This window comes from Methylorubrum rhodesianum (assembly GCF_014199985.1).
In the GTDB taxonomy this organism is placed as follows: Bacteria; Pseudomonadota; Alphaproteobacteria; order Rhizobiales; family Beijerinckiaceae; genus Methylobacterium; species Methylobacterium rhodesianum.
The window spans coordinates 1-55,746 of record NZ_JACHOS010000002.1 but is presented as its reverse complement, the minus strand read 5'-3'; the positions used below and the strand labels follow the sequence as shown (position 1 = coordinate 55,746).

General features: G+C 69.6%; 54 protein-coding genes and 1 pseudogene (1 of these 55 only partly in view). 31 read left to right on the top strand and 24 right to left on the bottom strand.

The window, feature by feature from the left end; translation table 11 throughout:
* Window positions 1-733 carry the 5' portion of a lysophospholipid acyltransferase family protein gene (locus HNR01_RS02725; protein WP_017486225.1) on the bottom strand. The gene continues 17 nt to the left of window position 1, outside the view, so only the first 733 of its 750 coding nucleotides appear in the window; the start codon lies at window positions 731-733; its stop codon lies off the left edge, out of view.
* Between the two features lie 227 nt (window positions 734-960).
* On the opposite strand from HNR01_RS02725, the gene HNR01_RS02720 reads away from it, so the two are divergent.
* Window positions 961-1,908, top strand: coding sequence for a metallophosphoesterase family protein (locus HNR01_RS02720; RefSeq protein ID WP_153873768.1), 948 nt, complete (start codon window positions 961-963; stop codon window positions 1,906-1,908).
* A 22-nt stretch (window positions 1,909-1,930) separates the two neighbouring features.
* On the opposite strand, the gene HNR01_RS02715 is transcribed toward HNR01_RS02720, so the two are convergent.
* Window positions 1,931-2,407, bottom strand: coding sequence for a response regulator (locus tag HNR01_RS02715; protein WP_017486227.1), 477 nt, complete (start codon window positions 2,405-2,407; stop codon window positions 1,931-1,933).
* Between the two features lie 381 nt (window positions 2,408-2,788).
* Between HNR01_RS02715 and HNR01_RS27860 the strand changes: the two genes are divergently transcribed.
* Window positions 2,789-3,592, top strand: a complete 804-nt coding sequence (locus HNR01_RS27860) for a cold-shock protein (RefSeq protein ID WP_153873769.1) — start codon at window positions 2,789-2,791, stop codon at window positions 3,590-3,592.
* A 109-nt stretch (window positions 3,593-3,701) separates the two neighbouring features.
* Window positions 3,702-3,947, top strand: a complete 246-nt coding sequence (locus HNR01_RS02705) for a hypothetical protein (RefSeq protein WP_183666484.1) — start codon at window positions 3,702-3,704, stop codon at window positions 3,945-3,947.
* Window positions 3,948-3,974: 27 nt separating this feature from the next.
* Here the strand turns inward: HNR01_RS02705 and HNR01_RS02700 are convergent, their stop codons facing one another.
* A complete protein-coding gene (locus HNR01_RS02700) occupies window positions 3,975-5,384 on the bottom strand; it encodes a leucyl aminopeptidase family protein (protein WP_183666482.1) in 1,410 nt (469 codons plus the stop codon).
* Between the two features lie 96 nt (window positions 5,385-5,480).
* On the opposite strand from HNR01_RS02700, the gene HNR01_RS02695 reads away from it, so the two are divergent.
* The 5 genes from HNR01_RS02695 (at window position 5,481) to HNR01_RS02675 (ending at window position 10,358) form a co-directional block, all read left to right on the top strand.
* Window positions 5,481-6,329 (top strand): tetratricopeptide repeat protein, encoded by an 849-nt coding sequence (locus HNR01_RS02695; protein ID WP_183666480.1) that lies wholly within the window; start codon window positions 5,481-5,483, stop codon window positions 6,327-6,329.
* Between the two features lie 200 nt (window positions 6,330-6,529).
* Entirely contained in the window at window positions 6,530-6,835 is a 306-nt protein-coding gene (gene rpmB, locus HNR01_RS02690) for a 50S ribosomal protein L28 (protein WP_017486232.1), read from the top strand.
* Between the two features lie 129 nt (window positions 6,836-6,964).
* On the top strand, window positions 6,965-7,894 hold the full coding sequence (locus HNR01_RS02685; RefSeq protein ID WP_183666478.1) for an AEC family transporter: 930 nt from the start codon (window positions 6,965-6,967) through the stop codon (window positions 7,892-7,894).
* Window positions 7,895-8,004: 110 nt separating this feature from the next.
* Window positions 8,005-9,708, top strand: a complete 1,704-nt coding sequence (locus HNR01_RS02680) for a lysine--tRNA ligase (protein WP_183666477.1) — start codon at window positions 8,005-8,007, stop codon at window positions 9,706-9,708.
* A gap of 35 nt (window positions 9,709-9,743) precedes the next feature.
* A complete protein-coding gene (locus HNR01_RS02675; protein WP_183666475.1) occupies window positions 9,744-10,358 on the top strand; it encodes a tetratricopeptide repeat protein in 615 nt (204 codons plus the stop codon).
* A gap of 54 nt (window positions 10,359-10,412) precedes the next feature.
* Here HNR01_RS02675 and HNR01_RS02670 read toward each other — a convergent pair whose 3' ends face one another.
* Complete coding sequence (locus HNR01_RS02670; RefSeq protein ID WP_183666473.1) at window positions 10,413-10,907, bottom strand: ribosomal maturation YjgA family protein; 495 nt, start codon at window positions 10,905-10,907, stop codon at window positions 10,413-10,415.
* Between the two features lie 76 nt (window positions 10,908-10,983).
* Here HNR01_RS02670 and prfB point away from each other — a divergent pair.
* Window positions 10,984-12,112, top strand: a protein-coding gene (prfB, locus tag HNR01_RS02665; protein ID WP_153873777.1) for a peptide chain release factor 2 whose coding sequence is annotated in 2 segments (ribosomal slippage) — window positions 10,984-11,052 and window positions 11,054-12,112 — 1,128 coding nt in all. Because the reading frame shifts where the segments join, the coding sequence is not laid out codon by codon here.
* 87 nt (window positions 12,113-12,199) lie between these two features.
* Here the strand turns inward: prfB and HNR01_RS02660 are convergent.
* Together HNR01_RS02660 and HNR01_RS02655 are read right to left on the bottom strand one after the other, a co-directional pair.
* The gene (locus HNR01_RS02660) at window positions 12,200-13,375 is read right to left on the bottom strand and encodes a M23 family metallopeptidase (RefSeq protein ID WP_183666471.1); all 1,176 of its coding nucleotides are present in this window, start codon (window positions 13,373-13,375) and stop codon (window positions 12,200-12,202) included.
* 176 nt (window positions 13,376-13,551) lie between these two features.
* Window positions 13,552-14,019, bottom strand: a complete 468-nt coding sequence (locus HNR01_RS02655; RefSeq protein WP_183666469.1) for a peroxiredoxin — start codon at window positions 14,017-14,019, stop codon at window positions 13,552-13,554.
* A gap of 150 nt (window positions 14,020-14,169) precedes the next feature.
* Here HNR01_RS02655 and HNR01_RS02650 point away from each other — a divergent pair, with 150 nt between their 5' ends.
* Window positions 14,170-17,610 carry an AsmA-like C-terminal region-containing protein gene (locus HNR01_RS02650; protein WP_183666467.1) on the top strand — a complete coding sequence of 1,147 codons (3,441 nt, stop codon included), beginning with the start codon at window positions 14,170-14,172 and terminating at the stop codon, window positions 17,608-17,610.
* A gap of 110 nt (window positions 17,611-17,720) precedes the next feature.
* On the opposite strand, the gene HNR01_RS02645 is transcribed toward HNR01_RS02650, so the two are convergent.
* Both HNR01_RS02645 and tyrS read right to left on the bottom strand, forming a co-directional pair.
* A complete protein-coding gene (locus HNR01_RS02645) occupies window positions 17,721-19,652 on the bottom strand; it encodes a methyl-accepting chemotaxis protein (RefSeq protein WP_246417374.1) in 1,932 nt (643 codons plus the stop codon).
* A 724-nt stretch (window positions 19,653-20,376) separates the two neighbouring features.
* Window positions 20,377-21,648 carry a tyrosine--tRNA ligase gene (tyrS, locus tag HNR01_RS02640; RefSeq protein WP_153873782.1) on the bottom strand — a complete coding sequence of 424 codons (1,272 nt, stop codon included), beginning with the start codon at window positions 21,646-21,648 and terminating at the stop codon, window positions 20,377-20,379.
* Window positions 21,649-21,775: 127 nt separating this feature from the next.
* On the opposite strand from tyrS, the gene HNR01_RS02635 reads away from it, so the two are divergent.
* The 5 genes from HNR01_RS02635 (at window position 21,776) to HNR01_RS02615 (ending at window position 26,110) form a co-directional block, all read left to right on the top strand.
* Window positions 21,776-22,909 carry an anhydro-N-acetylmuramic acid kinase gene (locus tag HNR01_RS02635; RefSeq protein WP_183666463.1) on the top strand — a complete coding sequence of 378 codons (1,134 nt, stop codon included), beginning with the start codon at window positions 21,776-21,778 and terminating at the stop codon, window positions 22,907-22,909.
* A complete protein-coding gene (locus HNR01_RS02630; protein WP_183666461.1) occupies window positions 22,906-23,499 on the top strand; it encodes a DUF3578 domain-containing protein in 594 nt (197 codons plus the stop codon). The genes HNR01_RS02635 and HNR01_RS02630 overlap by 4 nt, the downstream gene beginning before the upstream one ends.
* Before the next feature lie 65 nt (window positions 23,500-23,564).
* On the top strand, window positions 23,565-24,665 hold the full coding sequence (gene aroC, locus HNR01_RS02625) for a chorismate synthase (protein ID WP_183666459.1): 1,101 nt from the start codon (window positions 23,565-23,567) through the stop codon (window positions 24,663-24,665).
* A 35-nt stretch (window positions 24,666-24,700) separates the two neighbouring features.
* Window positions 24,701-25,777, top strand: coding sequence for a 3,4-dihydroxy-2-butanone-4-phosphate synthase (gene ribB / locus HNR01_RS02620; RefSeq protein WP_183666457.1), 1,077 nt, complete (start codon window positions 24,701-24,703; stop codon window positions 25,775-25,777).
* A 99-nt stretch (window positions 25,778-25,876) separates the two neighbouring features.
* Entirely contained in the window at window positions 25,877-26,110 is a 234-nt protein-coding gene (locus HNR01_RS02615) for a zinc ribbon domain-containing protein (protein WP_017486248.1), read from the top strand.
* A 125-nt stretch (window positions 26,111-26,235) separates the two neighbouring features.
* On the opposite strand, the gene HNR01_RS02610 is transcribed toward HNR01_RS02615, so the two are convergent.
* Window positions 26,236-27,165, bottom strand: coding sequence for a histone deacetylase family protein (locus tag HNR01_RS02610; RefSeq protein ID WP_026105792.1), 930 nt, complete (start codon window positions 27,163-27,165; stop codon window positions 26,236-26,238).
* Window positions 27,166-27,518: 353 nt separating this feature from the next.
* Here HNR01_RS02610 and HNR01_RS02605 point away from each other — a divergent pair, with 353 nt between their 5' ends.
* From HNR01_RS02605 to HNR01_RS02570, 8 genes and pseudogenes are all read left to right on the top strand, one after another.
* Window positions 27,519-28,169, top strand: coding sequence for a L,D-transpeptidase (locus tag HNR01_RS02605; RefSeq protein WP_153873831.1), 651 nt, complete (start codon window positions 27,519-27,521; stop codon window positions 28,167-28,169).
* 172 nt (window positions 28,170-28,341) lie between these two features.
* The gene (locus tag HNR01_RS02600; RefSeq protein ID WP_183666456.1) at window positions 28,342-28,785 is read left to right on the top strand and encodes a hypothetical protein; all 444 of its coding nucleotides are present in this window, start codon (window positions 28,342-28,344) and stop codon (window positions 28,783-28,785) included.
* Between the two features lie 227 nt (window positions 28,786-29,012).
* Window positions 29,013-31,016 (top strand): acetyl-CoA carboxylase biotin carboxylase subunit, encoded by a 2,004-nt coding sequence (locus tag HNR01_RS02595; protein ID WP_183666454.1) that lies wholly within the window; start codon window positions 29,013-29,015, stop codon window positions 31,014-31,016.
* Window positions 31,017-31,169: 153 nt separating this feature from the next.
* Window positions 31,170-31,601 carry a gamma-glutamylcyclotransferase family protein gene (locus HNR01_RS02590; RefSeq protein WP_153873788.1) on the top strand — a complete coding sequence of 144 codons (432 nt, stop codon included), beginning with the start codon at window positions 31,170-31,172 and terminating at the stop codon, window positions 31,599-31,601.
* A gap of 92 nt (window positions 31,602-31,693) precedes the next feature.
* Window positions 31,694-32,536 (top strand): annotated as a pseudogene (locus tag HNR01_RS02585) (formate/nitrite transporter family protein).
* Window positions 32,537-32,587: 51 nt separating this feature from the next.
* Window positions 32,588-32,872, top strand: coding sequence for an acylphosphatase (locus HNR01_RS02580; RefSeq protein ID WP_017486255.1), 285 nt, complete (start codon window positions 32,588-32,590; stop codon window positions 32,870-32,872).
* Window positions 32,873-32,973: 101 nt separating this feature from the next.
* Window positions 32,974-33,687 (top strand): DUF599 domain-containing protein, encoded by a 714-nt coding sequence (locus HNR01_RS02575; protein ID WP_017486256.1) that lies wholly within the window; start codon window positions 32,974-32,976, stop codon window positions 33,685-33,687.
* A complete protein-coding gene (locus HNR01_RS02570; RefSeq protein WP_017486257.1) occupies window positions 33,677-33,940 on the top strand; it encodes a DUF3253 domain-containing protein in 264 nt (87 codons plus the stop codon). Before HNR01_RS02575 ends, HNR01_RS02570 begins: the two co-directional genes overlap by 11 nt.
* A 7-nt stretch (window positions 33,941-33,947) precedes the next feature.
* On the opposite strand, the gene HNR01_RS02565 is transcribed toward HNR01_RS02570, so the two are convergent.
* The 4 genes from HNR01_RS02565 to epmA form a co-directional block, all read right to left on the bottom strand.
* The gene (locus tag HNR01_RS02565) at window positions 33,948-34,745 is read right to left on the bottom strand and encodes a YdcF family protein (RefSeq protein ID WP_153873832.1); all 798 of its coding nucleotides are present in this window, start codon (window positions 34,743-34,745) and stop codon (window positions 33,948-33,950) included.
* A gap of 62 nt (window positions 34,746-34,807) precedes the next feature.
* Window positions 34,808-35,431 carry a glutathione S-transferase family protein gene (locus tag HNR01_RS02560; RefSeq protein ID WP_183666452.1) on the bottom strand — a complete coding sequence of 208 codons (624 nt, stop codon included), beginning with the start codon at window positions 35,429-35,431 and terminating at the stop codon, window positions 34,808-34,810.
* The gene (locus HNR01_RS02555; protein ID WP_183666450.1) at window positions 35,428-36,489 is read right to left on the bottom strand and encodes a lysine-2,3-aminomutase-like protein; all 1,062 of its coding nucleotides are present in this window, start codon (window positions 36,487-36,489) and stop codon (window positions 35,428-35,430) included. The genes HNR01_RS02560 and HNR01_RS02555 overlap by 4 nt, the downstream gene beginning before the upstream one ends.
* 11 nt (window positions 36,490-36,500) lie before the next feature.
* On the bottom strand, window positions 36,501-37,559 hold the full coding sequence (gene epmA, locus HNR01_RS02550; protein WP_183666448.1) for an EF-P lysine aminoacylase EpmA: 1,059 nt from the start codon (window positions 37,557-37,559) through the stop codon (window positions 36,501-36,503).
* Window positions 37,560-37,682: 123 nt separating this feature from the next.
* Between epmA and efp the strand changes: the two genes are divergently transcribed.
* Window positions 37,683-38,249 (top strand): elongation factor P, encoded by a 567-nt coding sequence (gene efp, locus HNR01_RS02545; RefSeq protein ID WP_017486261.1) that lies wholly within the window; start codon window positions 37,683-37,685, stop codon window positions 38,247-38,249.
* A gap of 1,013 nt (window positions 38,250-39,262) precedes the next feature.
* Here the strand turns inward: efp and HNR01_RS02540 are convergent.
* Window positions 39,263-40,249, bottom strand: coding sequence for a heparan-alpha-glucosaminide N-acetyltransferase (locus HNR01_RS02540; RefSeq protein ID WP_183666446.1), 987 nt, complete (start codon window positions 40,247-40,249; stop codon window positions 39,263-39,265).
* A 411-nt stretch (window positions 40,250-40,660) separates the two neighbouring features.
* Between HNR01_RS02540 and HNR01_RS02535 the strand changes: the two genes are divergently transcribed.
* The 6 genes from HNR01_RS02535 to HNR01_RS02510 are packed head-to-tail and all read left to right on the top strand — an operon-like array spanning window position 40,661 to window position 47,055.
* Window positions 40,661-41,230, top strand: coding sequence for a cold-shock protein (locus HNR01_RS02535; protein ID WP_085987115.1), 570 nt, complete (start codon window positions 40,661-40,663; stop codon window positions 41,228-41,230).
* Window positions 41,227-41,736: a DUF192 domain-containing protein gene (locus HNR01_RS02530; RefSeq protein ID WP_017486264.1), complete on the top strand. Its 510-nt coding sequence runs from the start codon at window positions 41,227-41,229 to the stop codon at window positions 41,734-41,736. Before HNR01_RS02535 ends, HNR01_RS02530 begins: the two co-directional genes overlap by 4 nt.
* An 8-nt stretch (window positions 41,737-41,744) precedes the next feature.
* Window positions 41,745-43,511, top strand: a complete 1,767-nt coding sequence (locus HNR01_RS02525) for a magnesium chelatase subunit D (protein WP_183666445.1) — start codon at window positions 41,745-41,747, stop codon at window positions 43,509-43,511.
* A gap of 7 nt (window positions 43,512-43,518) precedes the next feature.
* Window positions 43,519-44,430 (top strand): alpha/beta fold hydrolase BchO, encoded by a 912-nt coding sequence (gene bchO, locus HNR01_RS02520; protein WP_375373181.1) that lies wholly within the window; start codon window positions 43,519-43,521, stop codon window positions 44,428-44,430.
* A 44-nt stretch (window positions 44,431-44,474) separates the two neighbouring features.
* Window positions 44,475-46,001, top strand: a complete 1,527-nt coding sequence (locus tag HNR01_RS02515; protein ID WP_183666443.1) for a phytoene desaturase — start codon at window positions 44,475-44,477, stop codon at window positions 45,999-46,001.
* Window positions 45,982-47,055: a phytoene/squalene synthase family protein gene (locus HNR01_RS02510; protein WP_183666441.1), complete on the top strand. Its 1,074-nt coding sequence runs from the start codon at window positions 45,982-45,984 to the stop codon at window positions 47,053-47,055. The genes HNR01_RS02515 and HNR01_RS02510 overlap by 20 nt, the downstream gene beginning before the upstream one ends.
* Before the next feature lie 81 nt (window positions 47,056-47,136).
* On the opposite strand, the gene ureG is transcribed toward HNR01_RS02510, so the two are convergent.
* The 9 genes from ureG to HNR01_RS02470 form a co-directional block, all read right to left on the bottom strand.
* The gene (gene ureG / locus HNR01_RS02505; RefSeq protein ID WP_017486268.1) at window positions 47,137-47,751 is read right to left on the bottom strand and encodes an urease accessory protein UreG; all 615 of its coding nucleotides are present in this window, start codon (window positions 47,749-47,751) and stop codon (window positions 47,137-47,139) included.
* A 17-nt stretch (window positions 47,752-47,768) separates the two neighbouring features.
* Window positions 47,769-48,521 (bottom strand): urease accessory protein UreF, encoded by a 753-nt coding sequence (locus tag HNR01_RS02500; protein ID WP_183666439.1) that lies wholly within the window; start codon window positions 48,519-48,521, stop codon window positions 47,769-47,771.
* Entirely contained in the window at window positions 48,436-48,945 is a 510-nt protein-coding gene (locus HNR01_RS02495) for an urease accessory protein UreE (RefSeq protein ID WP_183666437.1), read from the bottom strand. The genes HNR01_RS02500 and HNR01_RS02495 overlap by 86 nt, the downstream gene beginning before the upstream one ends.
* 4 nt (window positions 48,946-48,949) lie before the next feature.
* On the bottom strand, window positions 48,950-49,228 hold the full coding sequence (locus HNR01_RS27855) for a DUF29 domain-containing protein (RefSeq protein WP_255538517.1): 279 nt from the start codon (window positions 49,226-49,228) through the stop codon (window positions 48,950-48,952).
* 46 nt (window positions 49,229-49,274) lie between these two features.
* Window positions 49,275-49,433 carry a DUF29 family protein gene (locus HNR01_RS27850; RefSeq protein ID WP_255538497.1) on the bottom strand — a complete coding sequence of 53 codons (159 nt, stop codon included), beginning with the start codon at window positions 49,431-49,433 and terminating at the stop codon, window positions 49,275-49,277.
* Between the two features lie 32 nt (window positions 49,434-49,465).
* Entirely contained in the window at window positions 49,466-51,178 is a 1,713-nt protein-coding gene (gene ureC / locus HNR01_RS02485; protein WP_183666435.1) for an urease subunit alpha, read from the bottom strand.
* Window positions 51,179-51,251: 73 nt separating this feature from the next.
* On the bottom strand, window positions 51,252-52,145 hold the full coding sequence (locus tag HNR01_RS02480) for a DUF1003 domain-containing protein (RefSeq protein ID WP_183666433.1): 894 nt from the start codon (window positions 52,143-52,145) through the stop codon (window positions 51,252-51,254).
* A gap of 224 nt (window positions 52,146-52,369) precedes the next feature.
* Window positions 52,370-52,990, bottom strand: coding sequence for an urease subunit gamma (locus tag HNR01_RS02475; protein ID WP_183666431.1), 621 nt, complete (start codon window positions 52,988-52,990; stop codon window positions 52,370-52,372).
* A gap of 94 nt (window positions 52,991-53,084) precedes the next feature.
* Window positions 53,085-53,882 carry an urease accessory protein UreD gene (locus HNR01_RS02470; RefSeq protein ID WP_183666429.1) on the bottom strand — a complete coding sequence of 266 codons (798 nt, stop codon included), beginning with the start codon at window positions 53,880-53,882 and terminating at the stop codon, window positions 53,085-53,087.
* 330 nt (window positions 53,883-54,212) lie between these two features.
* On the opposite strand from HNR01_RS02470, the gene HNR01_RS02465 reads away from it, so the two are divergent.
* A complete protein-coding gene (locus tag HNR01_RS02465; protein WP_017486276.1) occupies window positions 54,213-54,731 on the top strand; it encodes a flavin reductase in 519 nt (172 codons plus the stop codon).
* 115 nt (window positions 54,732-54,846) lie between these two features.
* Here the strand turns inward: HNR01_RS02465 and HNR01_RS02460 are convergent, their stop codons facing one another.
* Window positions 54,847-55,095 carry a hypothetical protein gene (locus HNR01_RS02460; protein ID WP_183666427.1) on the bottom strand — a complete coding sequence of 83 codons (249 nt, stop codon included), beginning with the start codon at window positions 55,093-55,095 and terminating at the stop codon, window positions 54,847-54,849.
* Window positions 55,096-55,746 lie beyond the last annotated feature (651 nt).

The window sequence follows — 55,746 nt, the reverse complement described above, 5'->3', positions numbered from 1 at the left end:
GCGGCGCGGCGGCGGGAGCGCCGCCGACCCGATCCGGCCGTCCGACGAGGGTGTAGGCCCGGTCGTGAACACGGTTCAGCTCGGCCTGGACCCGCTGGCGCAGGGCGTCGACGGCCTCGGGCGAGACCTCGCGGGGGACGAAGGTCGGCTCGCCGAACACCATGGCCCCGCGGCCGAAGGGCAGGCCGAGGCAGGCCCGGTCCCAGGAATTGAAGCGGATGTGCCGGCTCGTCACCACCGCGACGGGGACGATCGGACAGCCCGAGAACCGCGCGAGCATGATGATCCCGGCATCGCAGACGCGGGAGACCTTGGGCACGTCGGCGGAGAATGCGACGGTCTCGCCGCCCTTCAGCGCCTTGACCATCGCCCGCAACCCTTCGGCGCCGCCCTTGGCGCGCACGTCCTTGACGGCGCGCCCGCGGGCACCGGAGGCGCGCATCACCCGCACGCCCATCCGCGTCAGGGCCATGGTGTTGATGTTGCCGTCCGGCGAGCGCGAGATGATCGTCGCGACCCGGTCCTGCGGCCGGCGCATGAACGAGATCATGATGTGCTGGCCGTGCCACATCGCCGCGATGAACGGCCCGTGGGCGTCGAGCCGGGCATAGGCGTCGGCCGGTTCCACGGTGAAGCGGTTAGTGCGCCGCACGAGACGGAGATAGCCCGAGGCGACGGTGGCGAGCACCCGCTGCACCCCGGGCTTGCGGCCGATGGTCTTGATCAGGCCCATGAGTTCGGACCGCCCTGTCCCGCTTCGCTCGAACTGAGGCCGGCTGCCCCTCGTGCCGAAGCGACCGGATCGGCGGCTGTCTACCTCCGACGGACCAACGGACGCAACGGATGGGCCAAGAAATTTAACAAAAGACACAGCGCCTATGTGCTGAAACAGACGCCGACCGGTGCGGCAAAGTGCCCGATATTGACGCCGGCGCGCGTTGCCGCGATGCGGGGCGACGCATGTTCCGTCTCGCCCACCTCACCGACCCTCATGTCGGGCCGCTGCCGCGGCCGCGCCTGCGCCAGCTTTTGAGCAAGCGGGCCGCCGGCTACGTGAACTGGCGCCGTGGCCGCTGTCACCACCACGACATGGACCTGCTCGGCGCCCTGATCGCCGACCTGCACGATCAAGGGGTCGATCACGTCGCCTGCACCGGCGACCTGTGCAATCTCGGCCTTCCGGACGAGTGGGAGAGCGCCCGGCTCTTTCTAGAGGCGCTGGGTCCGGCCGAGCGGGTCAGCTTCGTGCCCGGCAACCACGACGCCTATGTCCGCGGCTCCCTGGAGGGGCTGCTCGCCGCCTGCGGCGGCTGGACCGAGGCCGATGACGGGCAGACGCGTCTCTTTCCCTACCTGCGGCGCCGCGGGCCGCTCGCCCTGGTCGGACTGTCCTCGGCGATTCCGACGAAACCCTTCGTGGCCAGCGGCCGCCTCGGCGTGCCGCAGATCGAGGCGGCCGAGCGCCTGCTGCGCGGCCTCGCGACGGCGCCGGACCGGCCCTGCCGGGTGGTGATGATCCACCACCCGCCGCATCCGGGCGGCGCGGCCGCGGGACGGGAATTGAAGGACGCCGCCGCCTTCGCCGCGATGATCGGACGGGCGGGAGCGGATCTGATCCTGCACGGGCACAACCACGTCGGCACGGTGGCGCAGATCGTCGGGCCGGATGGGCGGCCGGTGCCGGTGGTGGGCGCACCTTCGGCCTCGGCGCGCACGCTGCTCACGAACCGCCGCGCCTCGTATTATCTCTACACAGTCACGCCCGATGCGGGCGGCTTCCGGATCGCGGTGACCGAACGCGGCCTCGACGAGGTCGGGGGCATCGGCGAATTGTCGGGCTTCGATATCGCGACACCGCCGGCGGATCGGGTCGGCATCGTCCATCGACGGCGCCTGCGCCGGACCTGATCCGCCTCTCCGGGCGCTCCGGTCAGATCGCTCCCACCTTCGAAAGGCCGTTGGCGCGGGGCAGGGGACGCAGCAGGCTCTTCACCTGCGAGAACGGCCGCGGGCGGTTGATCACTTCGTCGAGGCGCGACCACAGCGTCTTGGGCGAGAACGGCTTGGCGATGATCTCGTTGACGCCGAGCGCGATCGCCCGATCGACGACGTTGCGGCGCGGCTGGGCCAGCATCAGAATGATCGGCACCGTCGGCGAGGGCGAGGTGGCGGGCGTGCGGGCCAGCCGGATGAATTCCTCGCCCGACAGGATCGCCAGATCCCAGTCGATGATGGTGAGATCCGGCTTGCTCTCGGCGAGCACGCCGAGCGCCTCCGCGCCGTCGGGCGCCTCCAGCACGCGCTTGATGCCGACGCGCATCAGCATGTCGCGCACGATGCGGCGGATGTAGAGGCTCTCGTCCACGACGAGGGCGGAGAGATCCGGAAAGGTCGGAGTTGCGATCATCGGTGGCCGGCGCCCGGTTCGGATCCGGAGCGTTTCACGACAAGTCCTAGGCGCGGTCGGGTTTGCGTTTCCCTAAAGCGTCGCCGAACCCTGAGAATCACGCACGAGAATCGTTCTGAACTACGTCCCTTGCGTGCAACCCGGATCGGCGCTCGCGCCTTCCCAAAAGGGGTACGTAAGCAGTTTCACCGCGAAAATGCGGAGCCTGAAGCACGGATCGGTTAGAAGATCCTTGCGGTATGGACGGGATTGCGTCAGACCTGAGGCATCGCTCCCGGTAGCCGCAGCCGGGGGGATGATAGTGCGGCGCGTCGGCTGTCTCGAGATAGCGCGCACGCGGTATTCGAGACTTGGCGGGCGGACGGTTTTTGCGAGCTTTCAATGGGACGTGGTCGTGATTTCAGGGGGCCGCAGAAGCGCGGCTTCGATGAGGGTGGTGCCGAGCCGCGTTGGCCGGACGAACTGCCCCCCAGCGGTGGTGACCGCTTCGGCGGCGGCGGCGGCGGTGGCAACCGCTTCGGTGGCGGCTACGGCGGCGGCGGCGGCGGCGGCTTCGACCGCGGCCCGGCCCGCGCGGCTGCGGCCCCGTCGGGTCCGGAGCGTGACGCCACGGTGAAGTGGTTCAACAAGGAGAAGGGCTTCGGCTTCGTGGAGCTCGGCGACGGCTCCGGCGATGCCTTCCTCCACATCCGCGCGGTCGAGGCCGCCGGCCACGACGACCTCCTGCCCGGCACGCGCCTGACGGTCCAGACCGCTCAGGGCCAGAAGGGTCCGCAGGTCACCGCGGTGACGAGCGTCGACACTTCGACGGCCGAGGCGGCCCCGCCGCGTCGCGAGGGCCCGCGCTTCGGCGGCGGCGACCGCTTCGGTGGTGGTGGCGACCGCTTCGGTGGTGGCGGCGACCGCTTCGGCGGCGGCGGCCGTGATCGCTTCGGCGGCGGCGGCGGCGGCGGGCGTTTCGCCTCCGGCCCGTCGGTCGAGATGACCGGCACCGTGAAGTGGTACGATCCAGCCAAGGGCTTCGGCTTCGTCTCGGTCAACGATGGCGGCAAGGACGTGTTCGTCCACCGTTCGGCCCTGTCGCGCGCGGGCCTCGACTCCCTGGCCGAAGGTCAGCAGGTCACGCTCGGCGTGGTCGAGGGCCAGAAGGGCCGCGAGGCTTCCAGCATCACCGTCGATTACTGATCGACGCCTGACGGATCGATGGAAACGGCGGCCTCACGGCCGCCGTTTTCGTTTGGCGCCATGGCGGCGCGCGCCGGCTCCGGTCGGCAGAGATCATGATGAGAACGCGATGCGTCGGACCGTGAGCGCGCTCGGCCTGCTCCTCCTGTGCGGGGCACCAGCCGCGGCGGAGGACTTCACCGGATTCTATGCCGGCGTAAATGCGGGCTGGGCCTTCGAACATGGGGGCTCGCGCGACCTCTCCGCCCCCGGCCAGCCGGGCTCGGGGAAACCGGAGGACGGACTTCCGCCGAGCGTGGCGCGGGTTCAGGAACGCCGCCTGCCGGAGGCGCCGCCGTCGTCCGGGCGGCGCTGACACGGAACGCGCCGCCCCCTGAGCGCCTCAAAGCTTGCGGCGGTAGCGCTCGGCCACGAGGGCGTAAGCGAGGCGGGCCGTCTGCACCTCGCCGCCCTCCGGCCGTCCGGGCTTGGTCGAGGGGTTCCAGCCGTAGAGGTCGAAATGCACGTGCGCCCGGGTCCGGCGCACGAAGCGGCGCAGGAAAAGGGCCGCCGTGATCGCGCCGGCGAAACCGCCGCCGGGCGCGTTGTTGAGATCGGCGACCTTCGAATCGAGCTGGCTCGCGTAGGGCGGATGCAGCGGCAGGCGCCACACGGGATCGTTGACGCGCAGGCCCGCCTCCGCGACGGCGCCCGCCAGCCCCTCGTCCTCGGTGAAGAAGGCCGGCAGATCGGGACCGAGCGCGACGCGGGCGGCGCCGGTCAGCGTCGCGAAATCGAGGATCAGGTCCGGCTCCTCGGCATCGGCGAGCGCCAGCGCGTCGGCGAGAATCAGGCGCCCTTCCGCATCGGTATTGCCGATCTCGACGGTGAGGCCGGCGCGGGAGCGGATCACGTCGCCGGGGCGGAAGGCGTCGCCGGCGATGGCGTTCTCGACGCTCGGCACGATCAGCCGCAGCCGCACGGGCAGGCCGGCGCCCATGATCATCTCCGCCGCCGCCAGGGCCGCAGCGGCGCCGCCCATGTCCTTCTTCATCAGGAGCATGTTGGAGGCGGGCTTGATGTCGAGGCCGCCGGTATCGAACACCACGCCCTTGCCGACCAGCGTCACCCGCGGCGCGTCCTGCGCGCCCCAGGTCAGATCGATAAGCCGGGGCGCGCGCGGCGAGGCGGCCCCCACCGCGTGGACGAGAGGAAATTCCTTCGCCAGATCCTCACCCGCCGTCACGGCAACCGCCGCGCCGAACCGCTCGCCCAGGGTCCGCGTGGCGGCCTCCACCTCGGCCGGCCCGAGGTCGTTGGCGGGGGTGTTGATGAGGTCGCGCCCGGCCGTGACTGCTCGCGCGATCCGTCCGACCGCCGCCGCATCGACGCCATCCGGGGCCACGAGGCGCGGGCTTGGGTCGCCCGGCTTGCGGTAGCGGTCGAACCGGTAGCTGCCGAGCAGCCATGCCAGCGCCGCCTCGCCGGCATCGAGGGCGTCGCAGGGCTCGAAACGGTAGTCGCCCGCCGGCAGGGCACCCGGAAGCTTGCCGGCGAGGAACCGGTCGCGATGCCCCTCCTTCACCTCGCCGAGGCCGAGCAGGACGAGGCCGAGGACGCCGTCCTCGCCGGGCAGCAGCGCGACACGGCCTGCCTTCGGGCGGAACCCGGTGGCGGCGGCGAAGCTGCGCTGGAACGGCGGCAGGCCCGCCTCGACCGCCTGCCATCCCTCCTCCGTCACGCAGCGGATCGGGATCGCGCCGACGGCCGCATCGAGGAGGGTGGCGTCGTGCCGAGTCGGGTCTGAGGTCATGGAAAATAAACTTAACCGGCCATTAGGGTTAACGCTCTATCACCCCGCCATCGGCACGGCGCAAGCGCCGGCCGTGGGATTGGGGGAGAGGACGACATGACCGGCATCTGCGGCAGGGCCACGGGCCAGCCTGGAACGGTCCGCACCCGCCGCCTGCTCGCTCTGGCCCTGGTGGGCCTTGGGCTGGCCGGCTGCCAGACCCGCTCGCCGGAGACCACCGGCTCGCTCGGTAGCCTCAACCCGTTCGGCAAGAGCCGCGCGGAGCGCTCGCCCCGCGCCGAGATCGAGGCCCTGGCGGAACGCTACAATTCCGACCCAAGCGATGCCCGCAACGCGATGCGTTACGCCGCGGCGCTCCGGGCGACCGACCAGAAGTCCCAGGCGGTGGCGGTGCTGCAGCAACTCGCCCTGCGCAACCCGAAGGACAAGACGGTGCTCGCCGCCTACGGCAAGAGCCTCGCCGATGCCGGCCGCTACCAGGAGGCCAACGAGGTCCTTCAAAACGCCCACAGCCCGGCCCAGCCCGATTGGCGCGTGCTCTCCGCGCAGGGGACGGTGGCGGACGAAACCGGCGATCACGCCCGGGCGCAGAGCCTGTACGACGCAGCCCTCAAGATCGCGCCGAACGAACCGCGCGTGCTGTCGAATCTCGGCCTGTCCTACGCGCTCTCCAAGCGCCTCGACGAGGCCGAGACGACCCTTCGCCTCGCGGTCTCGCAGCCGAAGGCGGATGCCCGCGTGCGCCAGAACCTCGCCCTGGTGCTCGGCCTCAAGGGCCGCTACGACGAGGCGGAGCAGGTTCTGGCCCAGGATCTCGGTCCGGCGGAAGCCGCCGCCAACGTGCGGGAGCTGCGCGCCATGGCGGCTCGGCGCACGGCGCCGAAGACGGCGCAGGCCGCGGCCCCGGCTCCGGGGCGGCAGCTCGCGCGGACGACGATCCAGTGATCGGGCGGCTTCTTCCGCGGAACTTCTCGCCCTCCGACCTTGACGAATCCGGCGCATCTCCCCTATAGGCTCGCCACTTCCATAGGACTCCGCCGGTATCGATTGTCGCGAGGGTTCGACGCCCTCGGCGCGAGAGCCGTGTGGCATTGCCGAAACGCTTCAGCGCCGAGACCCGGCCTAACGTTGACAGGACTGTAACGATGTCGCGTCGCTGCGAACTCACGGGCAAGGCCGTCCAGGTCGGTCACCTCGTGAGCCACTCGAACCGGAAGACCAAGTGCCGGTTCCTGCCGAACCTCTGCAACGTCACGCTGCAGTCGGACGCCCTCAACCGCCGCGTCCGCCTCCGCGTGACCGCCCACGCGCTGCGCTCGGTCGAGCACCGCGGCGGCCTCGACGCCTTCCTCATCAAGGCCCGTGAGATCGAGCTGTCGCAGACCGCCCGCCTGCTCAAGCGCGACATCGAGAAGAAGCTCGCCGAGACCGCGGCCCCCGCCGCCGCGTAAGTGCCCAGGGCCGAATCGAGGCCCGAGCGTCTTCTCTTCAAAGAATCGGAAGGCCACCGGATGCGCGGATCGCGCCCGGTGGCCTTTTCCGTTCGGCAGGTCACCCGCGTCCCAAGGTACCCGCGTCCGATGACGGCGCTCACTCTCATCATCCCGATCTTCGGCCTCGTCCTCGTCGGCTGGCTCGCCTCGCTGACCAAGATCATCTCCGAGCGGGTCGGCGACGGCTTGTCGGAATACGTCTTCTCCCTGGCGGTGCCGGCGCTGATCGTCTCGACGCTGACGCGGCCGGGCCTCTCGGGTGAGGTCGCCTGGGGCTACTGGGCGAGCTATTTCGGCGGGGCCGCCATCGCCTGGGCCACCGGCTCGCTGATCGGACGCCGTACCGAGGGCGTGGACCGGCGCGGCGCCGTGCTGCACGGCTTCGCCGCCAGCCAGTCGAACACGGTCTTCGTCGGCGTGCCGATGATCCTCCAGGCCTATGGCGAGGCCGGAGCCTTTCCGCTCTTCATGCTGCTGGCCGTCCACCTGCCGCTGATGATGGGCGCGGCGACCTTCCTGATCGAATCGGAGGGCGGGCGGCCCGTGCATCAGCGCCTCGCGGCGCTCGGCCTCGTGCTCGCGAAAAATCCGATCTTCCTGGCGCTCGCCGTCGGCATGGCGATGAAGGCGACCGGGCTCTCGCTCTCGGGCATCCCGAAGGCGCTGGTCGATTCGCTCGGCGGCACCGCCTCGACCTGCGCGCTGATCGCGCTCGGCGCCGGCCTCACCCGCTATAGGGGTCTCCACGATCTGCCCGGCGCCAGCATCGTCGCGGCCCTGAAGCTCGGACTGCACCCGCTCGCGGTTTACCTCCTGGCCTTCCACGTCTTCACCATGCCGCCGGCCTATGCCGGCGTCGCCGTGCTGTTCGCGGCGATGCCGGTGGGCATCAACGCCTACCTGCTCGCCGCGCGCTACAAGAGCGAGCAGGGCTTGGTCGCCGCGGCCGTGCTGGTCTCGACGCTGGCCGCGACGGCGACCACCATCGGCTGGCTGATGCTGCTCGGCCGGGGATGACCGGCCCTGCGTTGACCCAGGCTCCCCCGCTCCATAGGTTGCCCGCTCTCGCGCCCCGGCCCGCACGGCCGGTGCGGCGCCCGTCCTGAACCCCGAAAAGCCCCTTTCCGATGTCCGCGCCCCTTCGTCTCGACCCCGATATCCTGGAGGCCGCCGCCTCCGCCGCCGCCTGGCCGTTCGAGGAGGCGCGCAAGCTCGTGGCGCGGCTGGAGAAGAAGCCGAAGAGCGAGGTGCTGTTCGAGACCGGCTACGGCCCCTCGGGCCTGCCGCATATCGGCACCTTCGGCGAGGTGGCGCGCACCTCGATGGTGCGCCACGCCTTCCGCGTGCTGACGAGGGATGCGGTGCCGACCCGGCTGATCGCCTTCTCGGACGACATGGACGGCCTGCGCAAGGTGCCGGACAACGTGCCGAACCGGGAGATGCTGCGCGACGCGCTCAACCTGCCGCTGACCCAGGTGCCGGATCCCTTCGGGACGCACGAGAGCTTCGGCCACCACAACAACGCCGAGCTGCGCCGCTTCCTCGACGCGTTCGGCTTCGATTACGAGTTCCGCTCGGCCACCGAGTGCTACGCCTCCGGCGTCTTCGACGACACGCTGCGCCTCGTCCTCGAGCGCTACGACGCGGTGATGGCGATCATGCTGCCGTCGCTGCGGGCCGAGCGCTCGGCGAGCTACTCGCCCTTCCTGCCGATCCACCCGGTGACCGGCCACGTGATGCAGGTGGCGATCGACGAGGTGCGGCCGAGCGCCGGCACCATCGTCTGGCGCGATCCGGCGACGAACGAGACCTACGAGACGCCGGTGACCGGCGGCCACGCCAAGCTGCAGTGGAAGCCCGACTGGGCGATGCGCTGGGTCGCGCTCGGCGTCGATTACGAGATGGCGGGCAAGGACCTGATCGATTCGGTCAAGCTCTCGGGCCAGATCGCCCGCGCCCTCGGTGCCGAGCCGCCGGAGGGGTTCAACTACGAACTCTTCCTCGACGAGAAGGGCCAGAAGATCTCGAAGTCGAAGGGCAACGGCCTGACCATCGACGAGTGGCTGACCTACGCGACCCCGGAATCGCTCGCCCTGTTCATGTACAACAAGCCGCGCGAGGCCAAGCGTCTGTTCTTCGACGTGATCCCGCGCCACGTCGACGAGTACGACAACTTCCTCGGCCGCTTCAGTGGTCAGGAGGCGAAGCACCGGCTCGGCAACCCGGTCTGGCACCTGCATGCGGGCGCGCCGCCGGCGGTCGAGACCATCGATGAAGCCGGCACCACGCTCTCCTTCGGCATGCTGCTCAACCTCGTGGCGGTGGCCAATGCCGAGGACGAGGCGGTTTTGTGGGGCTTCATCCGCCGCTACGCCCCGAATGTCGGGCCGGAGACGCATCCGAAGCTCGCCGGCCTCGTAACCCGGGCGCTGGCGTACTATCGCGACTTCGTGCGGCCGCAGAAGCAGTACCGCGCCCCCACCGAGGAGGAGGCCGCGGCCCTGCGCGACCTGTCCGAGACGCTCAAGGACCATGAGGGCTCGACCGATCCGGAGGCGCTGCAGGCGGTGGTCTACGAGGTCGGCCGGCGCCACTTCCCCGACTTGTCGGGCAAGGCCAAGAGCCCGGACGGGCGGCCCGGCGTCTCCAAGACGTGGTTCGCCTCGATCTACAACGTGCTGTTCGGGGAGGCGCAGGGCCCCCGCTTCGGCTCGTTCATCGCGCTCTACGGCGTGGCGGGCACGCGGGCGCTGATCGAGAAGGCGCTGAGCGGCGCCCTGGTCGCCGAGCACGCGGCCTTCCTCGACAGCCGCAAGGCCGCGGCGGAGTGAGCGTGAGACCGGGCAGCAAAGTGAGGAGGAAGGCCTTGGCAGGCATCCTCGGCGTCCTCGCCGCCCTGTTCGGGACGTCCGCCTCGGCCCAGGTGGCGCAGGGCATCAAGGCCTATGCGCGGGGCGACTACCCGGCGGCGATGCGCGCCTTCGAGGCGGGCGCGGCCAAGGGCGACCCGCAGGCGCTCTACAATCTCGGCGTCGCCTACGCGGAGGGCCGTGCCGTTCCGGCCGACCCGGCGCGGGCTCTCGACTACTACCGGCAGGCGGCGGAGGGCGGCAGCGTGCTCGCCGCCTTCAACCTGGGCCAAGCCTATCGCAAGGGCCAGGGCGTCGCCGCCGACCCGGCGCAGGCCGCGCGCTGGTACGAGCGGGCGGCCAAGGGCGGCCACTACAAGGCCGGCAACGAACTCGGCATTCTCTACATCGAGGGAAGGGGCGTGCCCCGCGATCCGGTCGAGGGCATGGCCTGGATCTATCCGGCGACCCACGCCTCGATCATGGACGAGTCCGCCATGGCCAACGCGATTCAGGCGGCCGGCATGCTCGATCGCGCCCAGATCCAGGCGGCGCAGGCGCGCGGGAAGACCTACTTCCAGCGCTACATTGCGCCGAACCAGGCGGTGGTACGGGCGATCTCCGGGCGCTGAGACAGGCCGGTCGGCTCGAAGCCGGCCACGCCACGGCTCAGGAGCACCATCACATCAGGAAAGATCGGCCGGTCGGCTTTCGATCGTCGCACGATATGGCTTGAGATCGATCTCGGCGACGCCTGGCATGGCCAGCTTATCGGCCATGCGCCGCCGCCCGTCGAGCCGCCGCGTCCCCGCATCGAGACCGGCCGCTAGTCCAATGCCGGCGGCATAGGCCACGACGTTCCAGACGGAAAAGATCCGCCCGAGCAGCAACTGCCCCGCCAGCGTCAGGCGGAACGCGTCGAGTCCCGGCGTGTGGACGAGGCGGAACAGCTCGACCAGTACCGCGACGAGCCCGGCGGCGACGGCGAGCCGGCCGACGGGCGCGGCCGGGCGGACGAGGGCGACGAGCCCGTAGACCATCGCGCCCCACAGCACCGAGCCGGCATATTTCACGACCTCCCGCGGCAGACCGAGCGGCAGGTAGCGCACGCCGATGCCCATCGCGATCACGATCAGGACGGCGGCGAAGAGGTGGAGACGGCGGGATCGGAGGCTCGGCATCGCGGTGCAGCGGTTTACAGGGCGGGAGCCGCCCGGTATCACCCCCGGCCACACCGACATATGAGTTTCACACCAGATGCGCGCCGAGATCGAGCAGGCCTCGGATGCCGCCAAGCAGTCTATAGGGCTGCTGAGGAGGCATCTTTGACTGGGACACCGTCGATAAACGCCTCGCGGAGCTGAACGCCGCGTCCGAGAACCCCGACCTCTGGAACGATCCGGAGGCGGCGCAGAAGGTCATGCGCGAGCGCCAGGAGCTCGACGAGGCCGTCACCGCGATCAAGAAGCTCGAGCAGGAGCTCGAGGACGCCGCGACGCTGATCGAGCTCGGCGAGATGGAGGGCGACCAAGCCTCCATCACCGAGGGCGAGAACGCGATCAAGGCGGTCGAGAAGGAGGCCGCGAGCCGGCAGGTCGAGACCCTGCTCTCGGGCGAGGCCGACGGCTTCGACACCTATCTCGAAGTCCATGCCGGCGCCGGCGGCACCGAGAGCCAGGACTGGGCCAACATGCTCCAGCGCATGTATGCCCGCTGGGCCGAGCGCCGGAAGTTCAAGGTCGAGATCGTCGAGATGACCGACGGCGAAGAGGCCGGGATCAAGGGCGCCACGCTCCTGATCAAGGGCCACAACGCCTATGGCTGGCTCAAGACCGAGTCCGGCGTGCACCGCCTCGTGCGGATCTCGCCCTACGACTCGAACGCGCGGCGGCACACCAGCTTCGCCAGCGTCTGGGTCTACCCGGTCATCGACGACCGGATCGAGATCGAGATCAAGGAATCGGACTGCCGCATCGACACCTATCGGTCGTCGGGCGCGGGCGGCCAGCACGTCAACACGACGGACTCGGCGGTGCGCATCACGCACAACCCGACCGGCATCGTGGTGGCCTGTCAGCAGGAGCGTTCGCAGCACAAGAACCGGGCCACCGCCTGGAACATGCTGCGCGCCCGCCTGTACGAGCTAGAGCTGAAGAAGCGCGAGGAGAAGGCCAACGCCGAGGCCGCCGCCAAGACCGATATCGGCTGGGGCCATCAGATCCGCTCCTACGTGCTGCAGCCCTATCAGCTCGTGAAGGATCTGCGCACCGGCACCCAATCGACCGACCCGGACGAGGTGCTCGACGGCGATCTCGACCCGTTCATGGAAGCCTCGCTGGCGCAGCGCGTCTATGGCGGAGGCGAGGAAGTGTCGGACATCGATTGACTGCCTTCGCGATCCCGGCCTTCCGTCGGGATCGCGACGCCGTCGCTCGCGAGACGGTTCGCGGCGCGACACCAATCCGCGAAGAAATCAATCCGCGAAGACGAGTTGAGCTCCGGCGCGGAGGAAGCGCTGCGGATCGACCGGCTCGCCGTCGATGCGGGTCTCGTAATGCAGGTGGCTGCCGGTGGACCGGCCGGTCGAGCCCGCGAACCCGACCACGGCGCCCGCCTCGACCCGCTGTCCGACCGCGACGGCGGTGCCGGAGAGATGCGCGTATCGGGTGACGAGGCCGCGGCCGTGATCGACCTCGACCATGGTGCCGTAGCCGCCGGCATGCTCGGCCGCCGTCACCCGCCCGGCGGCGGTTGCCTGGACCGGGGCGCCGGTCTCGGCGCGCATGTCGACGCCGGTGTGGAGCGCGTAGCCTCGGGTGAAGGGATCGAGCCGCGCGCCGAAGCTGCTGGTGAAGGTGAGCTCACCCGGCAGAGGCTGGCGGAAGGGCAGGGCAGCGGCCACGCGGCGCAGATGCGTCTCCTCGTCGATCTGGCGTCGGGCATCCGCGAGGGCGCTCTCGAAGGCGTCGGATCCGAGTGGAACCAGAGGACCGCCGACGCCCGACGGCGGCGCGTCGAAGCGGGCGGGCGAGAGACCGGTGCGGGCGATCAGGTCGCGAAACCGCTCGGCGCTGCGCGCAGCCTGCAGCCCGATGCCGGCTACGGCGCGCGATTGAGATTCGGCGACGCGATGAAGCGCATCCTCCAGACGCGACAGCCGCCCGGCCGTATCGCGGCCGGCCTCTTCCGCGCGGTCCTCGCCCCTCATGCGCAGCTCCGGCGTCGGGAACGGTTTCTGGACCCGCGGGGCCGGCTGGGCCACCGGGACGGGAGCGGGCAGGGGGCCGTCGAGGCCTGCGGCCGCCGCGCCGAAGCCGGACAGCAGCCCCTGGCGCTTCTCGATCAGGGCCTGCCGCTCGATCAGCGCCGCGAGCCGGCTTTCGACATTGCCGCGGGCCGCGACGCTCTCGGCCGCCGAACGGTCGAGGGCGCGCTGCAGGATGCCGAGCCGCTCCTCGTAGGCGAACTGCATCGCGCTCTGGCGGGAGACGAAGCGCGCCAGCACCTCGTCGTGGAAGACAAGATAGTAACTCGCGGCCGCGGCCCAGAGCGTCGAGACGGCGAGTCCGAGGCCGAGGGCGACGACGAGATGGCGGTGGGGGAAGAGGGAGAGGCCGGCCCTGATGCCGGCCCGGACAGTCGAAGTCATGGCACGTCGGTCGTTCGGGTACGCCGCCGATGTCAGACGATTAAGGTTAAGGAAGTCTGCCGCGTTCTCACCGGGCCGGCGCCGTAACGATACGCCGGATCCCGGTTTGCGAATCACCGTTTCCAGAATCGGGACGGAGCGGCCCCGCGACGAACTTCAGCAACGGCTTCGCGGGATCACGCGAGCGCCTCGGCCGCCGCCAGAACCTCCTCGACATGGCCCGGTACTTTGACCTTGTTCCAGATCCGGGCGATGTTCCCCTCACGGTCGATCAGCAGTGTCGTACGTTCCACACCCATGTATTTGCGACCATACATACTCTTCTCGACCCAGACCCCGTAGGTCTCCAGCATCGATTTGGCCTCATCCGACGCGAGTGGAAACGTCAGACCGTATTTCGCTCGGAACTTGTCGTGACTTTTGACGGAATCGGGGGATACCCCGACCACGACGGTCCCGGCCGCGGCAAAAGCCTCGCTCTGGGCGTTGAAGTTCTGCGCCTCCAGGGTGCAGCCGCTCGTGTCGTCCTTGGGGTAGAAATAAAGCACGATCTTTTGACCGCGCAGGCTCTCCAGAGAGATGGTCTCTCCGCCCGCCCCGGGTAACGCGAACAGGGGCGCGGCATTGCCCGTCTCCAGCGGCATCTCGCCTTCCTTTCGGCCGATTGATGGTGTGCCTCATCTGATGCACGCAGACCTCCTGGGACGCCATGCCGGAGTGGCTCGAATCCTGAGGACAGGCGCCGCGGCAAACGGACCTCCGCCCGAACCAGCGGGTGCAGCAGCGAACGAGTGATGGATCAGGAAACGGCCAGGACCCTGCTCCAGGAGACGGTCGAGCCGCGTGCGCCGCGCAAAGCGCGCCGTCGGCGCCGACCGCTGCTCTGGTGCTCGCTGCTGCTGGTGTTCCTGCTCGGGCTCGGAGGCGGGCTCGTCGTCCTGCGGCTGTCGCAGGGGCCGCTGCGCATCGACGGCCTCACGCATCAGGTCGCCGAGGCCGTGGCGGGCCGCTTCGGCCCGGGATGGCGGGTGGCCTTGAGCGACAGCGCGCTCGAACTCGACAGCGAATCGTCGCTGGCGCTGCGGGTCGGCGGGCTCGACATCTACAACCCGGAAGGCGCCCTGGTGGTGCGCGCTCCGCTCGCGGTCGTCAGCCTCGACACCTGGAGCCTGCTGCGCCTCTCGGTCCAGCCACGCTCGATCGAGTTCCGCGACATCGAGATGACTGCCCTCGTCCACGACGACGGCTCCATCGCCTTCGCGGCCTCGGCGCCGGCGCGAGGGGAGGCGGCCAAGCCCCAAACCCTTCCGAGCGTGGACGCCGCCCGCGGCATCGTCTCGCCGGTTTCGGCGGCGGTCGCCTCGATCTTCGGCGTCGTGCTCGATCCGGCCGGCGTCATTGGCGCCCTCGACCGGGCACGGATCACCAATGGTCGCCTGACCCTGGTGGATGACGCGCGGCACCAGGCGAGCTTCGAGCGGGTGAACGGCCTGTTCCGCCGCGGCACGAGCGACGATTCGCGCGTATTCGAGCTGCGCATCGACGGCCCTCACGGCGAGTGGCGCTTCGGCGGGCGCGTCCACGAGGCCGGGGAGGGCCGGCGCGCGGGCGTGATCACCCTGGACGACCTGCCCATCACCGATCTGCTGCTGTTGTCCGGCCGCTCGAAGATGCCGGTGGATACCGACCTCAAGCTCTCGGCCAAGGCCGACGTGACGCTGTCCGGCGGGCGCATCCAGACGATGAAGGCCGAGGTGAAGACCGGCGGCGGCACGCTCCTCATCGACGAGAAGGACTTCAACCCGGTCGTCATCGACGAATTGCGCGCCGAGGCGGCCTGGGACGAGGAGCGGCGCGCCCTCGCCATCTCGGCCATCGACTACAAGGGCGGCGGCAACGACGCGCACCTGACCGGCGCCTTCGCCATCGGGCCGCCCGGGGCCGAGGATGCCTGGACCCTGGATTTCGCCGGAAAGGATGCCCTGCTGCGCGGCGCGGCCCGGAGCGATCCCTCCTTCCGCGTCGGCGAGATCACCGGCCGGCTCACGGGGCGGGCCGGCGGCGTGAACATCGAGTCGATCGCGATCGCGGGCGACGGTCTGCACGGGCGCCTGAGCGGCACCGTCGGCACAAGGGCCGATGACGACGGCATCACTCTGCACATCGTTGCCGGCGACACCGACGGCCGGAAGGCGCTGCGGCTGTGGCCCGAGAACATCGCGCCCGGCGTGCGCAACTACCTCGTGGACGAGCTGCGCGGCGGACGGCTCGATCGGGCCGACATCCAAATCGACATGAGCGGCCCGGAACTCGCCGCCGCCACCCGTGGCGACCCGATGCCGGATCAGGCGCTCAACATCGCCTTCGCGGTCTCGGACGCGAATCTGACCATCTCGCAGGACGCCCCGCCGCTGAGCCATGGCCGGGTCACCGGCACGATCACCGGCCGCAGCACGACCATCCAGAACGCCACCGCCGAGATCCGCCTCTCCGACACGCGGGCCCTGTCGATCTCGGATGCCTCCTTCCTCATCCGCGATCCGCAGCCGGACAAGATCATCGCCCAGCTCGGCCTGCGGCTGTCCGGATCGGCCGATTCCCTGGCCGCGCTCCTCGAAACCCCGATGTTCAAGGGGCTCACGGGGGCCGAGATCGACCCGGCCACGATCAAGGGCAAGGCGGACCTGCGGCTCGACGTGCCGCTCAACCTCAAGCACGTCCCCGATCTGGCCGAGATGCCGGTGACGCTGACTGGGTCGCTCACCGAGTTCAGCATGGACCGGGCGGTCGGCAAGGACCGCTTCGAGGCGGGCCGCTTCACACTCTCGTTCGACCGCAGCGGCTTCGTCCTGAAGGGCGACGGCAAGCTGCTCGGCGCGGCCGTCGCGATCGACCTGCGGCAGCCCAAACCCGGCAGCCCAGGCGAGGCGGTGGTGAGCCTCGCCCTCGACGATGCCTTCCGGGCCCGACGCGGCCTTCCCACCGCTCCGCAGCTCGGCGGCGTCATCCCGGCCCGCGTGATCGTGCCGGTGGGACGCCCTGCCTCCGCCGGCAAGCCGCCGGCCCGCGTCGAGGCGGACCTCACGCGAGCCTCGATCAACGGCCTGCTCCCGGGCTGGAACAAGCCCGCGGGCAAGGCCGGGCGACTCGGCTTCACCCTGGTGGAGGCGGCCGGCGGCGGGATGGAGTTGCGCGACATCACCCTCGATGCCGCCCCGGCGCTCGCCCGCGGCAGCGCCACGCTCTCCGGGGAGGGCAACCTGGAGCGGGCGGACCTGACGACGCTGAAGCTGTCGCCGGGCGACGACATGCGCGTCAGCCTCGACCGGGCCGGCTCGACCTACAAAGTGGCGGTGAAAGGAGCGGTCATCGATGCGCGGCCCTTCCTCAAGGGGCTGACGGGCGACGACAGCAAGGCGGGCAAGGATCCCGGCAAGGAGATCGAGGCCGACGTCGCCGCCAGCATCGTGGCCGGTTTCAACGGCGAGTCGCTGACCAATGCGACCCTCAAGGCGAGCTTCAAGGGGGGTGACCTCCGCGCCGCACAGTTCAAGGGCCGCTTCGGCGCCGCCCCGCTCAGCGCCGTCGTCCGAAGCGAGCGCGGCGCGCCGCTGCTCACTCTCGATTCTTCCGATTCCGGCGCGACCTTGCGCTTCCTCGACATCTACAAGCGGATGTATGGCGGACGGCTGGCGCTCAACGTCTATCTCAACGACGGCCCGCAGGCCGGCGTCGTCCAGATCAAGGACTTCGCCCTGCGCAACGAGCCCGCCCTGTCGAGCATCGTCGCCCAGGCGCCGCCGCCCTCCGACGGACGGCGGGCGGCTCCGAACGCCAACGATGTCGGCTTCGACACGATGCGGGCGAATTTCACCCGCAACGGCCCGCGTGTGAGTTTCTCCGACGCGGCGATCTCCAACGCGGCGATGGGCTTCACCGCCGGCGGCTGGCTCGACACGGCCAAGGAGCGCACGCAGATCGACGGCACCTTCGTGCCGCTCTACGGGCTCAACAACGTGGTGGCGCAGGTGCCGCTGTTCGGGCCGCTGCTGGCGGGCGGCAGCAACGAGGGCCTGTTCGCGGTCAATTTCAACGTCTCGGGTCCGATCGCCAAGCCGACGGTGAACGTGAACCCGCTCTCCGCCGTCGCTCCCGGATTTCTCCGAAAACTCTTCGGTGCCGGAAGCGGCGACGCCTTCGCCAACGGTGCGGGGCAGGGCGGCCCGGAGCGTTAGGATCAGCGCCTGAGCCGACGCGACGGTGTTGAGGGGCGCCCGCAGGTTGTCGCATGCCCCCGCACCGGTGCGAGCGGGCGGGAGCCTGCTTCGTGATCCGGCGCGGTTCGTCAGGCCGCGCGCACGGTGGCGAGGAAGCGCCCGACCTCGGCATTGAGGTGCTCGGACTGACGCGACAGTTCGGACGCCGCACCGAGCACCTGGCTGGCCGCTGCGCCCGTCTCCTCGGACGCGCGGGCGACGCCCGCGATGTTCGTCGTCACCTCGCCCGTGCCCGCCGACGCCTGGGTCACGTTGCGCACGATCTCCTGGGTGGCCGCGCCCTGCTCCTCCACCGCCGCCGCGATCGAGGCCGCCACGCCCGCGATTTCGCGGATGCGGGTTCCGATGCCGCCGATGGCGCCCACCGCCTGATCCGTCGAGCCCTGGATCCGACCGATCTGGGCCGAGATTTCCTCAGTCGCCCGCGCGGTCTGGTCGGCCAGCGCCTTGACCTCGGCGGCCACCACCGCGAAGCCGCGCCCCGCCTCACCGGCTCGAGCCGCCTCGATGGTGGCGTTGAGCGCCAGCAGGTTCGTCTGCCCAGCGATCTGGGAGATCAGCGCCACCACGTCGCCGATGCGGCTGGCCGCCTGGGCCAGATCCTGGACGAGCCCGGCCGTCGCGTTGGCCTCGGCCACCGCGGCTTGCGCCAAGCCGGCCGAACCTGAGACCTGCCGACCGATCTCGGACACCGAGGAGCCGAGTTCTTCGGCGGCCGCCGCGACGGTGTTGACGTTGGCGGCAGCCTGCTCGGCGGCGGCTGCCACGCTCGTGGACTGGGTTGCCGTCTGTCCGGCGGTGGCGCTCATGCTCTGAGCGGTGGCCTGCAGTTCGCTCGCCGCCGCGGAAACCATCCCGATGACGCCACCCACCGCGGCCTCGAAGCCGTCCGCCATCTGGCGCATCCCGGCCTTGCGCTGCTCCTCGGCCGAGGCCCGCGCGAGAACCGTCTCCTCTTCCAGTTGACGGTTGCGGATCAGGTTGTCCTTGAAGACCTGCACGGCCCTTGCCATGGCGCCGACCTCGTCCCGCCGCTGCCGGAACGGGATCTCGAAGCCCACATCCGCCTCCGCGAGACGCGTCATGATGCCCGTCATGGCGGTGAGCGGCTTGGCAACGCCGCGGATGACCCAGAGCACGCCGCCGCCGACGAGGACGAGCACCGCGAGGCAGAGAAGGCCCTGCCAGAGAAGATGCTGCTGCGCAGTCTCGGCCGCTGCCTGCGCCATCGCATCGAGTTCCGACACGGAGACCAGAACGACCTCGGCCAGCTGATCGAGTCCGACATTGAATTGCGAGCGGTATGCGCTGACCGCCGGCCGCTCGAGCGACTTGTCCGAGAGAGCCGGCACGATCGTGCGGGTTCGATCCGCAGCAACGCCATCGAAGTAGCGGCTCTGTGCGGTCCTCATCGAGGCCTTGAGAGGCTCACGACCGAGCATGTTCTCGACGATCCCCTGCATGATCTTGAAGATGAACTTCGTCTCCCGATCCAGGGCGTTGAACTCGGTGAGCTGCGCCGGTGCGATCAACTTGTCCTGCGCAAGGACATCGATGACGATCAGGGTCGCGTCACCCGCGGAGTTGCGCGCAGCCCAACCCAGCTCCCGAACCCGCAGCAGGTTCGAGAAGCGCGCATCGACCTCGCGGATGCGCTTCTCGGTTCGCGCAATCACCCCCTCGATCGCCCTCAGGAGATCGGTGGCTTGTGCAGCGATCCTGCGCGAGAGGGCAGCGTCGCGTCCCGACAGGGGTTTGGCGAGGGCGGCGTCGGCCTCGCGACGTGTCTGCACCCAGCGCTCGTAATGCTCCGTGACGCCCCGCAGATCCAGCGTGCTCTCATCCGACAGGCCGGATCCGATCAGCTCGCCTGCGCCGGCCATCGCCTCATCGACGACCTTGCGGCGTGCCGCCATGTCCGCAAGGTTGGCGGCGGCATTTGCGGTCTCAAGCGACAGGGCGGAGGTCGTGGCACCGCGCTCGTAGCGCAAGCTGTGCATGCTGCGGGTCAGGACAGAGTCGAGTGAGGCAAGACTTTGGGCATGCGCCGCATTCTGCCGTTCGCGCCACGCTCCGAGGAGACTAGACCCGGCAAAACTTGTAACCGCGAGGCCCAGCACGGCAATGATGCTGATGAGACGAAATTTGATCGACATGAGATCCGACTGGGCAGGGAGGGCTGTGCGCAGTTCGAATAGACGATCACAAAGTTTAATATATGCTTATGTTATTTTTGCCTTCAGAAAGACATGCAATGGCAGTCAATAGACCCATAAAACAACCTGAGCGTGCATAATACCGATTTGCCCTATGCAAGTGCTCGCAAGCACGCGCATTCGATCTTGTGACCGAGGTTTGTTTTCTGCACGGACGCACGCTGTTTTGGGAAATTCTGCCCAAAATCTATCGCCGTTCATGACGACGACGAGCCTTTTCGGTGATCCGGAGATCAGACTTGGCGAGGCCCTTCCCTCATCGAATCGTGCCTCGATCTGTCGAGCAGATGCCAACGGACCCCGTGCACGGCGGCGGCGCTCCACGACGGATCGCGCGCGAGAGAGAGGGCCGGCCGCGCAAGGCCTCTTGAACACGCAGCCGTCCGGATCGGGTCGAGGCCGCAGGGCGGCGTTTCCGTCCGCCCCGGCCATCGCGGATGAGCATTGCGAACGTCAAGTTCCAACCCCGCACGCGCCGCTGCCGGGCCGCCGCGTTTGCCGGAAGAGGCTATTCCGGCCGAAGCAGTACGTGCTTCTTGCGCCCGAACGAGAGCTTGATCACGCCCTCCGCCGTCAGGTCGGACGGGCGCAGCACCGCCTTCTCGTCGCCCACCTGCACATCGTTGACCCGCAGGCCCCCGCCCTTGATCTGGCGGCGCGCCTCGCTGGTGGACGGCACCAGCCGCGCGTAGTCCGGGCCGAACGCGGTCAGGACGCCGAGACCAGCCTCCAGCACCGCGGCCGGCACGGCAATCGTCGGCAGGGACTGTGCGAGCGTGCCTTCCACGAAGGTCTTGCGGGCGGTCTCGGCGGCGGCGGCGGCAGCTTCCGCCCCGTGCATCAGGCCCGTCGCCTCGGTGGCGAGGATCGCCTTGGCCTCGTTGATTTCCGCGCCGCGAAGTGCGGCGAGACGCTCGATCTCGGGGAGCGGCAGCAGCGTGAACAGCTTGAGGAAGCGGCCGACATCGGCATCCTCGGTGTTCCGCCAGAACTGCCAGTAATCGTAGGGCGAGAGCATCCCCGCATCGAGCCACACCGCGCCGGCCGCCGTCTTGCCCATCTTGGCGCCCGACGACGTGGTCAGCAGCGGGCAGGTCAGGGCGTAGAGCTGCGGCGTGCCCATGCGGCGGCCGAGATCGATGCCGTTGACGATGTTGCCCCACTGGTCCGAGCCGCCCATCTGCAGGCGGGTGCCGAAGCGGCGGTTCAACTCCACGAAGTCGTAGGACTGGAGGATCATGTAGTTGAATTCGAGGAATGAGAGTTCCTGGTCGCGCTCCAGCCGCAGCCGCACGCTGTCCATCGACATCATACGGTTGACCGAGAAGTGCCGGCCGATGTCGCGCAGCATCTCGATGTAGTTGAGCTTCGTCAGCCACTCGGCGTTGTCGACCATGACCGCGCCGTTGCCGCCCTCGTCGAAGGAGAGGAAGCGCGAGAACGTCTGCTTGATCCCTTCCTTGTTGGCCTCGATCTGTTCCAGCGTCAGGATCTTGCGCGCCTCGTCGCGTCCCGATGGGTCGCCGACGCGGGTGGTGCCGCCGCCCATGAGCACCACCGGCTTGCCGCCGGTCTGCTGCAGCCAGTGCAGCATCATGATCGAGAGCAGGTGGCCGACATGGAGCGAGGCCGCCGTGCAGTCGTATCCGGTATAGGTGGTGAGGCCGCCCTCCGCTGCGAGCGCATCGATGCCGGCGAGGTCGGAGGCCTGATGGATATAGCCGCGCTCCTGCAGCACCCGGATGAAGTCGGATTTCGGCGCGAAGCTCTCGGCGGTCATCGTGATCGGTCTCGGATTGTGTGGCGGCGCGACACGGGCGCGGCCGGAATGCTAACCCTGCGACGGGAAGCGCTCGCGCGCGCTCTTAGCAGGGCAAGCCGCGAAAGACACGGGGGAGAGGGCGGCCATGGCGATGAAACGCGCGATCGGCCTGATGAGCGGAACCTCGCTGGACGGGATCGACGTGGCGCTGATCGAAAGCGACGGCGAGCGGGTCCGCGTCGTGAAATCCGCCAACGGCTTCATCGACCCGCTCGGACCGACGGGCTATCGCGGCTACAGCGAGGCCGAGAAGACGCTGCTGCGCGAGGCGACCCGCGACGCCGAAGTGATTGACCACCGCAACGACCGGCCCGGACGCCTGCCGGAGGCGGAAGACTTCGTCACCCGCGCCCATGCCGAGGCCATCGAAGCGTTCCTGGCGGCCAACGGCTTGAGCGCGGCGGATATCGACATCGTCGGCTTCCACGGTCAAACGGTGATCCACCGGCCCAAGCTCGGCCTCACCGTACAGATCGGCGACGGCGCGGCGCTGGCCCGGCGCCTCGGCATCCGCGTGGTGTCGGACCTGCGTGCCAACGACGTGGCCGAGGGGGGACAGGGCGCGCCGCTGGTGCCGGTGTTCCACAAGGCTCTGGCCGAGGCGGCCGGCTTCGCCGGTCCGCTTGGCATCCTCAACATCGGCGGTCTCGCCAACGCGACCCTGATCGATTCGAGCGGGACCATGCTCGCCTTCGATACGGGGCCGGGCAACGGGCCGATCAACGACTGGATGAAGGAGCGCACCGGCCGGGATTTCGACGAGGACGGCGCCACCGCCGCCCGCGGCAGGGTGGACGAGGAACTGCTCGAGAACCTGCTCGGCCATCCGCTGATCCTGCGCGCGCCGCCGAAATCGCTGGACCGAAACTGGTTCTCGCACCGGCTCGCCGGCTATCTCACGGTCGAGGACGGGGCGGCGACACTCACGGCCTTTGCCGCCCACGCCGTCGCGCGCAGTCTCGCCTTCGCGAGCGAGCGCCCGACGCGCTGGATCGTCGGCGGCGGGGGAGCGAGGAACCGGACGCTGATGGCGATGCTGGAGCGGCTTCTCGAAGCGGAAGTCATGAACGCCGACGCGATCGGCTGGTCATCGGACTTCCTCGAAGCCCAGGCCTTCGCCTATCTCGCCCTGCGGGCGCTGGAGGGCCTGCCGCTCACCTATCCGACGACGACGGGGGTGGCCGCGCCGGTCACGGGCGGCATCGTCTGCGAGCCGTGAGCCTCGGCTACGCCCTGCGCCGCATCGTCGAGGAATACCCGCTCGCGCGCACCGACCCGCCGGCCGGGCACCCGCTCGCACACGTGATCCGAAAAGGGGCGCCGGACGAGCTGCGCCGTGCGCTGGCGCCGCTCGACGGCCCGTTCCTGGTCAAGGGCAGCCCTGGACGCGGCAGCCACTGGGCCGCGGTGCCGTGGCTCGCGGTGTTCGATCCCGCCGTGACGACGAGCGCGACCCGCGGCTACTACCTCGTCTACCTCTTCCCGGCGCACCGGCAGGCGGTGCATCTCTCGCTGGCACAGGGCACGGTGGCGGCGATCCGCGAGCACGGGCCGAGATCGGGCGACCATCTGCGCGCCAGCGGCGCGCGGCTGCGGCTGCGCCTCTCGGACTTCTCGAAGGATCTGCCGGTGGCGTCGATCGCCCTCGGCAGCGCCGGTGAATTGCCCGAGGGCTACGAGGCCGCCCACATCCTCGGCCTGAGCTACGATCTCGATGCGCTGGCCGACGAGCGACGGCTGCAGGCCGACCTCGCCACGGGTCTCGCCGCCTACCGGGCGCTGAAGGCGCGCGGCGGGCTCACGCCGTGAGGCCGGTCGGGTGCCGCAGCCGAACGCTGGCCCTTCGCGGCATCCCGCGCTAAGGCACGCGCGCCATGTCGCACAACACCTTCGGCCACCTGTTCCGCGTCACCACCTTCGGCGAGAGCCATGGGGTGGCGCTCGGCTGCGTGGTGGACGGCTGCCCGCCCGGCCTTACGCTGGAGGCCGAGGAGATCCAGGCCGAGCTCGACCGGCGCAAACCCGGCCAATCGCGCTTCACCACGCAGCGGCGCGAGCTCGATCAGGTGAAGATCCTCTCGGGCGTGTTCAGCGACGACCGCACCGGCGGGCGCCAGCTCACCACCGGCACGCCGATCGCGCTGATGATCGAGAACACCGATCAGCGCTCGAAGGACTATTCCGAGATCCGCGACAGCTACCGGCCCGGTCACGCCGACTACACCTACGACGCCAAGTACGGCATCCGCGATTATCGCGGCGGCGGACGCTCCTCCGCCCGCGAGACGGCGGCGCGGGTCGCCGCCGGTGCGATCGCGCGCAAGGTGATCCCCGGAATCACCATCCGCGCCGCCCTCGTGCAGATGGGCCCGCACGCCATCGACCGCGCCAACTGGGATTGGGCCGAGGTCGGCAACAATCCGTTCTTCTGTCCGGACGCACGGGCGGCGGCGCTCTACGAAACCTATCTCGACGGCATCCGGAAGGACGGCTCGTCCGTCGGGGCCGTGATCGAAGTGGTCGCCGAGGGCGTGCCCCCCGGCCTCGGCGCGCCGATCTACGGCAAGCTCGATGCGGATCTGGCCGCGGCGATGATGTCGATCAACGCAGTCAAGGGCGTCGAGATCGGCGACGGATTCGCCGCGGCGGCGCTTCGGGGCGAGGACAACGCCGACGAGATGCGCGCCGGCAATGACGGCCGCCCGCGCTTTCTCGCCAACCATGCCGGGGGCATCCTGGGCGGCATCTCGTCGGGCGAGCCGATCGTGGTGCGCTTTGCCGTGAAGCCCACCTCCTCGATCCTGACGCCGCGTCGCAGCGTGAACCGCGACGGCGGCGAGATCGACCTCATCACCAAGGGCCGCCACGATCCCTGCGTCGGCATCCGCGCCGTGCCGGTTGCCGAGGCGATGATGGCGTGCGTGCTGGCCGATCACTATCTCCGCCACCGCGGGCAGGTCGGCAACCAAGCCTGACCGGCCCCCTGGAACCGCTGAACGAGACGAAGCCCGTGCCCCATTGCAGCGTCACCGAGGCCATCGAGGCCTTCGCCCGCGGCGAGATCGTGGTCGTCACCGACGACGACGACCGCGAGAACGAGGGCGACCTCGTCGTCGCCGCCTCACTCTGCACGCCGGAGAAGATGGCCTTCATCATCCGCAACACTTGCGGCATCGTCTGTGCGCCGATCACCCTCGACGAGGCGCGCCGCCTGCACCTCGACCCGATGGTGGCCTCGAACGACGCCCCGCTCGGCACGGCCTTCACCGTGACGGTGGACGTGCGCCACGGGCTCACCACCGGCATCTCGGCCGAGCAGCGCTGCAACACCGTCCGCGCGCTTGCCAACGGCAATATGGGCGCGGGCGACTTCGTGCGGCCCGGCCACGTCTTCCCGCTGATCGCCCGCGATGGCGGCGTGCTGATGCGCTCCGGCCATACCGAGGCTGCGGTCGACCTTTGCAAGCTCGCCAACGTCCCGCCGGTCGGCGTGATCTGCGAGCTCGCCAACGACGACGGCACCGTGATGAAGGGGCCGCAGATCGACGCCTTCGCCGAGCAGCACGGCCTCAAGCGCGTCTCGGTCGCCGACCTGATCGCCTACCGTCAGGCCCGCGACCGGCTGGTGGAACGGGTCGGCACCTTCCCGGTCAAGACCGAGTTCGGTGCGATGACCGGCTATGCCTATGTCACGCCGTTCGAGCCCATCCAGCAATTCGCCTTCGTGCACGGCGCCATCGGCGACGGCCGCAACGTGCCGGTGCGCCTGCACCGCTCCAACGTCGTCGCCGACGTGATCGAGGGCGGAGGGCAGATCGAGAGCGTGATGCGGCGCTTCGCCAAGGAAGGCCGCGGCATCCTCGTCTATCTCCGCGACGGCACAGCGGGCGTCCCGCTCAACCGCTACGTCGACGAGGGCGCCGAGGCGCAGCGCGTGCGCCAGTGGCGCGAGGTGGGCCTCGGTGCGCAGATCCTGCGCGACCTCGGCGTGGTCTCGATCCGCAACCTGTCCTCCTCGTCGCGCTCCTATGTCGGCCTGTCGGGCTTCGGCATCGAGCTGGTGAGCGAGGAGCCGCTGGACGGCTGAAGGCAGGGGCGCCTGCCCCCCCTTGCGGCCAAGCGCGGCCGTTCCCAGTTCCTCATGGAGGTGGCTCATTCTGCCGCCGGTTGCGGAAAAGGAGCGCGCATGGTCCTCGTCGCCTGTCCCGCCTGCGATCACCGCATCTCCGAGAAAGCGGTCGCCTGCCCGTCCTGCGGGCACCCCGGAGGCCAGAGCGACCGGCACGGCCTCGTGCCGGCGTTGGGCCGCGTCGCCGGAACCTACGTCTCCGCCAACGCAATCACCGGAGCGATCCTCGGCAGCGTGATGTTCGTGAGCTTCGCCGCCGTTCTCATCACCCTGATCCTGACCCACCGATAGGCCGCCAGAGCACGTTGCGACGAAGTGGGTGACCCGTTCGTCGGAAGGATGCGCGTCACAGCAAGCACCTCAGGACGCCGACCGGACGAGATCGGGTCGGCGTCTCGAGGCCGGGGCGGGTCCCGTCACCGCCCCATCAGCGCGTCCACGTGCGCGGCCACCGAACGGGCAAGCCCGTCGAGGCTGTAGCCGCCCTCCAGGATCGAGACGACCCGGCCGCCCGCGTGGCGGTCGGCGACGTCCATAAGCCGGCGCGTGGCCCAACCGAAATCCGCCTCTTCGAGCTGGATGTTGGCCAGCGGATCGAGCTTGTGCGCGTCGAATCCGGCCGAGATCACGATGAGATCGGGGGCGAACGCGTCGAGCCGCGGCAGGATCCGCGCCTCGAACGCTTCGCGGAAGAGCTCGCTGCCGTCGAAGGCTTTCAGCGGGGCATTGACGATGGTGTCGTGGTCGCCCCGCTCCCCCGTTCCGCCCGTGCCGGGAAACAGCGGCATCTGGTGGGTCGAGGCATACATCACGGTTCTGTCGCCCCAGAAGATGTCCTGAGAGCCGTTGCCGTGGTGGACGTCGAAATCCACCAGCGCGACGCGCGAGGCGCCGAACGCTCTCTGGGCGTGGCGCACGGCGATCGCGGCATGGTTGAACAGGCAGAAGCCCATGGCGCGGTCGCGTTCGGCGTGGTGGCCGGGGGGACGCATCCCGACGAACGCGTTGGTGCACTCGCCCTTCATCACCGCATCGACGGCGTGGTTCGATCCACCGATCGCGTGCAGGCAGGTGCTGAGTGTGCCCGGCGACATCAGCGTGTCGCCGTCGATCTGGAAGAAGCCTTCGTCCGGCGAGGCCGCGACGATGGTCTCGACGAAGGCCGCGGTGTGGACGAGTTCGGCGACGGACGGCTCCGCCTTCGGCGCGTGGCAGCGGACGAGGGCGGCGAAGCGCTCGTTCTCGAGGGCCCGCTCCACTGCCTGCATGCGGGCGGGCCGCTCCGGATGGCCGGTCGGAACCACGTGTTCGGCGGCGCTCGGATGGGTGACGTAAAGGGTGCTCAGGGCCGTTTCTCCCGGGTGCGCGAAACGGTGAGGCCGGGGGCCGGCGATCCCGCTTCGTCACGCGCCGCCCTGCGGGGGCAGGGCAACCATGTTGTTGCCGATGCGGCGTTTCCGGCGACCGCCAGGTTTGCCGTTCTCATTGCCTCGAACTTGTCGATCTTGTCGCCCGCACGCAACAGGGCAAACCGGAAGAACGCTCTGGATCACGTTCTTCCACAACGAGCCGCCTCGGGCTGTCGGCCGGCCTAAGCTTGGCCGTAAACACCCGCTCAACCTGCGGTCGTTTCCTCCTGCGACAGCCACCTGCCATGCGCCCCTTAACGATGCGCCCCTTGTCGATGCGCCCCTTGTCGATGCGCCCCTTGCCCGCCCGGCTCCTCCTCGCGGGGCTGCTCCCCGTGGCCGCCGGTCTGGCCGCCTGCCAGTCGCAGACGGCGCAGATCGCGGCGCCGGCCGAGGCGGTTGCTGCCCTGCCCGCCGTGCCACAGCTGCCGCCGGGGCCGGAACGCGACGCGGCGTGGATGAAGCTCGCGCCGAAAGCACCCCTCGATCCGGCGCTCGCCCGCACCACCGTCGATTTCGCGACCCGCGAGCCGGTCGGCACCATCGTCGTCGAGACGGCGGAGCGGCGGCTCTATCTCGTCCAGCCCGGCGGCAAGGCGATGCGCTACCCGGTCTCCGTCGGCCGGGCCGGGCTCGCATGGACAGGGCGGGCCGAGATCGACCGCAAGCTCGAATGGCCGGACTGGAATCCAGCCCCGGAAATGATCGGCCGCCACCCCGACCTGCCGCCCCGGCTGGAGGGCGGCCCGTTCAGCCCGATCGGAGCCCGCGCCCTCTACCTCGCGCAGGATCGCAAGGACACGCTCTACCGCATCCACGGCACCAACGAGCCGGAGACGATCGGGCAGGCAGTCTCCTCCGGCTGCATCCGCATGCTCAACGAAGACGTGATGGACCTCTACGGGCGCGTGCCTGTGGGGACGAAGGTCGTGGTGCGATGAAGAGAGTCTTACTTCTCGCGAGCAAGATTTCCGAAAGGCTCAATCGTGAGCAGCCGTTTACCTGAACACGGGTTCAGATTTGGCCATTAACCTCTTCGAGCGTTGTCGGTCCGTATTGTCAGCACAGACACGGACAAACACCGGCGACAACGAGCCGGGGAGGCATCAAATCATGACCAACACGGCGCTTGAACTGTTCTGCACCCGCATCGTCGATGCCGGCCGCCTGACCCAGGACGACGTCCGCGAACTCGCCCGCGAGATCCTCCCGGACGGCATCATGGGCCGTGAAGAGGCCGACCTGCTGCTGGCGCTGGACCGCGCCGTCGCCGACACCCATGAGGGCTTCGCCGCCTTCGTCACGGCGGAAGTGGTGAACTTCGCAGTCTACGGCGAGCGCCCCACCGGAATCATCACCCGAGAGATGTCCGCGTGGCTGTCCGCCTCCATCGCCGGCCGCAAGGGTCCGACCGCCCTCGGCAGCCGCATCGCCCTGGAGATCGTGCGCGAGGCCGAGACCAGCGACGAGACCCTGATCGCCTTCGCCCTCAGGGCCAAGAGCGCGACGGCCAAGCCCGTCGAGTGCCGCACCGGCCGCCTGCCCTGCGCTGCATGATGAATTCAGTTTTGAGGTGAGTTGCACCTCCGACCTCCGGGTCGCGGCCAGCATCCGAGCCTTGCTGAAATTCGAATTGGCAGCCCCTCAATCGAATTTCACCCAAGCTGGCCTTTTGGAGGGTGCGGCACAGCTTCCCCATACCGCGCAACTGCTTTATCGGGATGCGTTCGGGCCTGCCTTCGGGAGGGGCGGGCCGAGACAGTCTCCCTCAAGAAGCGGCTGCGATGTTCGATAAGATCCTGATTGCCAACCGGGGCGAGATCGCCTGCCGTATCATCAAGACTGCCCGGAAGATGGGCATCAAGACGGTGGCCGTCTACTCGGACGCCGACCGCGACGCGGTCCACGTGGCGATGGCCGACGAGGCCGTGCATATCGGCCCGGCGCCGGCGGCCCAGTCCTATCTCCTGATCGACAAGATCATCGACGCCTGCAAGCGGACCGGCGCCCAGGCCGTCCATCCGGGCTACGGCTTCCTCTCCGAGCGCGAGGCGTTCCCGAAGGCGCTGGCGGAAGCCGGCATCGTCTTCATCGGCCCGAATCCCGGCGCCATCGCCGCCATGGGCGACAAGATCGAGTCGAAGAAGGCGGCCGCCGCGGCCAAGGTCTCGACGGTGCCGGGCTTCCTCGGCGTGATCGAGAGCCCGGAGCACGCCGTGAAGATCGCCGACGAGATCGGCTATCCGGTGATGATCAAGGCCTCCGCCGGCGGCGGCGGCAAGGGCATGCGCATCGCCGAATCGGCCGATGAGGTCGCGGAAGGCTTCGCCCGCGCCAAGTCCGAGGCCTCGTCCTCCTTCGGCGACGACCGCGTCTTCATCGAGAAGTTCATCACCGATCCGCGGCACATCGAGATCCAGGTGATCGGCGACAAGCACGGCAACGTGGTCTATCTCGGCGAGCGCGAGTGCTCGATCCAGCGCCGCAACCAGAAGGTCATCGAGGAGGCGCCGTCTCCGCTCCTCGACGAGGAGACCCGCCGCAAGATGGGCGAGCAGGCCGTCGCCCTCGCCAAGGCGGTGAACTACGACTCCGCCGGCACCGTCGAGTTCGTCGCCGGCCAGGACAAGTCGTTCTACTTCCTCGAAATGAACACCCGCCTGCAGGTGGAGCATCCTGTCACCGAGATGATCACCGGGCTCGATCTCGTCGAGCTGATGATCCGGGTGGCCGCCGGAGAGAAGCTGCCGCTGGCGCAGAACGAGGTGAAGCTCAACGGCTGGGCGGTGGAGAGCCGCGTCTACGCCGAGGATCCGACCCGCAACTTCCTGCCCTCGATCGGCCGGCTCACGGTCTACCAGCCGCCGGAGGAGGGTCCGCTCGGCGACGCCATCGTGCGCAACGATACCGGCGTGGAGGAGGGCGGCGAGATCGCGATCCACTACGATCCGATGATCGCCAAGCTCGTGACCTGGGCGCCGACCCGCCTCGAGGCGATCGAGGCGCAGGCCACCGCCCTCGACGCCTTCGCCATCGACGGCATCCGCCACAACATCCCCTTCCTCGCCACCCTGATGGCCCATCCGCGCTGGCGCGAGGGCCGGCTCTCCACCGGCTTCATCAAGGAGGAGTTTCCGGAGGGCTTCACCGCTCCCGCGCCCGAGGGGCAGGTCGCCCGGCGGCTCGCCGCGGTGGCGGCGGCGATCGACCACAAGCTCAACATCCGCAAGCGCGGCATCTCCGGTCAGATGCGCGACCCGAGCCTGCTGACCTTCCAGCGCGAGCGCGTCGTGGTGCTCTCTGGCCAGCGCTTCAACGTCACCGTCGATCATGCCGGCGACGATCTGCTCGTGACCTTCGACGACGGCACGCAGGCTCCGGTGCGCAGCGACTGGCGCCCCGGCGCGCCGGTCTGGAGCGGCACGGTCACCGGCGAGCCGGTGGCGATCCAGGTTCGGCCGCTCCTCAACGGCGTGTTCCTGCAGCACGCGGGCGCGGCGGCGGAAGGGCGGGTCTTCACCCGCCGCGAGGCCGAACTCGCCGACCTGATGCCGGTCAAGGAGAATGCCGGCTCCGGCAAGCAACTGCTCTGCCCGATGCCGGGACTGGTCAAGCAGATCATGGTCACGGAAGGCCAGGAGGTGAAGAACGGCGAGCCCCTGGCCATCGTCGAGGCGATGAAGATGGAGAACGTCCTGCGGGCCGAGCGCGACGGCACCGTCTCCAAGATCGCCGCCAAGGAAGGCGACAGCCTTGCGGTGGATGCCGTGATCTTGGAGTTTGCCTGATCCGCGCTGCGGCGGCGCGTGGCTCTCTAGCGGTCGCGGTGATCGGCGACTGACGCCGATCACCACCTGAGCTTTGGTGTCACGCGTGCCCCGCCGGGCGCGAGAAGCACATGCCCGGCGGGCAGGCACGCCGCTCACATCCTGCCGAAAATCATGCCCCTCTATTTCGCCTACGGCGCCAACATGGACGCCGCCGCCATGGCCCAGCGCTGCCCGGCCTCGCGGCTGATCGGGCGCGGGCGGCTGCCGCGGCACCGCTTCATCATCATGCGGGAGGGCTGGGCCTCGGTGGTGCGCGCGCCGGGCGCCACCGTGTGGGGCGTGCTGTGGGAACTGGCACTCTCCGACGTACCGGCCCTCGACCGCTACGAGGGAGTGGCGGGCGGCCTCTACGTGAAGGCCTACCAGCCGATCGTCACCGATGGCGGCACGAAGCGCGCCCTGATCTATCTCGGCCGCAGCCAAGCCGGCGGCCTGCCGCGGCCGGGCTATCTCGAAGCCGTGCTCGCGGCGGGACAGGCGGCGCAATTGCCGGGGCCCTATCTCCAAGAGATCCGCGGCTGGCAGCGCCGGGCTCCGGCCTGACCCGCGCAACGCGCACGGCTCGCCGTGCCGGCTGGCACTGAACCTGCCTCATCGACCGCAGACCAGAGAGTCGGAGAATCGGGTAGGTCTTGATGGATTTCGTGAAACCGGCCGAGATGGCCAAGGCGATGAGTGATTCCGGCGTCGCGCGCGCCGAACTGTCGGTCCGCGACATGCTCGTGCGCGGCATGATGGCGGGCGCGATCCTCGGCATCGCCACCAGCCTCGCCATCACCGGCGCCGTCCAGACCGGCGTGCCCTTCGCGGGCGCGATCATCTTCCCCGTCGGCTTCGTGATGATCGTCTGCCTGGGGCTCGAACTCTGCACCGGCAATTTCGGCATCCTGGGCCTCTCCTTCATGGAGGGCCGCGTCGGCTTCGCGCCGATGATGCGCAACTTCGGCTGGAGCTTCCTCGGCAACCTGATCGGCAGCCTGCTCTACGCGGTGCTGCTGGTGATCGCGCTGACGAATTTCTGGCACACCGGCGCCGAGGCGAACCCGGTGGCGAGGAAGATCCTCGACATCGCGCAGGCCAAGACGCTGACCTACGAGGAACTCGGCACGGCGGGCATGATCACCTGCTTCGTCAAAGCGATGCTGTGCAACTGGATGGTCTGCCTCGGCGTGACCATGTCGATGATGTCGACCTCGACCTTCGGCAAGATCCTCGGCGCGTAGCTGCCGGTGTTCCTGTTCTTCGCGCAGGGCTTCGAGCACGCGGTGGTGAACATGTTCGTGATCCCGGCGGGCATGATGCTCGGAGCCCCGGTGTCGTTCGAGCAGTGGTGGGCCTGGAACCAGATCCCGGTCACCCTCGGAAACTTCGTCGGCGGCGTGCTCTTCATCTCGCTGGCATGGTATCTCACCTATCGTCCGCAGGCGGCGCGCCGCACCGAGGCCGCGCCGACCTCTGCCGCCATGGTCACGCGCTAGCCGGAAGCGATCGGGCTCCCGGCCCTGACAGGAGCCGGGAGCCCCACCACGTTGAGCACCGACAGCAAGACCATCCGCGCCGTGATCCGCGGGCGCGTGCAGGGCGTATCCTACCGGGCCTGGACCAAGAAGCAGGCCGAAAAGCACGGCGTCGCGGGATGGGTCCGCAACCGGCCCGACCGCACCGTCGAGGCCTTGTTCACCGGTTCGCCCGAGGCGGTCGAGGCGCTGCTGACCGCGTGCCGGCGCGGCCCGTTCGCGGCGCGCGTCGACGGCATCGAAGTCAGCGAAGAGGCCGAGCCCGCCGCGCTCGCGGGTTTCGAGATCCGCGCGTAGATACGGCGAGGGCTTGCCGGCCGCGCCTCCGGCCTGTAGCGGCCGGGGCAGCACCCCGAGCCGGACCGGCAAGACCGCATCGCGATGACGACGCCCTGACCATGTGGGATCTCCACGCCTTCTCACCGCTCGACTTCGCGGCGCTCGTCTTCTTCGTCGCGGCCTGGGTCGGCTACGCCTTTGCCGTGCAGCGGCGCCGGGGCGACCGCCTCAGCCTGACCCAGATCATGAACCGGCAACGGCGGAACTGGGCGATCCAGATGATCGGCCGCGACAACCGCGTTGTGGACACCACCATCAACGCCTCGCTGCAGAACGGCACCGCCTTCTTCGCCTCGACCTCGCTGATCGCGCTCGGCTCGGTGCTGACGCTGTCGCGCTCGGGCGACGACGTGCTGAACCTGTTCTCGACGCTGCCGTTCGGCGCCGAGACCACCCGACAGACCTGGGAGATCAAGATCGCCGGCCTCGCGGTCGTGTTCGTCTACGCCTTCTTCAAGTTCGCCTGGGCCTACCGACTGTTCAACTACGGCGCGATCCTGATCGGCGCGGTGCCGCCCAAGGGGTCGGGCGCCTCCGAGGAGATGATGCGCCGTGCCGCTGAGCGGGCCGGCGCCATGAACGTCGCGGCGGGCTCGCATTTCGCCAAGGGACAGCGTGCCTTCCTGTTCGCGCTGGCCTATCTCGGCTGGTTCGTGAGCGCACCGGTGCTGATGCTCGCCACCGCGAGCGTGGTCTGGGTAATGTGGCGGCGCCAGTTCGCCTCGCCGATCCGCGCCGCGCTCCTCGCCGAGGAAGACAGCCATGGCCGATGAAGCCGCGATCGAAGAGACGATGCTGCGCCTCGTGACGGAGCGTGGCACGGACAAAACCTGCTGCCCGTCCGAGGTCGCCCGCGCGCTGGGCGGCCCGCATCCGGACGGCTGGGGCCCGCTGATGCAGCCGGTGCGCCGCGTCGCCGTGCGGCTGACCAAGGAGGGTCGGGTGCAGATCCTTCGAAAGGGCAAGCCCGTCGCCGATCCGGACGATTTTCGCGGGATCTATCGCTTGAGCCTGCCGCGGACCTGAGGACGGGTCACGGGGCCGGCATCACCTCGTCGGTATAGCCGGCGAATCGGTAGGCGATCATCCCGATCCACTCCTTCACGCCGATGTCGAGCTCCCCCAGGCCGGTCGAGGCGAAGCTGTTGAGGCGGTACGCGTCACGCGGCCAGTTGGTGCGATAGTCCACCGGATAGGCGGTGACGTCGAAGCCGGCCTTGCGGAAGCAGCCGACCGAGCGCGGCATGTGCCAGGCCGAGGTGACGAGCAGCCAGCGCTCATCGGGCTTCGGCTGCACCATCCGCGCGGAGAACAGCGCGTTCTCGCGCGTGTTGCGCGATTGCTGCTCCAGGATCAGGCGGTTGCGCGGCACGCCGAGCGTGTCGGCGAACCGGCTGACGATCTCGGCCTCTGACACCGCATCGTCCCGCATGCTGCCGGACCCGCCGGAAAAGACGAGGCGCGCCTGCGGATAGCGGCGGGCGAGGTCGGCCAGGGCGATCTCCCGCTCGCCCGCCTCGTTGACGGTGATCTGGTCGCGGCCGATCGAGGTATCGGCCTCGACCGCGCCGCCGAGCACGACGATGCCGGCGACCGGTCGCTCGTCTTCGGTGAAGGCCGGAAACCGGTTCTCCAGGGGCGCGAGGATCCAGGCCGGGAGCGGCGAGAGCCCCGCGACGAGGAGGCCGAGGAAGCCGGCGACCGTGAGCACCCGCCCGATGCCGCGGCCGAATTCCGTGAAGAGCAGCAGGCAGCCGAGGAGGCCGAGCAGGATCAGGAAGTTCGACGGCGTGAGGACGAAGAAGATCAGCTTCGAGAGCGGGAAGAACATCGTCTTCTTTTGTCCGGAATGGGGCACGGCGTCCGTCACGGGCAGACCTCCGCCGCGGTGCGTCAGGTGAGCGGCAGCGACAGAACCGCCGAGGAAGCGGGACGTTGCGCGAGCACCCCCAGCCAGCGGTGGATGTTGGGCCGTTCCTCCCGCTCCAGCGGCAGCTGGAACCAGCGATGCGCCGCCAGCCCGACGGCAATGTCGGCGATGGAGAAGCGCTCCCCCGCGACGTACGATGTGTCGGCGAGATGCCGGTCGAGCAGCGCGGCGCAGCGCTCGGAATTCGCCCGCGACGCCTCGATCACGCCGGGATCGCGCTTCTCGGGCGCGACGCGAACGAGTTGAAGGAAGGCGTCGCGCATCGCCGGGGTGAAAGCGGTGGCCTGCCAGTCGAGCCACTGGTCGATCAGCGCGCGGGCGCGCGGCGCCTCCGGCAAGGCGAGCGGCCCGCCATGGTGTTGGGCGAGGTAGCGCAGGATCGCGTTCGACTCCCACAGGACGAAGCCGTCCTCCTCCAGCGTCGGCACGAGGCCGTTCGGATTCATCGCGCGGTAGGCGGCATCGCCGACGATGCCGTGAGCACCGCCCGCCTCGATAGCCTTGTAGGGCAGGCCCAGCTCGTCGAGTGCCCAGAGCGCCTTCTGAACGTTTCCGGAACTCGACCGTCCCCAAAGCTTCAACGTCATCCGTGGTCCTCGTCGGTGTTCTCAGGGGGATAGGCGTGCACGGCGCCGCTCGGATCGGTCACCTGCCACGCGCCGTCCGATTCCTCCAGATAGCCCGGCCCTACCGGCACCTTGCCGTGGCCACCGGGGATGTCGAGCACGTAGAGTGGCTGGGCGAGCCCGGAGAGGCGCCCGCGCAGTTGCCGCATGAGTGCCTGCCCCTGTGGCAGATCGGTGCGCAGATGGCCCGTGCCCGGCGCGAGGTCGCCGTGGTGGAGATAGTAGGGCTTGATGCGGTTCTCGACGAAGCGCCGCATCAGCGTCTCGAGGGTTGCCGCATCGTCGTTGACGCCGCGCAGGAGGACGCTCTGGCTCACCATCGGGATGCCGGCATCGACCAGCTGGGCGATGGCCGCGCGCGCGGCCGGCGTGAACTCGCGCGGATGGTTGGCGTGGAGCGCCACGAACACCGCGCCGGAGAATTGTCTGAGAGCGGTGACCAGGGCGGCGTCTACGCGGGCCGGCTCCACCACCGGCACGCGGGTGTGGAAGCGCAGCACCCGCACATGCGGGATCGCCCCGAGCGCCGCCGCGATGTCCCCGAGGCGCCGGGGCGAGAGGGCGAAGGGATCGCCCCCCGTCACCACCACCTCCCAGATCTCCGGATGCTCGGCGATGTAGCGGTAGGCGCCCGCCAGGTCCGCCTCGCTCAGCGAGCCGTGGCCGGCGGGCCCGACCCTCTCGCGGCGGAAGCAGAACCGGCAATAGACCGGGCAGATATGGAGCGGCTTCAGGAGCACCCGGTCCGGATAGCGGTGAACGATGCCGGGCACCGGCGCATGCGCGTCGTCGCCGATCGGGTCGGCGCGCTCCTCCGCCCGTGTCTCGATCTCTTCGGCCCGTGGCACGAACTGCCGGGCTATCGGGTCGTCGGGGTCGCCCCGGTCGATCAGCTCGGCCATGTCGGCCGTGACCGAGACCGCGTAGCGTGCGGCGACGCGCTCCAGGGCGGGGAGATCGGCCGCCTCTGCGAGTCCGGCATCGGCCAACGCCGTCGCGCTCTTCAGGGCGAGGCTCACCGCACCCGTCCTCACCGCGTCCTGCCCCGGGCGACCGGCGTCCAGATCACGTCGTCGATGCGGGGCGCACCGGTCGCCAGCATCACCAGACGGTCGACGCCGAGCGCGATGCCGCTGGCCTCGGGCATCACGGCGAGCGCCTCCAGGAACTCCTCGTCGATGGGGTAGCGCTCGCCGTAGATGCGGGCCTTCTCGACCATCTCCGCCTCGAAGCGGCGGCGCTGCTCGGCGGGGTCGGTGAGTTCGCCGAAGGCGTTGGCGAGTTCAACGCCGCAGGCGTAGAGCTCGAACCGCTCGGCGACGCGCGGGTCGCGCGGACTCGGCCGGGCGAGCGCCGCCTCGCTCACCGGATACTCGCACAGGATGGTCGGGCGCCCCTGACCGAGATGCGGCTCGATCAATCCGACGAGGACGCGGCTGAACAGGTCCGCCCAGGTGTCGTCCGGCGCCACCCGCAGGCCGCGGGTCATCACAGCGTCGGCGAGCCGGTCGCGATCGGTGCCGCCGTCGGGCGCGATGGTGGCGAGAAGGTCGATGGCGGCGTAGCGGTGGAACGCCTCGGCCAGGGTCAGCCGCTCGGCCGGCACGAACGGATCGGCCTCGCGCCCGCGGAAGGTCAGGCGCCTGGCGCCCGCGGTCTCGGCGGCGAGCGCCAGCAGCGCAGCGGCGTCCGCCATCAGCGCCTCGTAGGCCTCGCCCGCCCGGTACCATTCGAGCATCGTGAATTCGGGATGGTGCAGCGCGCCGCGCTCGCGATTGCGGAAGACGTGGGCGAGGCTGAACGGGCGCGACTCGCCCGCCGCGAGCAGCTTCTTGCAGGCAAATTCCGGCGAGGTGTGGAGATAGAGCGGCTCGCGGCCGCCATCGGGCAGGATGGCTTCCGTGGCGAAGGCGGAGAGATGTGCCTCGTTGCCCGGCGAGACCTGGAGCGCGGCGGCCTCCACCTCCACGAAGTCGCGGGCGGCGAACCACGCACGTATCCCCGCGAGGATGCGGTTGCGGGTGAGCAGCAGCGGCCGGCGATCCGCATGGAGGCCGGGATGCCACCAGGGCGAAGACTCGTGGGTCACGCGAAAACAGCCTCCGGCTGGCAACCGAGCAGCGGATAGGGTAGGGCCTCGCGGATGATTCCGCTCACCCGGCCGAGACGCCGGTGAAGAGCCGCCGTTCTCGTCAAGCCAAGGTCCACGCTCGTGAAAGTGATTGCCAGTACCCTTCGCAAGGGCAACGTCGTCGAAAAGGACGGCAAGCTCTACGTCATCCTGACGGCTGAGAACATCCACCCCGGCAAGGGTACGCCGGTGACGCAGCTCGACATGCGCCGCATCACCGACGGTGTGAAGATCTCCGAGCGCTACCGCACCACCGAGCAGGTCGAGCGGGCCTTCGTCGAGGACCGCGACCACACCTTCCTGTACCAGGACGGTGAGGGGTATCACTTCATGAACCCCGAGAACTACGAGCAGCTCGCCGTTCCCGCGGACGTGGTCGGCGATGCCGCCCCCTACCTGCAGGAGGGCATGGTGGTGACGCTCTCGACCCACAACGGCGTGCCGCTGACCATCGAGCTGCCGCAGCGCGTGACGCTCGAGATCGTCGAGACCGAGCCGGTGACCAAGGGCCAGACCGCCTCCTCGTCCTACAAGCCGGCGATCCTGTCGAACGGCGTCAAGACCAGCGTCCCGCCGCACATCACCACCGGCACCCGCGTCGTCATCATGACCGCCGACGGCTCCTACGTCGAGCGCGCGAAGGACTGAGGCCACCCCTCGATCCCGACACGGGTGACAGGACAGACGGCGCGCTCCGCGAGAGGTCTCCTCGACCTTACACGTTCAGCGCGCCGTTCGCCGCGGACAGGCCGCCGACAGATGCGGCGGACGCCGGTCTCAGATTGTCCGGTCTACGGTCTGTCGCCTCAGTAACAGGCCTGAGGAGCCAGGAAGAACGACTGGCTGGACGGGCAGACCGTGTCGTAGAGCGACCGCTGCCGGCATCTCAATCGATCGCGCGTACAGGTGTTGCAGTCGTTGGTGCAATACCGTGCCGGCGGGGGCGGCGTCGCGGGACCGCTTGAGCCGCCCGGCGCGGCCGGTGGAGGCACCGTGCCGCTGTAGCAGCAGAAGCGCCGAGAGCCGGTGGTGCAGCTTTCCCGTCGCCCCGAGTAGGTCCAGCCACTTGGACACTGGCCGTTGCAGAACGGCCGCGTTCCGAACCAGCGGCACGTCTGCGGTACGGGGCCGGGAATCGGCGCGCTGGCGACCTCTCGACAGCAGTAGCGGCGTGACCCCGTCGTGCAGCTCTCCCGCTTTCCGGTGTAGTTCCATCCACTGGGGCATTTCCCGTCGCAGAATGGTTTCGTGCCGAACCATTTGCACTCTTGAAGTGCTGTCGATGGGCTGTTGGCTGCGATCAGCATGACCATCGAGAGGAAGACGGTCTGGAACATCCTGGGAATAAGCGACATGGCCACCCCCTGCTGCCGACAGCATTGAAGGAGCGCGGACAGCACTCCACGAGAGGATCGGCGCCGAGGCGCCGGCGGGGCTTCAAATCTTTGAATGCGGCGATCACGACAATCCATCGGAATCGCTGACCAATGATGATCGATGCAGTGACCGAGTCAATACTTTTCAAAAGATATGATACTCAATGTCTCGCTGTCGTGTTTGATCCGAGACAAATTCCTGAAGCTTCATCGGATGACGGCTCCGGCGGAGCGTCGGCGGTCTTCGAGCTGCGCCGGCCGCGGCTTACGGAGACGCCTTGAGCTTCACGGCGGGGGCGCGGTGCCTTCAGCGGCCTCGTAGCATCGTTGCGAGAGACCCTGCGCCCTGGCCCGTTCCTCCGCGGAATAGGGCTTGCCGGAGCCCCAGAGCCCCTCCTGCCGCAGGGCATCGGCCGTGCACCGGGCAGCGATCCGGCAGGCACCCGCCTCGCCGCCCGTGCGGGCGCAGTGCGCCACGTAGTCCTTGCGGAAGCTCGCGAGCCCCGCCTTCGGGTGCGGCCCGGTCAGCGTCACGAGGCCGGTGAAGAGGGCGAGCAGCACCGGCTGGTGAATGAGATAGACGGCGAGGCTGTGCCGCCCGGCGAAGGCCGCCCCTCGCGCGAGGGCATGACGGGCTCGCCAGCGGGCGAGAGCTGAGCCGGACAAGGCAGGCCGGAGCAGCCGGGCGAGCGCGATCCCGGCGAGCACCATCCCGAACCAGGGGAACAGCGGCACCCAGTCATTGCTGTCCGGGAGACCGCGGCCGAGGCCGAGAAAATAGAATTCAGGCGCGTCGAGCAGGGGATGGACGACAACCCGCGGCGCGAGCAGCACGGCGAGGGCGCCGAGCGCCGCGATCCAGGCCGGCAGGAACACGAACGGCAGTCCGAGCACACTCGAAACGGCGATGCAGTGCAGGATGCCGAAGAAGATGTAGCTCTGCGGAAAGGCGATCCGCGTCGCCGCCGTGATCAGCAGCGCCGCGCCGCCGATGCGGGCGATGCGCAGGGCAAAGGACCGCCAGCGCACGCCGTCGCCATTGGCGAGCACCAAGCCGGCCCCCACGAGCAGCAGGAACGAGCCGGCAATACCGTGGGCCGCCAGCCGCCCCATCGGCGTCAGCGCGTAGTTGAGGGGGGTGAGCTGCAGGAAGCCGAGATCCCACAGCGCGTGGTAGGCCGCCATGGCCGCGAGCGCCGCGCCGCGGGCGAGGTCGACGGCATCGATCCGCCGGCTCGGACGGGGCGGCGTGGACGGGGAGGGGGCGGTCATGGCCGCGGCCTATCACCGTTGCCCGGTCCAGGCGAAGGACGGGTCCAGAAGGATGCGCTCGAAAGTCGCTGCCTGCCGCACGGGCAGCCCTGCGGCCGATCGAATCGGCCCGGCAACTGTCCATTCTGCCGCGAACGCCGGGGGAGGCGACACTAACCCATTGTCCGGCCACGCTCTCCCGTTCAGGAACCCGGTCAGAACTGATCAGCCGTATCCGCCGTCGGGCACTCGCCTGTTGCGGCATTGTCGCCATGCACCCGAAAAATGATCATATGCAGTGTCCCGTTGCCGGCCAAACGGGCTTCCCGCGTAATCTGACTTTGTTAACGTAGCTCCGGGATTGCGCCGCGCGATTCGGCACGGGTTGCTTACATGTCGAACGATCACGAACTGAGTTCCGTCGAGCTTCGCATGCCGGATGTGCGGGAGCGCGCGACGGAACGCGAGAGCGAGGACGAGCGTCCGTCCGAACTCGTGGAAATCGCCGGGCGCATCAAGTGGTTCGACGTCTCGAAGGGGTTCGGCTTCATCGTGCCTGACGACGGCTCGGCGGACGTGCTGCTGCACATCACCTGTCTGCGCCGCGACGGCCATCAGGCCGCGAGCGAGGGCGCACGGATCGTGGTCGAGGCGGTTCAGCGCTCCCGCGGCTGGCAGGCCTTCCGCGTGGTGTCCCTGGACCAATCGACCGCGCTCCATCCCTCCGAACTGCCGATGGCGCGCACGCATGAAAGCGTGACGCCGACGAGCGGACTGGAGGTTGCGGTGGTGAAGTGGTTCAACCGTCTGCGCGGCTTCGGTTTCCTCAGCCGCGGTGATGGTACGCCGGACATCTTCGTCCACATGGAGACCCTGCGCCGCTACGGCATCGCCGAGCTGAAACCCGGCGAGCAGGTGCTGGTGCGCTACGGCGACGGCTCGAAGGGTGCTATGGCGGCGGAAGTCCGCCTCGTCGACGGGGCGCTTCCGGCCTCCCATTGACGGTGACCCGCGTGCCCGTGTTCCGATCCGCGTCCAAGCTCCTTCTCGCCGCCGGCCTCGTCGCGCTCGCCGCGGCGACCCAGCCGCTGCCGGTCCAGGCACAGGACGCGGCGCCCGCTGCGCAGGCCGCGACCGAGCCGCTGGCCATCGTCGCCAAGAACGGCCGCCACGCCTTCCAGGTGGAGGTGATGCGCACCGACGCGCAGCGCGCCAAGGGGTTGATGTATCGCCGCTCCATGGCCGCCGACCACGGTATGCTGTTCGATTTCGAGCGGCCGGCGCCGGCCACCATGTGGATGAAGAACACCTACCTGTCGCTCGACATGGTGTTCATCCGCTCCGACGGCTCGATTGCCCGGATCGCCGCCGATACGGAGCCGCTCTCGACCAAGGTGATCTCGTCGGGCGAGCCGGTTCTGGCGGTGCTCGAACTCAATGCCGGAACCGCCGCCAAGCTCGGCATCCGCGCCGGCGACCGGGTCGAGCACCCGATGTTCAAGCGCTGAGTCCCGCGATGACCCCGGAGCAGGAGAATCCGGCCGGGGTCTGGGAGGACGCGCTGCGGGCCGCCGCTCTGTTCGCGGCCGATCCGCACGGTCTCGGCGGGATCGTCCTGCATGCGCGTGCCGGACCGGTGCGCGATCTCTGGCTCGACCATCTTCGCGACCGGCTCGCCGGACCGGTCCGCCGGATGCCGCCCGGTATTGCCGACGACCGGCTGATCGGCGGCCTCGATCTGCCCGCCACCCTGCGCGCCGGCCGTCCGGTGAGCCAGCGCGGGCTTCTGGCCGAGGCTGATGGCGGGGTCGTGCTCGTTCCGATGGCCGAGCGGCTGGAGCGCGGCACCGTCGCCCGGCTCGCAGGAGCCCTCGACACCGGCACGCTGGCGCTGGAGCGCGACGGCCTCACCGCCCGGCACCCGGCCCGGTTCGGCCTCGTGCTGCTCGACGAGGGGCAGGAGGACGAGACCGTCGCCGAGGCCCTCGCCGACCGGCTCGCCTTCCGCCTCGATCTGACCGGGGTGAGCCTGCACGAGGCGAGGGTCGCCACGCCCGCCCCAGGGCAGGGGCGGCCACGCGAGGGGGGACGGACGACGGCGCGGCCGGGGAATCACTCCGCCGACGGCCCGGTTGCCATGCTCTGCGCCGTCGCCGAATCCTTCGGCGTCACCTCACTACGGGCGCCGCTCCTCGCCCTGCGGATCGCCCGGCTCGTCGCGCGGGAAGCCGGCCGCGAGGAGCCGGACGAGGCCGACCTCATCGCCGCCGCCCGCCTCGTGCTGGCCCCGCGGGCAACGCGTCTGTCCCCTCCGCCGGTCGACGCGGAGGACGCGGCGGAGCAGCCGCCGGAGCCTCGACCGCCTCAGGACGCGGACCAGGCGCCCGGCGCGGAGGCCGAGCGGGTGGAGGGGGACCCGCGAGAACCTGACGCGATCGTGCTCGATGCGGTTCGGGCTGCGCTCCCGAAGAACCTGCTGGCGCATCTCCTCGCCGGGGGGCCGCCGCTGCGCTCGACGGCGGCCGGGCGGATGGGCATGGCGGCGGCGTCCCCGCTGACGGGCCGCCCGGTCGGCAGCCGTCCCGGCGATCCGCGCCGGGGGCGGCTCGACCTGATCGCGACCCTGCGCGCCGCCGCCCCGTGGCAGCGCCTGCGCCGGGCCGGGCACGCGCCGGGCCGCATCGTCGTCACTCCGGACGATTTCCGGATCCGCCGCCTGCAGCGGCGCAGCGAGACCACGACGATCTTCTGCGTCGATGCCTCCGGCTCGGCGGCGCTGGAACGGCTGGCGGAGGCGAAGGGCGCCGTCGAGTTGCTGCTCGCCGAGGCCTATGTCCGGCGCGACCGGATCGCCCTCGTCGTCTTCCGTGGGACCGGCGCCGAGATCGTTCTGCCGCCGACGCGCTCCCTGGTGCGGGCCAAGCGTGTGCTCGCGGGCCTGCCGGGCGGGGGCGGGACGCCGCTCGCCGCCGGGCTCGATGCCGCCGCGACCCTCGCGCTGGGCGTCCGCCGCGCGGGCGGGAGTCCAGTCATCGTCCTGCTCACCGACGGGCGCGCCAACGTGGCCCGATCCGGCCTCGGCGGTCGGGCGCTCGCCGGCGAGGAGGCCCTGGGCGCCGCCCGGATGCTGCGCGTGCAGGGCTTGCCGACCCTGGTCATCGATACCGGTGCCCGCCCCGACGGGGCGCGTCGTCTCGCCGAGGCGGCGCAGGCGCGCTACTGTCCGCTGCCCCATGCCGATGCCGGCAGCGTCAGCGCGGCGGTGCGTGCCGCCACAGCCTGAGGCTCGAGTGCTCTTGCCCCTCCTCGACGACGACCGGCCGGATTGGGACCGCGACGGGCGCGACTGGCCGCATCGGGCCGCGAGCCGCTTTGTGGACGCGGCGGGCCTGCGCTGGCACCTGCAGGAATTCGGCGCGCCCCAGGCGCCCGGCCTGCTGCTCCTGCACGGTACCGGCGCCGCGACCCATTCCTGGCGAGGGCTGGCGCCGCTTCTGGCGGAACGGGGGTTCCGCGTGGTGGCACCCGATCTGCCGGGCCACGGATTCACCGATCCGCTGCCCGCCCGCCGTCTCTCCCTGCCCGGCATGGCCGAGGCGGTGGGCGACCTCGTCGCCGGGCTCGGCCTGACGCCGCGCCTCGCCATCGGCCACTCGGCCGGCGCCGCGGTGCTCGCGCGGATGTGCCTCGACCGGCGCATCGCCCCCGACTTGCTGGTGGCGATCAACGGCGCGCTCACACCGTTTCCGGGCGTGGCCAGCTTCCTGTTCCCCGGCATCGCCCGGATGCTGTTCCTGAACCCGGTGACACCGAAGTTCTTCGCCTGGAGCGCCGACCGGGCCGCGGTGCGCCGGCTCATCGACGGCACCGGCTCGCGGCTCGAACCGCAGGGGCTCGATCTCTACCGGCGGCTGTTCACCCGCGCCGGCCACGTCTCGGGTGCGCTCGGCATGATGGCGAACTGGGATCTGCCCGCCCTCGCCCGCGACCTGCCACGGCTCGAGACCCGCACGCTGCTGATCGTCGGCAGCGACGACAAGGCGATCAAGCCGGACGATGCCTTCGCCCTGCGTGAACGCCTGCCGAAGGCCCGCGTCGAGCTGCTGCGCGGGCTCGGCCATCTCGCCCACGAAGAGGCCCCGGAGCGGGTCGCCGAGATCATTCTCACCGACGCCCGAATCTCTGAGACGTCTCCGACGTGAGACGCCTCTTGCGTTGAGAAAATTACAGGCCATAGTGTCAATGCATGTTGACACTTACCGTCAAACTGAGCGACGCGACCGGCCCCGATGCCCGGCCACACGCGGTCGTGATCGGCTCCGGCTTCGGCGGATTGGCGGCGGCGATCCGGCTCGGGGCGCGCGGCTATCGCGTGACCGTGCTCGAGCGGCTCGATCAGCCCGGCGGCCGTGCCCGCGTCCACCGGCAGGACGGCTACACCTTCGATGCCGGGCCGACGATCGTCACCGCGCCGTTCCTGTTCGAGGAGCTGTGGCGCCTCTGCGGGCGTGAGATGCAGGAGGACGTCGCTCTCGTGCCGATGCAGCCGTTCTATCGCATCCGGTTCGAGGACGGCCAAAGCTTCGCCTATAGCGGCGATCGCGCGGCGATGCGGGCCGAGGTCGCCCGGTTCTCACCCGAGGACGTGGCCGGCTACGAGCGCTTCATGGCCCATAGCGAGGCCGTCTGCCGGGTCGGCTTCGAGCAACTCGGCCACGTCCCGTTCGGTAGCCTCGGCACGATGCTGCGGATCGCCCCCGATCTGCTGCGCCTGTCGGGCCACCGCAGCGTCTACGACGTGGTCACCCGTTTCATCCGCGACGAGCGGCTGCGCACGATCTTCAGCTTCCATCCGCTACTCATCGGCGGAAACCCCTTCCGAGCCAGCGGCATCTACTGCCTGATCGCCCATCTCGAGCGGCAATGGGGCGTCCACTTCGCCATGGGCGGCACCGGGCGGCTGGTGGACGGCCTCGCCGGACTGATCCGCGGGCAGGGCGGGACGATCCGCTGCGGGGCGGAGGCGGCGCGCATTCGCGTCGAGGGCGGGGCGGCGACCGGCGTCGTGCTGGCGAATGGCGAGAACCTCCCCGCCGACATCGTCGTCTCGAATGCCGATTCCGCCTTCACCTACGGCACGCTGCTGGGCGGCAGGACCCGGCGCTGGAGCGCGCGGCGGCTCGCGCGTGCCTCGTCCTCCATGGGGCTGTTCGTCTGGTATTTCGGCACCCGGAAGAAGTATCCGGAGGTCGATCACCATATGATCCTGATGGGGCCGCGCTACCGCGGCCTGCTGCAGGACATCTTCGACCGCAAGCACTTGGCGGACGACTTCAGCCTCTACCTCCATCGCCCGACCGCGACCGACCCGCTGCTCGCCCCTCCGGACTGCGACGCCTTCTACGTGCTCGCCCCGGTGCCCAACCTCGCCGGCGGCCAGGATTGGAGCCAGCTCGCCGAGCCCTACCGCCAGCGGATCGCCCGCTTCCTCGAAAGCTCGGTGCTGCCGGGGCTCTCCGACGCCCTCGTCACCTCGCGGGTGACGACGCCGCAGGATTTCTCCGAAGACTTCCTGAGCTTCCGCGGCTCGGGTTTCGGGCTCGAGCCGGTGCTGACGCAATCGGCCTGGTTCCGTCCGCACAACCGCTCGGAGGACGTGGCGAACCTCTTCCTCGTCGGCGCGGGGACGCATCCCGGCGCCGGGTTGCCGGGCGTGCTCTCCTCGGCCCGTGTCCTCGATAGCGTGGTGCCGGATGCCCGTGTTCGTGCCTGACCCCTCCACCGTCTGCACCTCGGCCGGTGCCGACGATCTCGCCGCCTGCCGGGCCGCGATCCGCGCCGGCTCGAAGAGCTTCTTCGCGGCTTCGATGCTGCTGCCGCCCAGGGTGCGGAGCTCCGCCTACGGTCTCTACGCCTTCTGCCGCCTGTCCGACGACGCGGTGGACGAGACGGGCGGCGACCGGGCTGCCGCCCTGGCTCGACTCGATCGGAGGCTCACCGCGGCGCTCGCGGGCCGCCCGGCCAATCACCCGGCCGACCGAGCGCTGGCCGAGGTGCTCGCCCGCCACGCCATTCCCGAGGCGTTGCCGCGGGCGCTGCTCGAAGGCTTCGCCTGGGACATCGAGGGACGGCGCTACGATACCCTGTCGGATCTCGCCGCCTACGCCGCCCGGGTCGCGGGAGCGGTCGGAGCGATGATGACGCTGGTGATGGGCGTGCGGGATGCGGACGCGCTCGCCCGCGCCTGCGACCTCGGCGTGGCGATGCAGTTCACCAACATCGCCCGCGACGTCGGCGAGGATGCGCGGGCCGGGCGCCTCTACCTGCCGCGCGATTGGCTCGACGCGGCCGGCCTCGATGCCGACGCCTTCCTGTCGGAGCCTCGGCTCAGCCCCGGCTTGAAACGGGTCGTGGCCGACCTGCTCACGGCGGCCGATGGACTCTACGCTCGCGCCGAGCCCGGCATCGCCGCGCTTCCCCTGAGCTGCCGACCGGCGATCCGGGCTGCCGGCACGATCTACGCGCAGATCGGACGCGCGGTGGAGGAGAACGGCCTCGATTCGATCACGCGGCGCGCCCGCGTGAGCGGCGCTCACAAAGCCGGGCTTCTCGCGCGCGCGGCCCTGCCCAAACGCCGCGCGTCGGGCCTGTCGGCACCGCCGCTGCCGGAGACCGCCTTTCTCGTGGAGGCGGTGATGCACCATCCGATTCCGGCCGCCCGCCGCCCGCCGCCCTGGTGGGACGTGTCGGGTCAGGTCGTGCGCGTGCTCGACCTGATCGAAGTGTTGGAGGAGCGCGACGCCTTCCGCCGCTCGGCGCCGTCGTGAGGAAGACGGGTGCGGCGTTCCCCTGTCACGGCAGGCGCGGCGAGGGGATGCGTCCACCTGCCGGGCGGTTCCGGACCAACGTCACCCCAGCCCGCCGGCCTCCACGATGAACCGGGCGACCGTGTCCGCCCCGTGCCCCTCGCGCAGCGAGGCGAACACGTAAGGTCGCGCGCCGCGCATCCGCCGCGTGTCGGCCTCCATCACCGAAAGGTCGGCGCCGACGAGGGGCGCGAGGTCGGTCTTGTTGACGATGAGCAGATCCGAGCGGGTGATGCCGGGCCCGCCCTTGCGCGGGATCTTCTCGCCGCCCGCCACGTCGATGACGTAGAGGGTGATGTCGGCCAGTTCCGGCGAAAAGGTCGCGGCGAGGTTGTCGCCGCCGGACTCGATCAGCACGAGGTCGAGCCGGGGGAAACGGCGGCGCATCTCGGCCACCGCCGCGAGGTTGATCGAGGCATCCTCGCGGATCGCCGTGTGCGGGCAGCCGCCGGTCTCGACGCCGAGGATGCGCTCCTCGGGCAATGCCCCGGCCACAGTGAGGATGCGCGCGTCCTCCTTGGTGTAGATGTCGTTGGTGATCGCGCAGATCTCGTACGAATCGCGGAAGCGGCGGCAGAGCTGCTCCATCAGCGCGGTCTTGCCGGAACCGACGGGTCCGCCGATGCCGACGCGCAGGGGTCCGTTCGCGGATGCCATGACGTTCAAGAAAATCCTCAGGAGCGGAAGATGCGGGAATACTGCGTCTCGTGCCGGAAGGAGCCGAGATCGAGTCGAAGGGTGGCGCTGCCGAGCGCGTCGAGATCGCCTGAGTGCAGCGTCCGCGCGAGCGCGGCGACGCGGGGCGTGAGCGCGGCAAGGACCGCCGTGCCGGCACTCTGACCGACCGGCGCCACCCGCAGGGCGGCCGAGACGAGGTTCTGGACGAAGGCGAGTCCGTAGGCCGCGACGGTGGCCTCCCGCGCGACGCCGTGCGCGCCCGCCGCCGCGCCGACGACCACGGGATAGGCCACCTCCGCCGTGAGCCGGTCGGCGAGGACGGTGAGGGCCGGGCAGGGCCAGGCCCGGAGCGTCGCGTCCAGGAAGCTTCGCCCCTGCTGGCTGGTCTCGAGGTGAAGCTCGCGCGAGGGCGCGAGCGCCAGGGCGAGTTCGTTGGTCTCGATGAGGTCCGCTCCGCCGCCTGTTTCCGCGGCGCGGTGGGCGGCGGCGCAGAGAATCATGTCGTTGCGCCCCGCACCGCGCTCCAGCACGTCGCCGAGCCACTCGGCCAGGGTGTCGGCATCCCTCACGTCGCCGCACTCCACCGCCCATTCGAGGCCGTGGGAGTAGGCGAAGGCACCGACCGGATAGGTCGGCGAGAGCCACGCCATCAGCCGCAGGGCGTCAATCATGGGCGTGCGGATGGTGAGCGTGCAGGTGACCGTGATGATCGTGACTGTGATCAGGGCTGTGCCCGTGGCCGCCGGCATAGGCGCCCGCCTCGGGCCGGAACGGCCGCGTCACCGGCTCGGCGCTGCCGCCGAGGCCCCGCACCATCTCGGCGAGCACGTGGTCATGGCCGATCCACACCGCCTCCTCGCCGATCTCGGCGGGGATGTGCCGGTTGCCGATGTGCCAGATCAGCCGCTTGAGGGCGAGCGGGGAGGGCGCACGGATCTCCAGCAGCGCCTCCGGCGCCGCCTCGACCCAGATCAGCCGGCCGTCCTCCAGCGCGAGGGCATCGCCGTCGTCGAGGACGGTCGCCTCGCCGAGATCGAGCAGGAACGCCGTGCCGCCGACGCCGCGCATCGCCATGCGGCGGCGATGGCGGTCGTTCGAATCGAGCACGATGCGGTCGACGATCTCACCGGAGCCGAGACGGTCGCGGCGGAGGACGCGGGTGGCGCGGATCATGGGCTCAGGACTGATCGAGGAGCCCAGGCTCCTTTGGAAAGTAAGTTTGATCGAGCGTCTGCTCGATGGTGAAGGGAGATTCTTCTGGGAACAAGGTGAAGTCGATACCGGTCTCCCTGGCCGCTTCGAGGCGAGCAGAGAGATAGCATTCCGAAAATACTTCGGCCGGATAGTGCTTCAGACTTGGACTCGACTTCAGTATTCGCTCGATGCGTATGCGCTGCTCTCGCAAGGTCGCCTGCCAATTGCTCGTCGTGACGCCAGGGTGAAATTTCCATTTCAGGAGATGCGCCAGCAGAATGTCGAGGCGCCTCTCGATCTCGCGCTTCTCACTGCCCCCCGCTGGCGACCTCGTCGATCAGCTGTCGAAGATCGAGTTCATCGAACCGACCGGCGCGCAGCAGTTCGGCCTGGACCTGAGGCCAGGCGAAAAAATCCCTCTCATAGAGATCGGCCGCCGGAGGCGGCTTCAGCGCAGCCTTGGACATCGCGGCACCTCCTGTCAGCGGCCGATCATAGCTCAGAACAGGAAGTAGCGCTGCGCCATCGGCAGAACCTCGGCCGGCTCACAGACCAGCAATTCGCCGTCGGCGCGCACGTCGTAGGTCTCCGGATCGATCTCGATCACCGGCGTCGCATCGTTGAGGATCATGCTCTTCTTCGAGATGCCGCCGCGCACGTTCTCCACCGCCACCAGTTCCTTGGAAACGCGCAGCTTCTCCCGCACGCCGTCCTCGATCGCCGCCTTGGAGACGAAGGTGAGGGCCGTGGCAAAGGGCGCGCGACCGTAGGCACCGAACATCGGCCGGTAATGCACCGGCTGCGGCGTCGGGATCGAGGCGTTGGGATCCCCCATCGGCGCCGTCGCGATCATCCCGCCCTTGAGCACGAGGTCCGGCTTCACCCCGAAGAAGGCGGGCGTCCACAGCACGAGGTCGGCGAGCTTGCCGGGCTCCACGGAGCCGATGTGCCGCGACACGCCGTGGGCGATGGCCGGGTTGATCGTGTATTTCGCCACGTAGCGCCGGGCGCGCAGGTTGTCGTTGCCGGACGCGTCTCCGGCCAGGGCGCCGCGCTGGCGCTTCATCTTGTCGGCGGTCTGCCAGGTGCGGATCACGACCTCGCCGACCCGGCCCATCGCCTGACTGTCGGAGGACATCATCGAGAGCGCGCCGATATCGTGCAGGATATCCTCGGCCGCGATGGTCTCCTTGCGGATGCGGCTCTCGGCGAAGGCGAGATCTTCGGGAATCGACGGGTCGAGGTGGTGGCACACCATCAGCATGTCGAGATGCTCGTCGATGGTGTTCTTCGTGAACGGGCGGGTCGGGTTCGTCGAGGACGGGAGCACGTTGGCCAGCCCCGCCACCCGCATGATATCCGGCGCGTGCCCCCCGCCCGCGCCCTCGGTGTGGAAGGCGTGGATCGTACGGCCCTTGAAGGCCGCGATGGTGTCCTCCACGAAGCCCGACTCGTTGAGCGTGTCGGTGTGGATCATGACCTGCACGTCGTGGGCATCGGCGACCGTCAGGCAGGTGTCGATCGCGGCGGGCGTCGTTCCCCAATCCTCGTGAAGCTTCATCGCGCAGGCGCCGGCCCGGATCATCTCCTCCAGGGCTCCGGGCACCGAAGCGTTGCCCTTGCCGGCGAAGGCGAGATTCATCGGAAAGGAATCCGCCGCCTCGATCATCCGGGCGATGTGCCACGGACCGGGCGTGCAGGTGGTGGCGAAGGTGCCGTGCGCGGGGCCGGTGCCGCCGCCCAGCATCGTCGTGACGCCCGAGCACAGCGCCTCCTCGATCTGCTGCGGGCAGATGAAGTGGATATGGCTGTCGAAGCCGCCGGCGGTGAGGATCTTACCTTCGCCCGCGATCACCTCGGTGCCGGGCCCGACGACGATGTCGACATTCGCCTGCACGTCCGGATTGCCGGCCTTGCCGAGCTTGAAGATCCGGCCGCGTACGATGCCGACGTCGCATTTCACCACGCCCCAGTGGTCGAGCACGACCGCGTTGGTGATCACCGTATCGACCGCGCCCTCCGCATGGGTCGCCTGCGACTGGCCCATGCCGTCGCGGATCACCTTGCCGCCGCCGAACTTCACCTCCTCGCCGTAGGTCGTGAAGTCGCGCTCGACCTCGATTTCCAGACTGGTATCGGCGAGCCGGATCCGGTCGCCGGTGGTCGGACCGAACATGTCGGCGTAGGCAGCGCGGGACAGACGGGCGGACATGGGCACGCTCGATTTCAGGGTCGCGGGATGGGGCAAGCAGGGTTGATGCCGAGAGGACCGGGCACGGGAGCGCTCAAGCGGCGGAATCGGTCGAAGGCGGTCCGGATGGCGGCGCGGCCACGCTCGCGGCGGCCTCGTGTGTCGCCGGCTTCGCGCGCTTCTTGCGCACGACCTTCTTGACCTTCACGACCGGCTTGCGCGCCACGCGGGTGCGCATCTCCTGAAGCATCTCGAGCTGGATCTGCTGGATCTCCGCGAGCCTCTGCCACTGCTTCGTGACGAGGTGATCCATCTTCTCGTGCAGGTGCCGGATTTCGAGCTCGGCCTTCAGGTTGACGCGGTAATCGTTGTTCGAGCGCAGCCGGTCCTTCTTGTCCTGCCGGCTCTGGCTCATCATGATGATCGGCGCCTGGATCGCCGCGAGACAGGACAGGACGAGGTTGAGCAGGATGAACGGGTAGGGATCGAAGGCCCGCATCTCGCCCATGGTGACATTGACCGCCATCCACGCGGCCAACACCAGTGCGAAGCTGATCAGGAAGGCCCAGGACCCACCGAAGGCGGCGAGCCCGTCCGACACGCGCTCGCCGAAGCTGCGGTGCTCGTCGTAATCCTCCTCGATGTTCTCGGCGATCGTGTCCTGGGCAGCGATGCTTTCGGCCACCTGCCGGTCGAGGTCGGAATACTCGCCGTGCTCCTCCGTCAGCAATTCGGCGACGTAGCGGGTCCGGTACTTGGCCAGTTCCTTGGCGCTGATGAGCGCATCGTCGGCCAAGCCGGGATAGTCGGTCCGGATGTGCTCGGCCAGGGCAGGACGCAGCGTCGCCAGCGGCACGAGGTTGCGCCGGTTCATCTCGACGCCGGTGATCGCGCACAGGGCACGCTTCCGGGTCGGCGCCGGGTGGGATTCCGGATCGAGGGCGATCATCCCCCGGTCGCGCTCGTGCAGCTCGTCGGTTAGGCCCACACTCTGCCCACCCTGTTGCTGAGGAAGCGGTCGTCCAGGCGCCGGGAGGAGCATCGGACCCGATGGCCCCAGGGCGGCGTCTCCGGAACTCCGCTTGACGCGCATCCTTTCGACGAATCCGTCGCGGCTCCGTCGGAACGCGCTCTATCCGAGCGCGGCAGCGGCGTCACGCCCCGGATCGAGCACGATCCGGAGCGCGGCTCCGAGCCGGGCGCGGCCATCGCTCACAGGGGTCCCATGACGTCGCCGCGGAACCCGTAGACCTTCCGGTCTCCGGAGAGAGGCACGAGCGTCACCTCGCGGGTCGATCCGGGTTCGAACCGCACCGCCGTCCCCGGCGCGATGTCGAGACGCTGGCCATGCGCTTTGTCCCGGTCGAAGACGAGGCCCGGATTCACCTCGAAGAAATGGTAGTGCGAGCCGACCTGGATCGGCCGGTCGCCGGTATTGGCCACCTGGATCACGGTCCGCGGCGCACCCTCGTTGAAGACGATCTCGCCGGGGAGGGTGGTGACGGTGCCGGGTACGTCCTCGGAGGGCCTGCCGCGGATCGGATGGTGAACCGTGACGAGCTTGGTACCGTCGGGAAAGGTCGCCTCGACCTGGATGTCGTGGATCATCTCCGGCACGCCCTCCATCACCTGGGAGGTGTCGAGGACCGTGGCGCCCGCCTGCATCAGCTCGGCGACCGAGCGCCCGTCGCGGGCGCCCTCCACGACGAAATCGGTAATGAGGGCGACGGCCTCCGGGTGGTTGAGTTTCACCCCTCGTGCCAGCCGGTTGCGAGCGACCTGGGCGGCCATGGCGATGAGGAGCTTGTCTTTCTCGCGGGGCGTGAGGAGCAAGGCGGGCGTCCTGAGGTGAGAGGCGGCCGGGTGTGACGGTCGGCGCGAGCAAGGATCATGCTGAGACCCGGGTCAAGCGGGTTCGGCCGATGCCTCAGGTCTGCCAGACCCGCGGCATCGGCCGCCCGCGCCATGCGGTCAGGAAGCGGGCGGTGCCCTCGCGCAGCGGCGCCACTACGGGCGCCAGCATTCGCACGGCGAGGTGACCGTTCCAGGAGCTCGCGCCCGCCTCCACCGCTTCGGGCAGCGCGCCGAGCAGCGTCCGGGCTTCGTCGAGTCGCCCCTCAGCGCCGGGTGAGAGGTCGAGGATCGTCGCGATCGCACGGGCGCCGCCGCCGATCGCGGTGCGGGCCATGCGCTCGGTCACCGGCCCGTCGAGGCACAGATTGTCAGCGTAGACGAGGCGACCGGTGCGGCGGATGCGCCAGCGATCCTCGAACAGGGCCTCCTGCAGGCTCTCGTCTCGCGCGCCCCGGCCGAGCACCGCAATCTCGGCAACGAGCAGCGCGGCGTCGCCGGCGAGATCCGCCTCGAACCGGCGCAGGAGCCGGGCGCGGTCGAACAGGATCGTCTCCTGCGGCAGCCAATCGAGGCGTCCCCCCGGGCCGACGTTCACCCGGTTGACGATCTCTGCCTTCGGGCCGTCCGAGCGGTAGACCTTCTCCGCCGCGGTGGTCGTCAGCACGCAGGTCCCACCCGCTTCGATCGCGACCGAGACTTCGAACATGTCGCCGCAGGCGACCCCACCGCCGGTATTGACCAGGACGCCCTCCAGCATCCGCTCGGAGCCTTGTCGGGGAAAGCGCAGGCGCAGGGGACCGCTCTCGGCCAGATCGACGATCCGCGTCGGGGCGTTCGCGGGCGTTCCCGCCGGCGCGGCCCGCAGGCGCACGATGCCGTGCGAGCGCTGTCGGACCGGTGCGGAGCGATGGGGTTCGGCGGCAGGGATGGCTCGGCCTCCGCGGGGTTGGGATCCGCGCTTCATCGGACAGGGGTGCCCCGGTCCGCAAGATGACGGACGTGGTCCGCCCGGTGCCATCCCGCACCGATCTTGGGCAGCGTGCGCCGCGATGCGGTTGCGATCGGCCCCGGATCGCGGCGCCCGCTCTTGACCGGAACGGCCGGAGCGCCCACCGCGTCATGCTCTCGCGAGCGCTCGACCGGGCCTCGCGACGTCCTGCTCAACGATCGGGACCCGATCCGGCCCCGAGAGGCGCACGCTATGACTTCACCCGACCTGGAGGCCGTCCCCGCCTCCGCCTATCGCGAAGCGATGGCGCAACTCGCGAGCGCGGTGCATCTCGTCACGACCGACGGGCCGGGCGGTCGGGCGGGCCTGACCGCCACATCGGTGTGCAGCGTCAGCGACGGCCCGCCCACATTGCTGGTCTGCCTCAATCGGGGCTCCTCCGCCTATCCGGCCTTCCTGCGCAACGGCGTGCTGTGCATCAACACGCTCACGGCGGCGCAGGAGGATCTTGCCGCCGACTTCGCCGGCCGCGTGCCGCGGGCCGAGCGCTTCGAGGGGCGGGAATGGGGCAAGCTGCAAACCGGCGCTCCGGTCCTGCCGGACGCTCTCGTCGCCTTCGATTGCCGCATCGTCGACCACCACACGGTCGGCACCCACGACGTGCTGATCTGTGAGGTCGCGGCGCTCGCCGAAATCCGGGACACCGACGGCCTGCTCTATGCCGGACGCCACTACCGCGTCCTGCCGCGTCGGACCGCCTCGGCCGGCTGACCCCAGGAGCGCCGAAGCGGGATCGAATCGGCTCCAGCAGGCGAACTCTTACGGACGACGCACCGGTCGCGACCGATCCCCCAATGGGTCGGGGGACCGGCCGTCGATCGTGATCTCAGCGCGCGTAATGCCGTGCGCGGGCCGTGTCGGAATTGAAGCTGCTGCGGGAGGCAGACCGCAGCGCGGGATCGTTCGGATCGTAGGGCGGAGGCGCGAAGAAATCGGTCGGACCGCTCGGGCGCCCGATGCTGCCGGTCGTCTCCGGCCGTTGGCTGTCGCCCATCCGACCCCGATCTCCGGCGGAGGCCCCGCCCGCCGAAACGACGAGCGCCAAGAGAGCGAGCGAAAGGATACGTGCGGACATCGTGTGACTCCTGAACGAACAGTTCCGATCCAGGATTTAAGCACGAAGCGGCATCGCTGAGGATGGATTTTGTGCACTCATGCCGTTCAGATCGCCATCTAATGCCTATTAGTTAGACAATGCGATTGGCCGTGTAGGTCCGGCAATCGCAGACGATCAGCAATTCACCCGAAAAATTTCCATTGTTTTCATCGATTTATTCCGTATCTCAGAAAAATTGCTCAGACCTTCGGCATCTGGCACGATCCTTTCCCGGACCGTGCGCACCGGCACGGGACACGCTATCCGCTGGGAATAAGCCGGCGGCGCACTTGCAGGCGTCCTCCGCCGGCTGTTTTCAGGCGCCCGAGGCGGCAGCGGCCTCGTTTGTCCCATGCGGTTTGTGGAAACATTGCCCCCACTTTCCTGCGGCCGAGCCGCATCCGATCGATCGATACGCATGGGAGCGTGATGCTCGCCTTCGCGATCGCCCCTCCACTCGGCACCCGTGCCTTGCGGCAGGCCGACGCGGTCAGCGCCATCCCGGAAGGGATCGACCGATACGGTCCGAGTCACGCGAACAAGTGCCGGGCGATCCGCGAATGGTCCTCGCGCAGGCGGCCGGTCTCGATGCCGACGGGCTGTCCGTCGATCACCCGCCACGTGCCCGCG

Excerpts from the sequence above, each read along its gene's own strand:
- HNR01_RS02680 (WP_183666477.1), top strand. The coding sequence starts at position 8,005 with ATGTCCGCGCCCCTTCGTCTCGACCCCGATATCCTGGAGGCCGCCGCC.
- aroC (WP_183666459.1), top strand. The coding sequence starts at position 23,565 with ATGTCGCACAACACCTTCGGCCACCTGTTCCGCGTCACCACCTTCGGC.
- HNR01_RS02500 (WP_183666439.1), bottom strand. The coding sequence starts at position 48,521 with ATGCCGGCGGCCACGGGCACAGCCCTGATCACAGTCACGATCATCACG.
- HNR01_RS02650 (WP_183666467.1), top strand. The coding sequence starts at position 14,170 with ATGGATCAGGAAACGGCCAGGACCCTGCTCCAGGAGACGGTCGAGCCG.
- tyrS (WP_153873782.1), bottom strand. The coding sequence starts at position 21,648 with ATGACCGCCGAGAGCTTCGCGCCGAAATCCGACTTCATCCGGGTGCTG.
- HNR01_RS27850 (WP_255538497.1), bottom strand. The coding sequence starts at position 49,433 with ATGTCCAAGGCTGCGCTGAAGCCGCCTCCGGCGGCCGATCTCTATGAG.
- HNR01_RS02575 (WP_017486256.1), top strand. The coding sequence starts at position 32,974 with ATGTGGGATCTCCACGCCTTCTCACCGCTCGACTTCGCGGCGCTCGTC.
- HNR01_RS02660 (WP_183666471.1), bottom strand. The coding sequence starts at position 13,375 with ATGACTTCGACTGTCCGGGCCGGCATCAGGGCCGGCCTCTCCCTCTTC.
- HNR01_RS02685 (WP_183666478.1), top strand. The coding sequence starts at position 6,965 with ATGACGGCGCTCACTCTCATCATCCCGATCTTCGGCCTCGTCCTCGTC.
- HNR01_RS02465 (WP_017486276.1), top strand. The coding sequence starts at position 54,213 with ATGACTTCACCCGACCTGGAGGCCGTCCCCGCCTCCGCCTATCGCGAA.
- HNR01_RS02715 (WP_017486227.1), bottom strand. The coding sequence starts at position 2,407 with ATGATCGCAACTCCGACCTTTCCGGATCTCTCCGCCCTCGTCGTGGAC.
- HNR01_RS02515 (WP_183666443.1), top strand. The coding sequence starts at position 44,475 with ATGTTGACACTTACCGTCAAACTGAGCGACGCGACCGGCCCCGATGCC.
- HNR01_RS02460 (WP_183666427.1), bottom strand. The coding sequence starts at position 55,095 with ATGTCCGCACGTATCCTTTCGCTCGCTCTCTTGGCGCTCGTCGTTTCG.
- HNR01_RS02670 (WP_183666473.1), bottom strand. The coding sequence starts at position 10,907 with ATGCCGAGCCTCCGATCCCGCCGTCTCCACCTCTTCGCCGCCGTCCTG.
- HNR01_RS02615 (WP_017486248.1), top strand. The coding sequence starts at position 25,877 with ATGGTCCTCGTCGCCTGTCCCGCCTGCGATCACCGCATCTCCGAGAAA.
- HNR01_RS02605 (WP_153873831.1), top strand. The coding sequence starts at position 27,519 with ATGCGCCCCTTGCCCGCCCGGCTCCTCCTCGCGGGGCTGCTCCCCGTG.
- HNR01_RS02655 (WP_183666469.1), bottom strand. The coding sequence starts at position 14,019 with ATGCCGCTGGAGACGGGCAATGCCGCGCCCCTGTTCGCGTTACCCGGG.
- HNR01_RS02595 (WP_183666454.1), top strand. The coding sequence starts at position 29,013 with ATGTTCGATAAGATCCTGATTGCCAACCGGGGCGAGATCGCCTGCCGT.
- HNR01_RS02600 (WP_183666456.1), top strand. The coding sequence starts at position 28,342 with ATGACCAACACGGCGCTTGAACTGTTCTGCACCCGCATCGTCGATGCC.
- HNR01_RS02565 (WP_153873832.1), bottom strand. The coding sequence starts at position 34,745 with ATGTTCTTCCCGCTCTCGAAGCTGATCTTCTTCGTCCTCACGCCGTCG.
- rpmB (WP_017486232.1), top strand. The coding sequence starts at position 6,530 with ATGTCGCGTCGCTGCGAACTCACGGGCAAGGCCGTCCAGGTCGGTCAC.
- HNR01_RS02695 (WP_183666480.1), top strand. The coding sequence starts at position 5,481 with ATGACCGGCATCTGCGGCAGGGCCACGGGCCAGCCTGGAACGGTCCGC.
- HNR01_RS27860 (WP_153873769.1), top strand. The coding sequence starts at position 2,789 with ATGGGACGTGGTCGTGATTTCAGGGGGCCGCAGAAGCGCGGCTTCGAT.
- HNR01_RS02645 (WP_246417374.1), bottom strand. The coding sequence starts at position 19,652 with ATGCACAGCTTGCGCTACGAGCGCGGTGCCACGACCTCCGCCCTGTCG.
- ureG (WP_017486268.1), bottom strand. The coding sequence starts at position 47,751 with ATGGCATCCGCGAACGGACCCCTGCGCGTCGGCATCGGCGGACCCGTC.
- HNR01_RS02540 (WP_183666446.1), bottom strand. The coding sequence starts at position 40,249 with ATGACCGCCCCCTCCCCGTCCACGCCGCCCCGTCCGAGCCGGCGGATC.
- HNR01_RS02495 (WP_183666437.1), bottom strand. The coding sequence starts at position 48,945 with ATGATCCGCGCCACCCGCGTCCTCCGCCGCGACCGTCTCGGCTCCGGT.
- HNR01_RS02700 (WP_183666482.1), bottom strand. The coding sequence starts at position 5,384 with ATGACCTCAGACCCGACTCGGCACGACGCCACCCTCCTCGATGCGGCC.
- HNR01_RS02535 (WP_085987115.1), top strand. The coding sequence starts at position 40,661 with ATGCCGGATGTGCGGGAGCGCGCGACGGAACGCGAGAGCGAGGACGAG.
- HNR01_RS02560 (WP_183666452.1), bottom strand. The coding sequence starts at position 35,431 with ATGACGTTGAAGCTTTGGGGACGGTCGAGTTCCGGAAACGTTCAGAAG.
- HNR01_RS02525 (WP_183666445.1), top strand. The coding sequence starts at position 41,745 with ATGACCCCGGAGCAGGAGAATCCGGCCGGGGTCTGGGAGGACGCGCTG.
- HNR01_RS02510 (WP_183666441.1), top strand. The coding sequence starts at position 45,982 with ATGCCCGTGTTCGTGCCTGACCCCTCCACCGTCTGCACCTCGGCCGGT.
- HNR01_RS02570 (WP_017486257.1), top strand. The coding sequence starts at position 33,677 with ATGGCCGATGAAGCCGCGATCGAAGAGACGATGCTGCGCCTCGTGACG.
- HNR01_RS02720 (WP_153873768.1), top strand. The coding sequence starts at position 961 with ATGTTCCGTCTCGCCCACCTCACCGACCCTCATGTCGGGCCGCTGCCG.
- HNR01_RS02635 (WP_183666463.1), top strand. The coding sequence starts at position 21,776 with ATGGCGATGAAACGCGCGATCGGCCTGATGAGCGGAACCTCGCTGGAC.
- HNR01_RS02705 (WP_183666484.1), top strand. The coding sequence starts at position 3,702 with ATGCGTCGGACCGTGAGCGCGCTCGGCCTGCTCCTCCTGTGCGGGGCA.
- HNR01_RS02590 (WP_153873788.1), top strand. The coding sequence starts at position 31,170 with ATGCCCCTCTATTTCGCCTACGGCGCCAACATGGACGCCGCCGCCATG.
- ureC (WP_183666435.1), bottom strand. The coding sequence starts at position 51,178 with ATGTCCGCCCGTCTGTCCCGCGCTGCCTACGCCGACATGTTCGGTCCG.